Below are 57671 nucleotides of genomic sequence, written 5' to 3'. Positions count from 1 at the left end.
CCTGCTGGCCAGCACGAGAAGCCAGGAACCTACGATACTCCTGCTTCTGCTCTGCATTCAAAGGCTCTTCCGGCGCACTGACACCATCCAAGCGCAACACGACAAAATTACCGTTGTTGAGAGTAACACTAGAATAGCTCGAGAGATTCTTGTCCTTCGGTTTTGGCATGCGGAACACAGCCTGCAGAACGGCAGGATCAACGCCGTCCTGATTACGGGCAGCTGCTTCAACCTGCTGCCAATTGGCAGAATCACCTTCAGTAGCAGCGCTATCCTTGCCTTGCAGTTTGGCGAGCAGACCTTGCCCATCCTGGCGAGCCTTCTCGGTGGCCTTCTCGTGCTTAAGTTGCTTGGCAATACCGTCTTTTACCTGATTCAAAGGAAGCGCTTCAGGTTTTCGATGCTCTTTGACGCGCAAGACCAGCACCGTCTCCGGATCCAACTCGATAAGATCGCTATTGGCACCATCAACCAGAACCTGATCACTGAAGGCAGCCTGGATTACCTGCTTATTTGCAGCAATCCCCTCTCCGCCCTCACGACCAAAGGGAGCAGTGGTTTCAACTTTCAATCCCGATTCTTGAGCCGGTTGTGCCAGATCAGCTGACTCATAAGCAGAAGACTCCAACTGCTTGCTCGCTTCCACAAAACGCTGCTCGACCTGCTCGGCCTTTAGCTGACGCACGAGCTCCGGTCTCAAGCTTTCCAGCGTAGGTATCTCAGGTGCCTGCACACCCAGCAGTTTGATTAGATGCCAGCCAAAAGCAGAACGCACAGGTACGGAAATCTCGCCCTCTTTCAGGGCGTACAAAGCTTTCTCGAAAGTTGGATCGTAAACCCCTGGTCCAGCAAAACCCAAATCACCGCCATCTTTCGCCGAGCCAGGATCCTGCGACTCTTGCTTAGCCAGCGTTGCAAAATCTTCGCCTTTCTCCAGGCGGGCATGAATATCCTCGATCTTTGCTCGAGCCTGCTCATCGCTGATCTTGTCATTCACTTCAATCAAGATATGGGCTGCCCGGCGCTGTTCGCCGAGATCGGCAATCTGCTTTTCATAAAAAGCTTTTATCTGAGATTCATTAACGCTGACCTGATCGAAAAAGACGTCTTTCTTCAATTCTACATATTCGGCGACTACTTGTTCAGGTGAACGGAATCGTCCTGCATTTGCCTCGTAGTAATGCTGGATATCTTCATCGGTAACCGCCATTGCTTCGACATTGGCAGTAATAGTGTACATACCAAAATCACGTGTCTGCCGCTCCAGACGGGCAAATGCATCGACCTGTTGATCAGTGACAAATCCTGTACCAATGATGCCTGCTCGTAACTGGCCAATAAGCATTTCCTGCTCAAGTAGCTGACGAAACTGCAGGCGACTGTAGCCCATGTTCCGAATGACCTGGTCGAAGCGAATAGGGTCGAATTTACCATCGGCTTGAAATTCAGGAGTTTGCAGAATCACTTGGTCGAGCGCGGATGCGGAATAGGAAAACCCCGAACGCTTGGCACTTTGCAGAAGCAGGGTCCGATCAATAACTCCATTGAGTGCGGATGCACGCAGGAATTCATCCCTCAACAAAGAACTATCGAAGTTGCCGCCCAATTGCTGTGCAAGCTGTGCTCGCTGCATGTTTATAGCTTGACCTAATTGAGCCTGCGAGATGGTTTCGCCGTTGACCTCAGCGGCTTTCTGCTGATTGCCAGATTGGTTGAATATGGCTTCGATACCTGTCAAAGCCATCAACATGATAATGAGCCCTATGATCGTTTTGGCTATCCAGCCTTGGGAATTGTCCCTGATGTTTTGCAGCATGGATCCTCCAGAAATCCGCCAGAAGCAGACTCCATAGCAGGGGCAGAATAGAAAAAGGCGCACCATTGGATGCGCCTTTTCTGAATATTATTTTTCAGCGTCAGCGTCTGGATTTTCCCCGGCCAAGACGCAGTAAGACTGACGAGAGTTGTAGTATCAGTTCACCGCATCTTTCAGCGCCTTACCAGCTTTGAAGCCTGGTATTTTGGCAGCTTCAATATTGATCGGGTTACCTGTTTGTGGATTGCGGCCAGTGCGAGCAGCCCGTTCCTTGACAGCAAAAGTACCGAAACCAACCAGAACCACGGAATCACCCGACTTCAGCGCTTCAGTAACGGATTCGATCATTGCATCCAACGCACGGCCTGCAATAGCTTTTGGGATGTCGGCAGATGCGGCGATGGCATCGATCAGTTCCGATTTATTCACTCTAGAATCCCCTTATTCCTGTTGAGTCATATTAGTTTTAGGATGTAAGCAAAGCGATAATGGATTGGCAAGACGACACACTAGCCAAACTTGAAAAAGGGCTCAATAAAGTGTCAGCGAAGCCTGTCCCGCTAATGAGTGCTGATTCGCTCCTTGGAATCGGCTTCCCGATTGTCATCCTTAACTATCTCGGGAGCCGCATCAGACAAGGGCTCCGGGGCATATTGCAGCGCAATTTGCAGGACCTCGTCAATCCACTTGACAGGCTTAATCTCCAAATCTTGCTTGATGTTTTCCGGAATTTCCTTGAGGTCACGAGCATTTTCCTCAGGAATGATCACTGTTTTAATGCCCCCTCGGTGCGCTGCCAGCAATTTTTCCTTCAATCCCCCAATAGCCAAAACCTGGCCACGCAACGTAATTTCGCCCGTCATGGCAACATCGGCTCTTACTGGAATTTGGGTAAGGGCTGAAACCAGTGCCGTACACATGCCTATACCTGCGCTAGGCCCATCCTTAGGAGTAGCTCCTTCAGGCACGTGAATATGAATGTCCTGCTTCTCGTGAAAATCAAGCGCGATACCCAGGCTCTTGGCACGACTGCGAACTACAGTCAGTGCTGCTGTAATGGATTCGCCCATAACATCACCAAGGGAACCCGTCTTGGTCAGACGTCCTTTACCCGGAACCATTGCCGACTCGATGGTCAGAAGCTCTCCCCCGACCTGGGTCCAGGCAAGTCCTGTCACTTGACCGACCTGATCTTGCTGCTCGGCGAGACCATAGCGAAACTTATGGACACCTAAATAGTGTTCGAGTGAATCAGCTGTAACCACTACCTCGAAATTTTTCTGCGCGGCATTTTCCTTGACGATTTTTCGGCAAACCTTGGCTATCTGCCGTTCTAGACTACGTACACCAGCCTCACGCGTGTAATGGCGAATCATATCGCGGAAAGCAGCATTCTCGAATTGCACTTCATCTTTTTTCAAGCCATTTGCTTGAATTTGCTTGGATGCAAGATAGCGATTAGCAATATTGATCTTTTCATCCTCGGTATATCCCGGCAACCGAATGATTTCCATTCGGTCAAGTAACGGAGCAGGAATGTTCATCGAGTTTGCGGTGCACAAAAACATGACATCCGACAAATCATAATCTACTTCAAGATAATGATCATTGAAGTTATGGTTTTGTTCAGGATCAAGCACTTCAAGCAAGGCAGACGCAGGGTCGCCTCGCATGTCATTGCTCATTTTATCGATTTCATCAAGCAAGAACAAAGGGTTACGTACTCCAACCTTGGCCATTCTCTGGATCAGGCGGCCCGGCATCGAACCAATATAGGTACGGCGGTGACCACGAATTTCCGCTTCGTCACGCACTCCTCCTAAAGCCATGCGGGTAAATTTACGATTCGTCGCTCTGGCAATAGATTCGGCCAATGAAGTCTTACCCACTCCGGGCGGGCCAACAAGGCAAAGAACCGGTCCTTTAAGCTTCTTGACGCGCTTCTGCACAGCAAGATACTCGAGAATTCGCTCTTTGACCTCTTCAAGACCATAGTGCTCGGCATCTAGGATATCTTCAGCCTTGGCTAAATCCAGGCGGACCTTGCTACTTTCTTTCCAAGGTACATTCACCAACCAGTCGATATAAGAACGGACCACTGTAGCTTCAGCAGACATAGGCGACATTTGCTTGAGCTTGTTCAACTCTGCCTGTGCTTTAGCATGAGCATCCTTACTCATTCCAGCATTATCGATTCGCTTCTTCAGCTCATCGATTTCGTTATGTCCTTCATCAATATCCCCCAGCTCCTTCTGAATTGCCTTCATCTGCTCATTCAGATAGTACTCACGCTGGCTGCGCTCCATTTGCTTCTTGACTCGACCTCGAATGCGCTTCTCCACCTGCAGCAAATCGATTTCGGCATCCAGCAAAGCCAATACATGCTCGACACGAGCACTTAGATCGGTAACCTCAAGGATTTGCTGCTTCTGCTCAATTTTCAGAGCCATATGAGCAGCCATGGTATCGACTAGACGAGCCGGCTCGCTAATACTTGCCAAAGAAGTCAGCACCTCTGCAGGAACCTTCTTGCCTAACTGAACGTATTGCTCGAACTGACTCAGCAGACTACGAACAAAGACTTCAGCCTCACGCTCGGCAACTTTTGCTTCATCGAGAAGCGTCACCTCAACGCGACAGTGCCCATCAGCCTCAAAGAAACGCTCAATCAAACCTCGCTGCTCACCTTCAACCAATACTTTGACTGTGCCGTCCGGCAACTTCAGAAGCTGTAAGACAGTAGCCAGGGTTCCGACTCGATATAGCTCATTCTCACCGGGGTCGTCATCGGCAGGATTTTTTTGGGCCAACAACAGAATCTGCTTTTCTCCCACCATCGCTGATTCGAGCGCTTCGATGGACTTTTCTCGACCGACAAAAAGAGGAATAACCATATGCGGATAAACCACGACATCACGCAGCGGCAAAAGAGGCAGAACGATGCTTGTCTTCATAAAATTCATCTCTATCGGCTTTGGCCATAACAGAAAATCGCTATCTCTTTCAAAGATGGAGCCTCAGCTCCTAAAAAACAAGCTCCATGGAAATGAAAAGAGGCCCTTCAGGCTATGGCGTATCATCAATTACGTCCTTATGTGGTAATTGAAAAACAGAGAAGGCCGGTCTAAACAATCGAGATGACCAAAAAATACGCACGCAGAGATGATCAATGGGAGCACATCAAGGACCTGCTGCTCGGTTGTGCAGGGAGGGGGTAATGGGCTGTTTGTGGAGAGCGCTACCAATACCGTGCGTGCTATCACCACGCGCTACGACAAGAGTGCAAGCAACGTCCTGGATGCCATCCACCAACTCCCTTGCAAGCCCTGCAGCGGCATCGGGGGGCCATTCCGCGCAACCCGAAGAGTCGGGCCCATTTTTGTGCGATGCGGCGTTTCTCGCCTTACGTTTGGAACTACCAAACATTGCGACTCGCGCCTTGCCTCGCGCAAAAATGGACTTCGGTGCGACCGTGTCAGTAGCGTCAACAGGCCTTAATATCAGTCAGTTAAATTAACTAATATTTTTTGGTCGAATGATATTTTGAAGGCTTAGGCTTGATGGCGTGGAGATAACCATATTTGGCACATCATATTTACCTGGGGAAACCGGTGGCGCCTGGTCGCTGACACACCAGGTCGTGATGACCACGAGCAAGTGCTGCCTCTTGCTCTTTCGAGCGTCTGCTCGACTAGTGCCGGATCAGGGCTCAAGTGAATCGGCCATACAGGCCATAAAAATCCGATGCCAAAACAGACATCGGATTCTGATTTCATGTTGCCGAAGGTTAAGCGGAAAGCCTTAGCTGAATGGCATGTACATGTATTAGCAGCGCTTCTTTAGACCTTTTTGCTAATCAGGCTTCAGGTGCTACCTTGGCAGGTGGCTCGTTGCTTTCGTAAATCAGCAATGGCTGGGAAGTACCTTCGATTACACTTTCATCAATCACAATCTTGCTGACATCTTTCTGAGAAGGAATATCGTACATCGTATCCAACAAAACTCCTTCCAGAATAGAGCGCAAGCCACGAGCACCAGTTTTACGCTCCAATGCCTTCAAGGCGATTGCTTTTAAAGCATCTGGACGAAACTCAAGGCAAACCTCTTCCATTTCAAAAAGCTTAGCGTATTGCTTGGTCAAAGCATTTTTGGGTTCGGTAAGAATCTGGATCAACGCCAGTTCATCCAGCTCATCCAAGGTCGCAACGACTGGCAGACGGCCAACAAACTCTGGAATCAAGCCGAATTTGACCAAATCGTCAGGCTCAACTGCCCGTAACGATTCCCCCACTTTCTTGCCTAATTCCTTGCTACGAACTTCAGCATTGAACCCAATGCCTCCTCTCGTAGAACGATTTTGAATAACCTTTTCCAAACCGGCAAAAGCGCCACCACAAATGAACAGGATATTACGCGTGTCGACTTGCAAAAACTCTTGCTGAGGATGCTTGCGCCCTCCCTGTGGAGGAACGGAGGCAACAGTACCTTCAATCAATTTGAGAAGTGCTTGCTGCACTCCTTCACCCGATACATCTCGTGTAATCGAGGGATTGTCAGATTTACGAGAAATCTTGTCGATTTCATCAATGTAGACGATCCCCATTTGGGCTTTTTCTACATCGTAATCGCACTTCTGAAGCAGCTTCTGAATGATATTTTCTACATCTTCACCAACATACCCAGCCTCGGTAAGAGTAGTGGCGTCGGCAATAGTGAAAGGTACATTGAGAAGACGGGCCAGGGTTTCAGCCAGCAAAGTCTTGCCAGAACCAGTCGGGCCAATGAGCAAAATATTACTTTTGCCCAGCTCGACGTCTTCTTTTTTGTCGCGCTGGTTCAAACGCTTATAGTGGTTATAGACAGCCACTGCGAGGATTTTCTTGGCACGTTCCTGACCAATGACATATTGGTCAAGAATACCACTGATTTCCTTGGGCACAGGCAGCTTATGCGCGTTACTTTCGGCTTGAGCTTCTTGCACTTCCTCACGGATAATGTCATTGCACAAGTCGACGCATTCATCACAGATGAAAACCGAGGGGCCGGCAATCAATTTGCGTACTTCATGCTGGCTTTTGCCGCAAAAAGAGCAGTAGAGCAGTTTGCCAGTTTCCTCGCCGTTACGGGTATCAGTCATTCGATCGATCCAATCGGAAGGCTTGGAAAACAAGATGAAGGTATTTGTGGGCTTTTTCAAGCCCACCGAATAGCCGGATATCGCTCAGACAAAATCAACTTACCAGTTGGCGATGAGCCAGAACCTGATCAATCAAACCATATCTGGTTGCGTCTTCACCGTTCATGAAATTATCCCGATCAGTATCGCGAGCAATCACCTCAAGAGGCTGCCCGGTATGATCGGCGAGTACTTTATTCAGTTTTTCACGAATCGTCAGAATTTCTCTGGCATGGATTTCAATATCGGAAGCTTGTCCCTGGAAACCACCAAGCGGCTGATGGATCATCATCCGAGAGTGTGGCAAACAATAACGCTTCCCTGCTGCACCACCAGCCAGCAACAATGCTCCCATGCTACATGCCTGCCCGATACAGATCGTCGAGACATCTGGCTTGATGAATTGCATGGTGTCATAAATTGCCATACCAGCGGTTACCGAGCCGCCAGGCGAATTTATATAAAGATGGATATCCTTCTCGGGATTCTCAGCCTCGAGAAAAAGCAACTGAGCCACGATCAGATTGGCCATATAGTCTTCAACTTGGCCAACCATGAAAATGACCCGTTCTTTCAAAAGACGGGAATAGATGTCGAAAGCGCGTTCACCGCGAGCCGATTGCTCGACCACCATCGGAACCAAGCCGCCAGCAGCCTGAATCTCTGGTACCTGCATAAATGGGTTGAGAGACATCTCTAACGTTACTCCCTTGTCATGCCTTAAAACATAAGCCAGCTCACGGCTGGCTTATGTCTGCGCTTGGACGATGTGAAGAAGCTTAGCCTACTGGCGGTGTCTCCAAAGGCTTAACAGCTTCTTCGTAGGTAACGGTTTTATCTGTCACCTTAGCCTGCTGCAAGACAGTATCCACAACTTGCTCTTCAAGCACAACAGAGCGAACTTCGTTAAGCTGATCGCTATTCTGATAGTACCAAGCAACGACCTGCTCAGGCTCCTGATAAGCTGCTGCCATTTCCGTGATCATTTCGCGAATACGTCCATCATCCGCCTTCAAGTTCTTTTGCTTGATGACCTCAGCAACGATCAAACCTAACAAAACTCGACGCTTGGCTTGCTCCTCAAAGAGCTCGGCCGGCAACTGATCGGGCTCGATATTGCCGCCGAATTGCTGCACAGCCTGTACACGCAAGCGATTTACCTCGCTGGCAATCAGTGCTTTTGGAACCTCGATCGGATTGTGGGCAACCAAGCCATCCATGATTTGAGATTTAACCCTGGCCTTGAGCGCCTGCTGCAACTCACGATCCATATTCTTGCGGACCTCGGCCTTGAAACCTTCTAATCCGCCCTCTTTCACTCCGAACAAAGCAAAAAACTCATCGTTAAGCTCCGGAGGTTTTGGAGCGCCTACAGTGTGAATGGTCACAGTGAACTCGGCGGTCTTTCCTGCCAGCTCAGTATTTTGATAATCGTCAGGGAACGTTGGCACGATGACTTTTTCTTCTCCCGCTTTCGTGCCAATCAACGCGTCTTCAAAACCTGGAATCATCCGCCCCGAACCAAGCACCAATTGAACACCTTTAGCGGAACCACCGGCAAATTCACTGCCATCGATCTTTCCGACAAAATCAATATTCAGCTGGTCATTTTTTTCAGCAGCACGGCTGACTGTCTCGTAGGTAGTACTCTGCTGACGTAATACATCCAGCATCTTGTCCACATCAGCATCGGATACCTCAGCCTGGAGACGCTCTACTTCAATCGAATCGAAGCCACTTACCTCAAACACAGGAAAAACCTCGAATACAGCAACATATTCGAAATCCTTACCTTTCTCGAAGCTTTTCGGCTCGACCGAAGGGGAACCAGCAGGATTTAGCTTTTCCGAAGCAACTGCTTCATAAAAGGAAGATTGGATGATATCGCTGAGAGCTTCCTGACGGGCAGAATCTTCATAGCGTTGACGAATTACACGCATCGGTACCTTGCCGGGGCGAAAACCCGGAATCTTGGCGCGACTAGCAGTCTGCTGGAGCCGCTTGGTCACTTCAGTCTCGATGCGCTCGGCCGGTACGCCAATAGTCATGCGACGCTCAAGAGCAGAGGTGCTTTCAACAGAAACTTGCATGTATTTTCCTCTATTGCACGGGCAAAGCCGGGCATACCGGCCTCAGAATGGGCATACATTCTAGAGATTCGAATTACAGAAGTCACCCCACCCGTCTTACTACAAAGCCACAGACCATACTGATCTATAATTTAGAAACAACTTAACGAATTCGTACTTTTTTTCAATCATTAAAATACTGACAAGCACAATGGCAATGCTAATTACTGCAAAAAATCTGGAGTAATATAACGTTTATAATATGCGTATGATAAAAAAAGCAATTCACGATCCACTACATTGCAAAGCGCAGATAGCGGCAAACCTTGAAATTCCGGTAAAAGAGCTATCCCGCAAGCTGTCAACTGCTGGGTAGAGTGTGAGCCTTTGACCAGCAATTGATAGGCCCAACAATAAGCTGAAAGATCCGCCGGATACCGAATCGATTGCAGCTCTAATTGCCAACGTAAACGAGATTCATCATAGACTTCCAGCTTGCTGGCAATCACCTGAACAAGCAAATCCTCCAAACGCGACCAAATGGCCTGCTTTTCTTTTTCGGAGTAATGGTTCCAGCTTATGATTTCATAATGAAATCGTTTGCATCCTCGACAAACGAGATCACCGTAAACTGTTGAACAAAGTCCATTACAAGGCGTCTTGATTGATCGATGTAGCATGTTTCGTCCAAGCCTAGACAACAATCTCGAATTTTAAATCGGGCACCACTACTCCACTATTAACTCAGCAATAGCAAAGCTTAATGCATTTGCGGTAATGAAAAGATGCGCTAGCTGATCATAGGCTTTAAACAAGGGAAGAAATACGCTGAACGCTTACTCAGTGAAATCCTAGCTTGAATCAGGCACCAGCACCACACCCGCCCAGCACATATTTTGGATCAAAGCAACCTCTATCTCTATTAAGCAGGAACTAGCGAGAAGAAATCGCAACACCAAACAGCCAAGAGTTATTAATACTTAAGCTTACCTTTTTATAGAGCATAAAAAACCCGTACATCTATGATGTGCGGGTTTTTCATATGGAGGCCGAGGTCGGAATCGAACCGGCGTACACGGATTTGCAATCCGCTGCATGACCACTCTGCCACCCGGCCAGTGACTATCAAACTTTAGAACAAAAAACAGCATACCAAACTATAATCATCAACCTATCTTATTGAAAATAATAGGTTTTTTCTGACGAACGTTTGCAATGCGCAGAATTATGAACCACTTTCACGATACTGGCAATACTAAAATCCAATCTTTAATTTTAGGCTGTCCTAGGGGTTTTGGTCTTGGTATGAAGCACTGGCTCCAGAATGGGCTCGAGATGTCGCCTTACCACCATCTGCGCGATGCGATCCGATACGGTCGGAATTCCCAGCGGCCTTGTCATTCCATCCACTTTCGGGATCTCTACCCGCCGCACAGGAGGCGGAATGTAACTGCACGAGGACAGCCGGCTCCAGATCAGCCCCACCTGCGTTCACTGGCCGTATCGATCAGCGGCACCGAATGCACTAGGTAATTCCGGCGCTGGGCTTGTCGCTGCGAACCGATCGTTCCCAGGTTTGCCGCCGTCGCGTGCGTATAGTTCACGCTGGTAGCGTTCTCCACCGTCAACAGCAACTCTGACGCCAGGGCCTGGCGCGCCACGCCAACAAATCCCCCTTCCCGCATCGCCTCGGGCAGAACCTGCGTATTGCCCATCAGACGGTAACTCTTCAGCAGAGCGGCACGATCGCTTTCGCAACACTTCGCCAGCGAAGCGCCCACCTACCGCGATAAACGGGCACCGATATCCAGCAGTCGTTGGGTACGACGCACACTCCCAGGTCACCCTCACCGAACAGTTGCTCTGCCCAGCGGGCTTCATTATCGATCATGTCTATCCCATGACTCATTGAAATCATGGGGTTGCAGGATAAGCAAACGAAAAGATGTGATAAAGAGACAAGGCTTTGCCGGTGGATTACCTTATTTATTTAGAACTCGCGCACGATGCGCATGCCAATCTCTGGGTATGCCGACTCACCACGCTTCTTGTCGAGCCCGAAACCGAATTGGACATTCACCGTCCGGGCCAATCGATGATGTATCTGGGGCATCAGCAGAACATGGCCATCAGAACCGCTCAGATAATTGAACTCAAGCCCGAGAACCGTATTGTCAGTCGCATTGAAGAAGGTCGAATGATTGAAAATCAGATCATTGCGTCTGCTGGATCGAGACGCACTGATATCGGCAACCCCGATCATGCTCATGGTGCTCCATCGGTTGCTGAAACGGTTGCCTAGCATATAGACCATGCTACTGAGATAGGTGTGACGATCACGATCATAAATACCCAAATACTGGACGCCATGGACTGATCTCCCATGATTGAATGTGCCGAACGTAGCCTGTAACCCAAGCTTGAATTCAGTCAGCCGCTTATCTTCAAAGGGAAACTCAAACTCGATAGCCCAACCATCAGCAAAGGCATATTCCATCTCTGGCGCCCAATCGACCGTCTTCTTATCGGGTCCAGATAATGGAGTGGTGGCGAGCACATTTGACTCCAACTCGCCCTGTCGCGCGCCAAGTGAACGCACCATGTCGAAGACCATCGGCTCAGGAATGTGTGGATAGGCGCCAGATTCTCCGGATGCCGCTTGCGCGGCAAATCCAGCCATGCACAACAGCAACCCCACAACCAGCCACAAACATACAAACCAAAGCAAACTAACCAAGACTGCAATCTCCGATGAGCAGCGAAAAAGTGGTGGCTGGGCGATATCCCAAACCGCCATAAATCCCAGAAAAAGCTCTGAAAATGGCTATTTCCGAAACGCTGCACATCCATACCAGTCAAACCTGAAACCTAACTTAATCAGGATCTTGACAAAGCATCTATCCACACTGCCAACTGCTAATGGCTTGCCGCGGTCCAGATCCAGCGACGGCAGATGATTCGTTGCTGAACAATGATCCCCCACCAGTGCCCATCCGGCCGACACTCCTATTAATCCCCGTTTATGACCATCTATTAATCGAGTATGAGTACCGGGCAACATATCGGTTTTTATATACTCACTCTTTACGCAACAGCACCCTCGTCACTCGTCGCTCTTTAACCTCCACAACGGTCATGCTCCACTCCTGCCAAATGAGCTTGTCTCCAATGATTGGCAGACGATCCAGCAAGCTCATGACCAACCCCGCAAGCGTCTGATAGTCATCAGTAGCTTTAGCTTGGAAGCCTATGTGTTCCCGAATCTGACTGAGATTCACCGCACCGCTGATGAGGAAACCCCCACCCTCGGCAACGATGCTTGGGCCTTCAATTTCACTGGCATCCGGCAACTCACCCGCGATGGATTCGAGAATGTCGGTCATGGTGAGAATCCCAATGAAGTCACCGAATTCGTTCACCACGAAAGCGATGTGAGTCGATTCTTTACGCATCTGTTCAAGCGCATTGAGAATCGTGAAGTTGTCCAGCAAGTTAATTGCCTTGCGGGCCATGGTTTCCAGATTTGGCTGGTTACCTGCCAAAAGCTCCTTCAACAGCTCCTTCTTGTGAACGAACCCCAAAGGCTCATCAACTCGTCCCTCCCGAATCAACGGCAACCTGGAGTACGACGAGTGCATTAGCATTGCGCGGATTTCTTCCGGAGAGTCGGCCAAGTCAATGTGGTCGATTTCTGCACGAGGGGTCATAACCCCACGTATCGGACGTTCCGCCAACTGAAGCACGCCACTGATCATGACGCGTTCCCGTCGATGGAAAATCTGATCGGCATCATCGCCTGACAGCATGTCAGCTATTTCCTCGCCGACTTCATCTGCCCCCAACTTGTGACCACCCAGTAAACGCATAACTGCATGCGCGGTACGCTTGCGTATAGGGTGATGACCTTGCAGGCTCTTCTTTCGACGTGAGCGAGCCACCTGGTTGAACAGTTCGATCAAGATCGAGAAGCCAATCGCTGCGTAGAGATAGCCTTTCGGAATGTGGAAACCCAGGCCCTCGGCTGTGAGGCTGAAGCCGATCATCATCAAGAAGCCTAGGCAGAGCATAATGACGGTTGGGTGCCCGTTGACGAAGTCAGTCAGCGGCTTACTCGCGATGATCATCAAGCCAATGGAAAAAACCACAGCGATCATCATGACCGATAGGTGTTCAACCATGCCCACAGCAGTTATCACCGCGTCCAGCGAGAAGACCGCATCCAACACCACAATCTGTGCAACGATAGGCCAAAACATTGCATAGGCTGCGTTACTTGAACGTTCTGTCATATGCCCTTCGAGTCGCTCATGCAATTCCATGGTTGCCTTGAACAACAGGAACACACCACCGAACAGCATGATCAAGTCTCGGCCCGAGAACGTCTTGTCGAAGACCTCAAACAAGGGTTCGGTAAGGGTCACCATCCAAGAGATGCTGGCCAGTAAGCCAAGACGCATTAACAACGCAAGAGATAGGCCGATGAGACGCGCACGATCTCGCTGCTCTGGCGGCAGTTTGTCAGCCAAGATGGCAATGAACACAAGGTTATCGATGCCGAGCACCAGCTCCAGCACGATCAGAGTCAGCAGGCCAAGCCATGCCGTGGGGTCAGCAATCCATTCCATAGGGATTATTCAATCTCTCGTAGATTAGTACTACAGTTGTATTTTTATGAGTTATTAACTCTGATGATCTCTCTTGCATGGGAGATCTTACTTGGCACATGCCTCCATCGAACCCACCTTGGAACTATGGGCCTGTGCGCTACGGGACGTCAAAGAACGCATCAGGCCTCTATTCACGCAAGAACGGGTAGCCGCATCGGCCGCCCTGTTTCTCGACGGCCTCCTGGGCGCCGAGCCGCGTAAGACCGGCTGGATGCGTGCCGAGGCGGCCGGTGATTCCAGCCCTTGGCGCCAACAGTCCATTCTGGGGCGTGGCCACTGGAATGCCGAGGCATTACGCGATCTAGTCCGGGATTATGTGCTCGAACACCTGGCCGACGAGCAGGCCGTTCTGGTCATCGACGAAACCGGCTTTATCAAACAGGACCGGGCCTCGTGTGGCGTCGCACGTCAATACACCGGTTCAGCTGGCAAGATCGCCAATTGCCAGATCGGCGTGTTTGCGGCCTATGTCCTGCCATGGTCATGCCTTCATGATCACGCCCTGTATTTACCCAAGCAGTGGCTAGCCGCTCCCCAACGGCTGGCTGCCGCGCATATCCCCAAGGACATCGGGTTTTTCACCAAACCCCAGATCGCCCAAGACATGATCGAGCGGGCCATCAATGCCGACACGCCCTTTACTGGCCGACCTACAGGCTCGTGACTATAACCCCATGGCTACAGGCGTCTGGACTCGCGGGCTATTGATTCGTCGTCGGTTGGTCGATGGTGAGCTGGCCTATTTCACGACCTGGGCTCCCCAGGGAACGTCATTGGAAACGCTGGCCTGGGTCGAAGGGCATCGCTGGTCGATCGAACAGGCCTTTGAAACGGCCAAGGGTGAGTTGGGCCTGAATCACAACGAGATCCGTTCCTGGCATGGCTGGCATCGACATATCTCGCTGGTCATGCTGGCGTTTACCTTGTTGGCTCGGGTGCGCCATCAGGCCAACAACACCTTGGCTCCCTCAAAAACGATCGGGCGGTTGATGACGTTGACCTATCCGAACTGAGCCGCTGGTCCCTGCAGGAGATCCGGCAAGTGGCGGCCCGGTTAGCACAACGGCAAATCACCCCGGATTTGATGATAACCTGGTCACGTTGGCGCAGAAGGCATCAGGCCAGAGCAAGGTATGCTCGTATGAAGGCGAAAATACAACTGTAGTACTAAGAGATTCGGAGCAGACCGAGTTAGGCATCAAACACCGTACTGATCACAACGGTATCGAAATAAAAGGATTGGGGACCTCGCTGAATACGGAGCTGAAATATTCTCCTTTCTCAGGAATAATCAAACTTTGGAGTAAATGGTCATCCAGGCAACTGAAGCTGGATATCCAGACGACAACGACTATCGAAAAAACTCGCTGGCTGCGTAGGTTCGACACAAGCCAAGCGTTTCCTTTAGAACTTTCTTTAGATACTTATGAGCAACCACTCCTGGGCCATCGAACACCTTCGTGCGACTGTAATGTGGAGCTCTTGCAAGTAATCTTGCCTGACAAAGATAAATGGTGGACGCTGGGCTTCAAGGCATTTAGTACACTCTATAACCTAGAACACAGTCTGCAGGTTACAGCAAAATATCTGGCAGACCGTCAGCCACCGCTATTTGAAAGGCAACCTTCCAGCACCTATCTAGCCTGGCTTAAATAGCACGCTTGGAAATCATGAGCATAGTGCAAGGTAAAAAGGCTGACTGCCTGGACTGGCAGGCAGTTAGCCACTTTATGCAAAGTGAATACAGCTTTATTATAATAATGATGCCAAGTTTCTATTGTAGAAATAGCGCCATACTTATCTATCGGATAAGTTCAGTGTGTGAACAACGCGATCAATATGATAAGTGGAATTGGAACGCCGAGAAACCACAATAGTAATGAGCGCATCGTCATTCTCCTAATTATGATTTTAAGGAAGGCGGGGAGACATGTATCGCTTCCGAGGTATGCCCCAGATCATCTACGTAAGTCACAGCATCGCGTTGACGTCCACCCAATGTTGCAGCGAAGCTAGCGAAGAAGGCCCCGCATAGCAACGCAACAAACATCCAGAGCGAGGTCCAAGCGGCAATGGTTGTCGCGGTGTCAGCAGCTTTTTTCGCGGCCATTTTGGCGTCTTCCACCGCTTGACGGGTTTGTGCATAGACCTGATCAAGCCGTTGTTCGGCTTCTGCCTGGCTGAGATTAGTGCGTTGGGCAATTAGTTGTACTAGATAAGCTCGATCTTGGCTGGCCATTTGCCCGTCGTTACTCAGGCTTTTGGCAAAAATACGCACTACCACGGCATGAATGGCGTCATCACTGCTGGACGATGGACTGTCATTGCGAAATAGGCTATCGATGAAGTATCCATAATCCTGGCTGCTAGTGTCTCGCGCCATGTTGCCTGCTGCCTGAAGCGTCGCCGTAGCAGCGCCAGATGCAACGCTAGCGCCGGCTTGTACACCGCTACTGACAATATGGCTCGCTGAGCCGATTAGTAGTGTGGCAGTCACCAATGTGGCTACTGCCCATGCAAGGAAACCATGAGCTGTGTCGCGAAAATACACCTCAGTACCGTGCATGTTTGCCCATTTCACGCGTAGCCTTCCTGCAAGGTAGCCGCCTAATCCAGAAGCAATAATCTGGGTAAAAGTGAGCCAAATAATCGTTGATATCCCCAACCCTTCAGCGCTCATACCCTCGTTTGTCCAGGGAGACGTTACCGAAAATCCGAAACCCACTCCCAATAACATCAAAATCAGCGCCAGCGCAGCTGCCCCTGCTGCGCCAGCTAATATAGCACCCCATGACACCCCCGAAGCTGAAGTGGACTCCGGTAATACTTCGGGGTAATTGACGGAAGGATTTATCATTTTCAGGTGCTCCTTGTTCGAATTTTGATTCTGGAGGATCTATAAGTTCTTGGTTTTCTCGAAGAGAAGGTGGAGTATTAGTAGCTACAACCCTATCTTTTTCAAAATTATTCTTATTGGTCATATCTAGTGAATAATTATCCTCTTCCGCTTCAGCAAGTTTGCAGGCTCTTTCCCAATGATAGACATCTTGCCCGTCTGGACATCCTTCCATTTGCCAAATTTGATAGGCGTATTCCCTAATGCGCTGATCATTTTTATCCATATTTAAAACTCTCCAGAAAAATATTTAATATAAAATAACCAACCTGGAAATATCAAAAAACAAGATGGTAAATATTTAAATATCTCATTTTAATAATGAGAATCACCTGAAGCACAAGAGGTTCATTTTCTCGTGAGGAAATCAGATGAATGGAGCGCAGAGCGCTGAGAGCAATACGGTTACTGAATGGGAATTTCTTCTTAATTATAGCTTGTCATGAGTTCTATAATGATTATAAAGGAACACTGGAGACTGAAACGTTTGGGGTTGGATACTCAGTTCGTAAGCCTGTGCACCCAGTTCTTACTGAGTATAGATTAACAGCTTAATTTTCTAGCGAATCAGGTTATTGATACTCTCGTTGCTGTCCATTCTTCTCATATATAGGCGAGCTTCCGTAAATTATTATACTATTTTGTTAAGATAAACTACTCATCCGTGTGGGTCATCATTGTTAGGTATTCCACTACACGTAGTATTTTCTGAGGCAAGACAGCACGTTAGGTGAAATCACTTATTAGTGATGGAATGTTTGATACTTATATAACTTGAATGTCATTTGCAGGTTTATTTTTCGGATATTTTATAGGTATAGAACACATTGTGTGGTTTACCACAATAATAATTGACGAGAGGTCAAAAGAGAAATGGTAGTTTTCTTATCTTGGTCTGGTTACGCAGTGCCGTCTCTCGATCAGGCTAGGGCATGTGGGAGATGTAGTCGCGCTTCATGGTCTTCACAAAGCTCTCTGCAATGTCGTCCGAACCCATCGATGACTACAAGGTAGCTATGGCGGGATTTGTGCAGCGTTCAGTTTATTTAACTAAGGGTATTTTCCCATCCTTTTTAGTAGCCGAGCCTTATTTTCCATCTATCCGCTTTACTTGAACTATTTAAAAAAGAATTTCCTCTATTTATTGTACCCCACACGAGGATAAAAAAATGTCTGATAAAAAAGATAATTTGCTGGATTGGCTGCGAGATGCACATGCCATGGAGCAACAGGCAGAAAAAATGCTGCAAGGTCAGGCATCTCGCCTTGAACATTATCCCGATCTGAAGCTACGCATTGAACAACATATTCAAGAAACTCAAGGCCAAATACAACTACTGGAAAATTGCCTCACCAGGCTTGGTAGCAAGCCATCTATATTCAAAGATATGGCAGGTAAGCTCACCGCATTCGGCCAAGCAATGAGCGGTATAACCGTAAGTGATGAAGTAGTTAAAGGTGCAATGAGCGGCTATGTGTTTGAAAATATGGAAATAGCTGCATATACCGTTCTGATTGCTGCTGCAAAAACGGTAGGTGATCAAGAAACGCAACGGGCTTGCGAACAAATCCTACCGCAAGAAGAAGCCATGGCCGATTGGATTAAAGCTCATCTACCGGAGCTGACAGAGGCCTTTCTCAACCGTTCTGCTTCACCTGATCTCGAAGCTAAACGATGAGTATACCGTTAGAATATTAACCGATGCGGAGGGAAATAACCTATTGCAATCTATTTATGATAAGAAATTGCCAAAGCGGTGCGATGCTTCTTGATAATCTAAGTGATTGTGCCGCTGTAATTTAAAACCATGTACTCAATGGTGAGTTCATATTAGGTTGATTATCAGGTTTGCTGATAAACATTTATCTGGAGACAGATAATGATGACTCAGACAGCTTTTGTAATCCATATAAAAATAGCTTGGTGGGTAAAGCCTTATATATGCATGATTACATTGATGCATCGATTAACGGGACGCGAAGTGGATGTAAAACGCTTCACGGAACAATGTAGACGAGGAGTAGTGATTGATGCAGAAGCTTGAATCGTGTCCCCTGCTATAGGCAAAAAAGCTCTGTTGCAAGACAAGGGAATAAAAACTCAAGCAGCTGCTGAACTCCCAACCATTGTGACTATGCACAAAAAGGCGCAGGCATTCGACCCAACGGATCAAAACGGACAATCAATGCCTGCTCCAACACGCTGCCGACCGTTGAGTTGAGGTTTTGCAGCTACGCGAGAAATACCGACGCGAGGCTTCGGCGTATTTTCCCCAGGCGGAGCTCGACTGACAGGCACTCATGCGCCGCTTCAAGCAATAACGGCTCTTATCGACGACCACCGCTAACTCTATGGGGTAGAGTCTGGCCGGCCGTACCGATTTGATTGTGTATGCTGGAGGAAAAGATGAACCACCACTGCAACTCGTCACCTAGCCTGCAATTTACACAAATATCCAAGGTCTTTATTAGTATCAGGATTGAAAAGGACATTTACTTATGATCGTCACAATTTTGCAAGCAGACCGTTACTGGGTGGTAAAAATGAATGGATTTTTCGCCCGAAAATTTGATTGTCAGGAAGATGCTGAGTCTTTTGCTAGCCAATTATCAAATAACCAGCATTCTCACAATGTATAAAGCGACAGCTCGGCAAACTCATCACGTAGCCGCGTGATCACCGTACCCAGAGAAAATGCTGCTCGGGCCACACGCTCAGTCTCGACAGGAATCGGATCTATGAGAGTTAGAGGCAGGCGCTCATCTTTACCTCCTATCGATCATCAGCATCGCTTCTGTCAGAGTGCTCTGCACAATAACTCTTGGCAATTCGCCGACACTACCTGCAACAGCAATAACTGGACCTAACTGTTTGATCCCGAGCCATCACTCCATGGGACCAAACATGTAATTCTCGTCAGGCTTTGCATCAGTTATATTTATTGATGTCAATTACTTATAAGTTTAAATCACTGATGCTAATTAATTTTGATCTGAATGATCTACAAGCCTTTCGTGCAGTAGCCGAACAAGGCAGCTTTCGTAAAGCTGCCGAGGTTATCCGTATCTCCCAGCCCGCCCTGAGTCGGCGCATCGAAAAACTTGAGGACGCCTTAGGCGTGAAGTTATTTGAACGCACTACGCGGCGGGTTAGTTTGACCATTGTAGGGCGGGCATTCGCACCACGGGCCGAGCGCCTGCTGAATGATTTGGACGATGCTTTATTAGGCATCAGCGATGTAGCATCCAGCCGTATGGGCCAAGTGACTATCGCTTGTGTACCATCGGCCGCTTATTACTTCATGCCCGGTGTCATTGCTCAGTACCATAAATTGTACCCACGGATTCGGATTAAAGTACTGGATGCCGGTGCCAACGACGTACGTGGAGCTGTGATTAATGGCGAGGCAGATTTGGGCCTGAGCTTTTCGGGTAATTTAGACAATGAGCTGGAATTCGAAGGGTTGGTACAGGAGCGCTATGTGGCAGCTTGCCGGCGTGATCATCCTTTGGCTGGGCGCTCCGATGTCAGCTGGAACGAGTTCTACACTTATGATTATATGTCGGTAGATAAGAGTTCAGGTAACCGATTCGTACTGGACCAAGCATTGATGCATTTAACACCTTCCAAGCCTAGTATCTGCGAAACTCGTCATATCACCACGATGCTTGGTATGGTTGAGACCGGACTGGGCATTGCAGCGGTGCCGGCCATGGCAATGCCTGCGCATAATCATCCCGTTCTCACCAGCGTGCCGCTGATTGATCCGCCAGTAGTGCGTGATATCGGGCTAATCAAGCGCCGCGGGCGAACGCTCATCCCGGCAGCGCTAGAACTGGAGCGATTGATCATTCAAGTGAAAGGATAAGTGCTAGACGATGCGGGCTAAGGGACCGAATCCAGGCCTGTAGATTGGATCTCTGGTTGTACTTCCTTTGAGGCTAGATAGGCTAATAGAGACTTGGCTTCCTCGCTGTGCTCAGCCTCTTTGGGAATGGCACCGGCAAACCGGGTAACCGACTGTAGCGGCTCTGCAATCTTTCCGATGTAGGTGACACCTGGCACTGGCAGCAGTTCGCTAACCTGCTGAAAACCTAATTGATAATTTCCTGTAGCGACTACCGTAGCGACCGGGATTTTTTCGATCATATGGGCTTTAGGCAGTAATTGATCTTCAATATCCAGGCGTTTGAATAACTGGGTCTGTATGTAAACGCCACTGGCACTGTCGGAATAGGCTACAGAATCAGCGCTAAGCAAGGTTTGCTTGAGTTCGTCTATGCTGTCGATTCTAGGCTTGGCTGCCCCTGCGTGCACCACTGCACCGATCCTTGAATCGGCCAGTTCGACTCGAGTGCCTGGTTCAATCTGGCCTTGCTCGATCAGTTCAGCCAAAGCATAACCCACCATAATGACCACATCGGCTTTTTCCCCCTTAGCCAGACGATTGGGAATTGCCTCCGGTGCCTTGCCCATGGACGGACCGAGAATAGTTTTCAACGTATCGTTGTGCTCGGCAGCAAAACGCGGACCGAGAATATTGTAAGCGGCAGTAAAACCACCGGAAGTCATCACCTTGATTTCTTCGGCCTGTATTGTGCCGACCAAGCCAAGGCCTGCCACCAGGATGGCAGCCGCGAAGTTCTTCATAAAAGTGTTCATCGTTGCTATTCTCTTTTGCAGAGAGTTTGTTGTTATAGCGCTGGGCGTAGTTGCATTTGGTTACGACGGTATAGGAATAGCGTTGCAGCCAGAGCACAGAGCGCGGCAAAGCTCATCCAATAACCAGGTGCAGCTTTGTCGGTGGTGATATGGATTAACCAAGTAGAGATAGCTGGTGTAAATCCGCCGAATACTGCAGTAGCCAGGCTGTAGGCCAGGGAAAAACCAGCCACTCGCACTTCTACCGGCATGATCTCGGTGAGCGCAGGGATCATTGCGCCGTTGTATAGACCGTACATGCATGACAGCCATAGCAGCACCTCAAGCATATGCTCAAAGCTGGGCGCAGAACCCAAAAAGGATAGGGCTGGATAGGTCGTGAAAATGGCCAGCACTGTTATGGCGATCAAGAGGGGCTTGCGACCGATGCGATCGGAAAGCGCACCACCGATGGGCAACCAGATGAAATTGGAGATGGCTACCAGCAGGGTGACGATCAGGCTGTCGCCGGTACTGAGGTTGAGCACCGTTTTGCCAAAGGTGGGCGCGTAAACGGTGATCAAATAAAAGGCTGTCGTGGTCATGGCTACCATCAGCATGCCTGCCACCACAAGACTCCAATTATCCAGCAGCGTACTAAATACCTGGCGCATGGATGGGCGATGAGTACGCGCGCTGAATTCTTCCGTTTCTTCCAGCGTGCGGCGCAGCAAAAAGATAAACGGTACGATCAGACAGCCGACCATAAACGGTATGCGCCAGCCCCAATCTGCAATGGTGGCGGCCGACAGCCATTCATTCAGGCCATAACCCAAGGCAGCGGCAACGACAATAGAGACTTGCTGGCTGCCTGACTGCCAACTGGTGTAAAAACCTTTTCTACCTGGCGTGGCCATTTCTGCCAAATAAACCGATACACCACCCAACTCAGCACCAGCCGAAAAACCTTGCAGCAAGCGACCTAGCAATACCAGCACAGGAGCCAACAGGCCGATACTCTCGTAGCTTGGTACAAGCACAATCAGAAAGGTGCCGCTGGCCATGATTGATAAGGTCACAATCAAGCCTTTGCGGCGACCTACCTCATCAATATAAGCACCTAGCACAATCGCTCCTAATGGCCGCATGAGGAAACCGGCGCCGAAGGCGGCGAAAGTCATCATGAGAGAAGCGAATTCACTGCTGGAGGGAAAGAAAGCGGCGGCAATATAGGTCGCGTAAAAACCGAAAAGAAAGAAGTCGAACTGTTCGAGAAAATTTCCGGAGGTTACTCGGAAAATAGCGCTCGCCTGGGAGCGAATAGATACAACCTTAGTGTGCAATACACTCATATTGATCTCCAGCATTTATTACATGTACGGAATGCACACATTCTTGTGAGAAAAAATACTGGAGCAAAGTTATTGAAATGATAAGCGCATTATTTTTATTGATTAATGCAGGACTGCTATCAAACTCACTGAAAATATCAATCACTTATGCAAACAAGCCCGTTGCTCAACGCTGCGAATATCCACTGTGTCGGTAGCGCTCGATCCAGCGCCAGCCGTATCATCACTGCCGCTGGTGATGATGGCTGGCTTGCCAGCGTCATTAGCCCATCAGTCTATCGCCGCCCAGAGCCCTCTCTGACAAAATCGGCGGCATGACTTCGCATCCGAATCTCGACCAATTAAGCCCTGAACAACTGCCTGCCTCGGCAACCCAGTTGATGCAGCGCGTCGAGAGTCTCGATTAAAAAATCGAGACGATGGACAAGCAAACCAACATCAGTATTGATGACTTGAACGCCAGCCGGTCGGCAAGTTGGAGAGCGAACTGTCGCGCATGAACGGACTTGCTATCCGGTCAGGTCGTTATGCCGCATGCTGGCCGTGTTGGTCTCCGGCTCCCACGCTTGCACCGTCAGGACCGCCCGAATCCGGATGCCGCCTTGCGCGCGGATCAGCACATGATCCACGCCGGCAGTCGCGGCACCTACGGCCGTCCACGCATGGTGCGGGAGTGTTGTTTCCATTCCGACCGGTTGAATCCGCTCAATACACCAGTGGCGAGTTCTCCCGGACGATCACCGCCCACGGCTTCGTGCCGAGCATGAGCCGCAAGGACAACTGCTGGGACAACGCAGTGGTGTCTATGACACCAGGGCAGATATTCACACCGCCATCGTCTACACCCATGGCTTCTACAACCCCACGCGTCTGCACGACGACGCTCGGAGTATCCCATAGTTCGATATTTTTTCAGATACAGGGATACAACGCATATATAGGTATATGTGGGCATAAAAAAACCGACTCAAGAGGCCGGTTTATCTAACTTTGCGGGTTATGCGGAAGCATATGTAAACATATAAGTGGTGCGGACGGAGAGACTCGAACTCTCACACCTTGCGGCACTGGAACCTAAATCCAGCGTGTCTACCAATTCCACCACGTCCGCGGATTCAAAATATCTAATAGATGCGCCAGGCTGATTATCTGTCGCTTGAATATGGGGTGGACGATGGGAATCGAACCCACGACACCAGGAGCCACAATCCTGTGCTCTACCAACTGAGCTACGCCCACCATTTTCAACTATCGCTTGTAACCACACCATAATTGGCGCACCCGGCAGGACTCGAACCTGCGACCATCCGCTTAGAAGGCGGATGCTCTATCCAGCTGAGCTACGGGCGCCTTATGCGAATTCACTGAATTCGTAACCTTAAGCTCCAGCCTCGAAAAACAATAACTTTCGAAAGCCACCGTACTCAGCAACAGGCTGTGCTCGACAAGCGGGGCAGATCTTATAGACCCCCTGAGCAAGCGTCAACCTTCATATTCTAAAAATTTCAGCCACATGGATAAAATACTTCATCAATTGACTTTGCCTACTTTTGCCTGTCCTTGATGCCATGCGAGAATATAGACTTCTTTTCCAAATTTCCCGATGGTTAACCAAGCGTCATGACCGCACAACTGATCGATGGCAAGACGATCGCAGCCAATATCCGCCAGCACATCGCAAAACGGGTCGCAGAACGCCACAGCCAGAATTTGAGAGCACCTGGATTAGCCGTAATCTTGGTCGGCAGCGACCCTGCCTCGCAGGTGTACGTCTCTCATAAACGCAAGGATTGCGAGGAAGTTGGATTTCTTTCAGTAGCGCATGATCTTCCGGCTGACACCAGCCAGAAGGCTCTGATGAGTCTGATTGATAGCTTGAATGAAGATCCGACCATCGATGGCATACTGGTGCAACTACCCTTACCCAGACATTTAGACGCCTCCCAATTACTCGAGCGAATTCGGCCTGACAAGGATGTAGACGGTTTTCACCCTTATAACATCGGACGCCTTGCCCAGCGTATGCCCCTGTTACAGCCTTGTACGCCGAGAGGAGTCATGAATCTGCTGCAAAGCACTGGAATCGATCTGCATGGTCTGGATGCAGTAGTGGTTGGAGCGTCGAATATCGTTGGCAGGCCGATGGCACTCGAATTATTGCTGGCAGGCTGCACTGTTACTGTAACGCACCGCTTTACTCGTAACCTTGCCGAACATGTACAGAGAGCCGATCTGGTTGTGGTTGCAACCGGTATCACAGGCCTGGTCAAGGGTGATTGGATCAAGAAGGGAGCGATCGTCATAGATGTTGGCATCAATCGCCAAGCCGATGGCCGACTGATCGGCGATGTGGAATTCGAACCTGCGGCCCAGCGGGCAGGCTGGATCACACCAGTTCCCGGTGGTGTAGGCCCCATGACCCGGGCATGTCTGCTGGAGAATACTTTGTATGCTGCTGAGCAGTTACATGCCTGAACCTGAAAGAAAGAGACGGCATAAACACCGTCTCTTTCTTTCATCTTATTCGGCATCAAGACGCCATGTGGTACCACCCTTGCCATCTTCCAGTACAACCCCCATGGCAGCAAGCTGATCCCGGATTCGGTCGGATTCTGTCCAGTTTTTCTCCGCTCTGGCATTGAGCCTTGCTGCAATCAGTGCTTCAACATGAATGGAATCGATTCTGCCCTCGGCCCCTGCACGCAGGAACTCGTCCGACTCCAACAGCAATACCCCAAGCAGATTGGCAAGTTTCTTCATACCCGCAGCAAGGCTGGCTGCAGCCGGAATATTTACCTCACGCAAACGATTGATTTCCCGTGCCATGTCGAACAGTACTGCACAGGCTTCCGGTGTATTGAAGTCATCATCCATGGCAGCAGTAAAACGCTCGACAAAGGTTTGATCACCAGCAGCGGCAGCTGGTGGCAAACCTTTTAAAGCATGATAGAAACGCTCCAGCGCCCCCTTGGCCTCCCTGAGGCTTTCTTCCGAATAGTTGATCGGACTACGGTAATGGCTGGCAGTCAGAAGATAACGCACGACCTCTGGATGATATTTTTCCAAAACTTCGCGAATACTGAAGAAATTGCCCAGTGATTTAGACATTTTCTCCCCATCGACACGCACAGCCCCCGCATGCATCCAGATATTAGCGTAAGGCTTTCCAGTAGCAGCCTCGCTCTGGGCAATCTCGTTTTCATGATGCGGAAAAACCAGATCCGGTCCACCACCATGAATGTCAAAAGTATCTCCCAGGCAGCAGGTCGACATGACCGAGCACTCGATATGCCATCCAGGTCGCCCGGCCCCCCAAGGAGAATTCCAACTTGGTTCGCCTGGCTTTGCACCCTTCCAGAGCACGAAATCCAACGGGTCTTCCTTGGCTTCCGCCACTTCGACACGCGCGCCGATACGCAGCTCTTCGATTCGGCGACGTGACAACTTGCCATAATTGGCAAATTTGCCGACTCGATAATAGACATCACCATTGCCAGGCGCGTAGGCAAATTCTTTGTCAACCAAGGTCTGGATCATTGCATGCATACCGGCAATATGATCGGTTGCGCGTGGTTCCTCGTCGGGACGCAAGACATTGAGCCGCGCTTCATCCTCATGCATAGCCGTGATCATACGGTCGGTCAAAGCAGAAAACGGCTCGCCATTTTCATTGGCACGACGAATGATCTTGTCATCGACATCGGTGATATTGCGTACATAAATCAGCTCATAGCCACTGTAGCGTAGCCAGCGGGCGACCATATCGAAGGTCACCATCACCCGGGCGTGACCAATATGACAGTAGTCGTACACGGTCATGCCGCAAACGTACATGCGAACCCGATTGCCTTGAAGCGGCCGAAAGGCCTCTTTGGTTTTACTGAGAGTGCTGTAGATGGAAAGTGCCATCATTGCCCCCAGGAGTCACGAAGAGTCACCGTACGATTGAATACTGGTGCGTTCGGCTGGCTGTTCTTGGGATCGATACAAAAGTACCCTTCGCGTTCAAATTGAAAACGGTCTTCCTGTGTTGCCAGCCTCAATGAAGGTTCGGCTCGGCACCCTTTGAGCACGACCAGCGAATCCGGGTTGATATTATCCAGGAAGCTGCCGCCCTCCTCCGTTTTTTCCGGGTTAGGCGAACGGAAAAGGCGATCATACAAGCGCACCTCGCACTCGATACTGTCTTGTGCAGGCACCCAGTGAATCACGCCCTTGACCTTACGGCCCTCAGGATTTTTACCGAGAGTGTCTGGGTCGTAGCTGCAGTGCAACTCAAGGATATTACCTTCGGTATCTTTGATAGCCTGTTCAGCCCGGATCACATAGCTGCCACGCAAACGCACTTCACCACCCGGTTCCAGGCGTTTGTAGCCTTTTGGTGGGTTTTCCTGATAGTCATCATGATCGATATAAAGTTCGCGGGAAAATGGCACTACACGTACCCCCATGTCCTGCTTGGGATGACGCACCAACTCGAGATTTTCCACCTGCCCTTCGGGATAGTTGATTATGACTACCTTGAGCGGGCGCAGCACGCACATGGCTCGCGGAGCATTGGCGTCCAGATCTTCTCGAATGGCAAACTCCAGCATACCGATATCAACCAGACCGCCAGCACGATTCACCCCGATCATGTCGCAGAAGTTGCGGATAGACGCTGGCGTATAGCCGCGCCGGCGATAGCCGGAAAGCGTCGACATGCGTGGATCATCCCAGCCACTGACATGCTTTTCATCTACCAATTGCTTGAGCTTGCGCTTGCTAGTAATGGTGTAGTTAAGGTTAAGCCGGGCAAATTCATACTGACGCGGATGCGCCGGTACTGGCAGATTGGCGAGGAACCACTCGTACAATGGCCGATGGTCTTCGAACTCCAACGTACAGATGGAATGTGTGATGCCCTCAATGGCATCGGACTGCCCATGGGTGAAATCGTAGCTCGGGTAGATACACCACTTGTCGCCCGTCTGATGGTGATGCGCATGACGGATACGATAGAGAATCGGGTCACGCAGATTCATGTTCGGCGAACTCATGTCGATCCTGGCACGCAGCACCTTTTCGCCATCGGCATATTCACCAGCCCGCATACGAGCGAACAGGTCGAGATTTTCCACTACCGACCGGTCGCGGTAAGGGCTGTTACGTCCCGATTCAGTCAGCGTACCGCGATACTCTCGCGCCTCATCCGCAGACAAGTCGCAAACATAAGCCTTGCCGCTCTTAATCAGATGAACGGCCCACTCATGCAACTGATCGAAATAATTCGAGGCATAGCGTTCCTGCCCGGCCCATTTAAAGCCCAGCCATTCGACATCGCGCTTGATGGCATCGATGTATTCCTGATCCTCCTTGGCCGGGTTGGTATCGTCGAAGCGCAGATTACAATCGCCCCCAAACTCCTGGGCAAGCCCGAAGTTGAGACAAATCGACTTGGCATGGCCGATATGCAGATAACCGTTAGGCTCAGGTGGAAAACGCGTAACGACTTTCGAATGCTTACCCGACTCCAGGTCAGCCTGGACGATTGGGCGGAGGAAATTCGCAGCAGCGGGAGTCTGGGGCTTGCTCATAAGATCCTTGAGGGAAATGTCGACACCGGTCAGGGTAGGCCAGCCGGTACAAAGTGCTTATCATAACCAACACATTCAGCCCCTGACAGAGTAAAGCGCTTGCCCGGCGTGGCCTTCGGGCCGGCAGTACTGCCTGTATACCGTCTCTGTTGATCACCATACCAATCAAAACCAAGGAATCCTGATGATCAAGCTACATACTAACCATGGCATCATTACTATCAAACTTGATGAAGAAAAAGCGCCGGAAACCGCTACCAATTTCAAGGAGTACGTGAAAAACGGCCATTACGATGGCACTATTTTCCATCGTGTCATCGGCAACTTCATGATCCAAGGTGGCGGCTTCGACACCAATATGAAGCAGAAGCCGACCAGTGCACCAATCAAGAATGAAGCCAACAACGGCCTTTCCAACAAGATCGGCACTGTCGCTATGGCACGCACCATGGACCCGCATTCAGCTTCAGCGCAATTCTTCATCAATGTCGCCGACAACACCTTTCTCGATCACACTGCCCCGACTGCCCAGGGCTGGGGTTATGCTGTTTTTGGCGAAGTAGTGGAAGGTCTGGATGTGGTCGACCGCATCAAGAACGTGAAAACCTCGTCTCGCGCTGGGCATCAGGATGTGCCAGTGGATGATGTGGTCATCGAACGCGCCGAACTGCTGGCCGATTGATCCATGAGCATTCTGTTCATCTCCGACCTGCACCTCGAAGAAGGTCGCCCGGATATTACCCAGGCATTCCTGCGCTTTCTGGAAAAACGTGCCATTCACGCCGAAGCACTTTATATCCTTGGCGATTTTTTCGAAGTCTGGATCGGGGACGACGGAATGAACGAATACCATCACTCTATCGCCCGTGCTCTACGTCGTGTGGCCGACAGTGGTACCCAGATATTCCTGATGCATGGGAATCGCGATTTCATGCTGGGGCGACGTTTTTGCCGTGAAGCCGGCTGCACCCTGCTCAAAGGGCATTGTGTAATCAGAATTCAGGGCGAACCGGTTCTGCTGTTGCATGGCGACGAGCTTTGTACCCGCGATGAGGTCTATCAGCGCAAACGCAGGCAGATTCGTAATCCGCTCTCACTTTTTTTCATCAGGCGCCTGCCACTCTCGATCCGACGCAACATGGCACGCAAGATTCGCGAAGCCAGCCGCATGCATACACAGGAGGCGGCTCGCGAAATCATCGACGTCACCCCCGAAGCCGTGACGCAAACAATGCTTCGTCATGGCGTACGCGTCCTGATTCATGGGCATACCCATCGCCCCGCCATTCATGACCTGAAGATCGATGGCCAACCGGCACAACGTATCGTCCTGGGAGACTGGGACTGTCGAGGCTGGGCCCTTGAAGCCAATGAACGCGGCTGCAGACTGGCGCCTTTCTCGTTGCTGGAACGAGCTACCGAAACATAAAGCAGATAATCGTTGTCACGGGATCCAACCGATTGGTCTATTCCTGCTGCCGATACGGCAAGGCTTCCCATGCCGACGCGACATATTGTTGTATGCCTTCCTTCTCGTGCACCAGAAAATCCGCCACTGCCCGGCGCAAGCCGGGGTGTACGAGATAATGCCAGGATCGAGTGATAACCGGTTCGAAACCGCGGATCAGCTTGTGCTCACCCTGAGCGCCAGCATCGAACCGGCGAATACCCTGGACGATCGCATATTCGATGCCCTGATAGAAGCAGGTCTCGAAATGCAACCGGTCGAACTCAGCCAGGCACCCCCAATAACGTCCGTATAGACTTTCTCCATCGGTCAGACAGAATGCCATGGCCACCGAACGGCCTGACTGGCGCGCTATCACCACACGGATTGCTTCGGGCATGCGTTCGGCCAGCATACTGAAAAAATCACGGGTAAGATAAGGTGCCTGACCGCGAGCCTCGTAGGTGTTCGCATAACAGGCATACACAAAATCCCAGTCTGCCTCGCTCAGCTCGCCTCCAGCGCGCCAGTCGAACTCGATGCCCTGCCCCGCAACCTGCTCACGTTCCTTGCGCATCTGCTTACGCTTGCGCGACGCCAAGGCATCAAGGAAATCCTTAAAGTCCCGATATTCGCGGTTATGCCAGTGAAACTGGCAGCCGATCCGCTCCAGCCAGCCGGCGCGATCCAGGATCACTGCATCGGTGGCCGCTGCGGTGAAGTTTATGTGCAGGCTGGATATGCCCTGCTCCGCCAACGACCCCGTCAGCGTGTCAAGCAATTCGCCCACTGCTCCGCAATCACCCAGCAAACGTGCACCGGCTACCGGTGAGAACGGTATGCCACATAATAGTTTCGGATAGTAGGCAATTCCGGCCTGCTGGCAGGCGTCGGCCCAAGCCCAGTCGAATACGTATTCCCCATAGGAATGTCGCTTGCGATACAAAGGTAGTGCCGCTTGTAGCCGGCCCTGCGCATCAAACGACAGACGGTGCTCGGGACGCCAACCTGTCTTGCCGCCAACACAGCCACTTTCTTCCAGGGTCGACAGAAAGGCATGGCGAAGAAAAGGTTGGAATGACGGTAACAATGCATCCCAGCGTGCAGGCTCGATCTCGGCAAGCGAAAAAATCGTCTTGATAGGCATGGGTCCAAGTGTGCTGTTTTCCGTTACAGAAAAAAACCCTGCCAGCAGTCTGCATCAACGCTTACGCAGAATGACGCTACCTACCGAGTATCCGGCACCGAACGAGCTGAGAACGCCCAGGCTACCGCTCGGCAAATCATCCTGATGTAAGTGGAAGGCAATCACCGAGCCAGCGGAACTGGTATTGGCATAGGTATCGAGAATGACTGGCGCCTCATCTATCGAAGGATCGCGCCCCAACAACTTGCGTGTAATCAGTTGATTCATATTCAGGTTAGCCTGATGCAGCCAGAAACGCTTGATCGATTCAATCGGAATGGCATTTTCATGCAGATGTCCGCCGATCAATTCGGCCACCATCGGACAGACTTCCTTGAAGACCTTGCGCCCCTCCTGCATGAACAGTTTGTCCAGCGCGCCAATTCCTTCTTCACCACAACGATTGAGAAAACCGAAGTTGTTACGGATATTGTTTGAAAAACGCGTAACCAACTTGCTGCCAACTATTTCCCATTGATACGAAGAGCTGGCCAGGTCGGTCCGCTCAATGAGCATGGCCGTACAGGCGTCGCCGAAGATAAAATGGCTATCGCGGTCGCGAAAGTTGAGATGCCCCGTACAGATTTCCGGATCAATCAGCAAGATGGCCCGGGCCTGGCCAAGACGTACGCAATTGGCTGCCGTCTGCAAACCGAAAGTGGCCGACGAGCAAGCGACATTCATGTCGAAGCCAAAACCCTGGATTCCCAGCGCTGCCTGGACCTCGATGGCGATGGCAGGATAGGCGCGCTGCAAATTGGAACAGGCCACGATCACTCCATCGATATCCCTCGATGTTCGGCCAGCACGAGCCAGTGCGTCCTTGGCAGCCTTGACTGACATCTCACAAAGGATCGACCACTGTTCGTTATTACGCTCAGGAACCCTTGGCGTCATGCGTTCCGGGTCGAGAATGCCATCCTTGTCAGTCACGAAACGGCTCTTGATACCCGAAGCCTTTTCGATGAAGGCAGCGCTGGATTCGACCAGCGGCTGAATCTTCCCTTCCTCGATGGAGAGCACATGCTTGCGATTGTAGCACTCGACGAAAGTATTGAAGGAGGTAACCAGCTCTTCGTTGGAAATACTGTAAGGCGGGTGGTAAAGACCAGTACCACTGATAACGACATCGAACACTATAGTGCCTCTCTCAATATGTGGGCGAATGGTCCAGGTATAGAGCCCAGAACTTTTCTATTCTGCCTGAAATACCGGATTCTCCCCGTGTTGCGACATTCTCAAGCGATTGCCGGCCGTCTCCAAACAGCGTAAACGATGTTCACTTGTCGGTGGTTCCTTTCTCCGCATCCGGATTTCGTCCGAATTACCCTTGCCGCAGAAAAACAGAATGCTGCCTGGTAGCAATCTATCAATAGATGTTTTTTAAATATTATTTTTATATATCAACAAAATTACTCTTCAGGACAGAATTCTGGCATTCCCAGTGGGACTGGCGAACAATCGACGTTAAAATGGCAAATAAATGAATTAGCCGCTTTATCTTCCTATTGTGCACGCCTTATTCAGGCCACAAGAATGTGATTGGAATATGCTGTTGCGTCATTTTTCCCGAGCTCCCCATTTCTTAGCCTTTATATTTGCCTTGAGTGCTCCCCGTATCGAAGCGGCAGACGATCTGCAGCGAGTAGTACTGCAGTTAAGCAGCTTTCACAGCTTCCGTTTCGCCGGCTATTACGCCGCCCGTGAGAAAGGTTACTACTGGGAAGCTGGGTTGGATGTGGATATCCGCGAGGCAACGCCCGATATAAATCCGATTCGCCAGGTAGTCAACGGCTCGGCGCAGTATGGGGTTGGAGCTGCCAATCTACTGCTGGCTCGCTACGCCGGTCTGCAGGTAGTGGCACTGGCAGCAATCCAGCAGTATTCCCCTTTGGTGCTGATCGTTCGCCAGAATCAGGCGACGCCTCTGCCGCAAAACCTTGCAGGTAAACGCATATTGCTGGGCCCGAACAGCAATGAATTACTGGTTTACTTGCGACAACAGGGCGCCTCACTGGAAAGCATATTCAGCAGTACGGAAAATCCGGCCTCGCAGGAGTTGATCAATGGCCGCGCCGATGCCATTTCCGGCAATATTACCCAAGAGCCTTATTATCTGACCCAAGCCGGAGTGCCATTCCAACTCTATACTTCCCGCTCGGTCGGCATCGATTTTTACGGCGACAATCTTTTTACCAGTGAAGGCGAAATCGACCAGCATCCCGACCAGGTAGAAGCCTTCCGCGAAGCGACTCTGCGTGGTTGGCGCTATGCGATCAGACATCCTCAGGAGATCGCTGCGCTTATCAACGCCCATTATTCGCAGAAAAAATATCCGCTGGATTTCTACCAGTACCAGGCGGACCAGATGCGCACCCTGATACAACCGGAACTGGTTGAAATCGGCTATATGAATCCAGCTCGCTGGGAGTATATCGCCCAGGTCTATGCCTCTCTGGGCTTGATGCCTCAACACTTCGATCTTAAAGGCTTTCTCTACCAGAGCAACACTCCGATCATCGACCGGACATGGTTATCCATAGGGGCAGTGCTATTGCTGCTGGCTGCCCTCATAACTATCTATAGCTGGTATATCAATCGACGGCTAAGACAGGCGCTGCACTATAGCCAGCAAGCGGAACAAGCCCTGCGCATCAGTGAAGAACGCCTGCACTTGCTGGCCGATAATATTACCGAGGTACTCTGGACCCTGGATTTACAGGGTAAATGTACCTATATGAGCCCATCAGTGTTCAAACTACGCGGTTACAGCGCGGCTGAAACGATGCGCCAGAGCCTCGACGAAGCCTTGGTACCACAATCGACCACTACGGTTCGTCGGCAGTTACGCAAGATTCTCGGCAAGCTGCGCCATGGTAAAGATGTACCTGATTTACATACAGAGCTGGAACAGCCATGTCGGAATGGCTCCACGGTTTGGATCGAAGTAAAAGTCTCCGCCATGCGCAACCGCCACGGAGCTTATATCGGCCTGCTCGGTATGAGTCGTAACATCAGCAATCGTCGCCAGGCCGAGCAGAAAATCCGCCATATGGCTCAACATGATTCACTCACAGACTTACCGAATTGGGCGCTATTCAGCGAGCATCTGCAACAGGCGCTCGCTGTGGCACAACGCGAACAGCATGGCCTGGCGATCCTGTTCATCAATCTGAATCACTTCCGGCTGATCAACGACAACCATGGTCATGCTACAGGTGACCGGCTACTGCAAGATACGGCCAGACGCATCCAGGCTTGCCTGTACACCGTGGATACACTGGCAGCCAGAATTGGTGGCGACGAATTCGTGGTATTGCTGAGCAAGGTCAATGATCGTGCCGAGGCGTTAATGGTTGCGAAAAGAATCAGTCGTAGCCTGGGTATTCCCTTTCTGCTCGATGGCATGCAATTACAGATTTCTTGCCGTATCGGTATCGCCCTCTTCCCCGAGCATGGCCGAAGCGAGCGCGAATTGTGCAAGCATGCCGACCAAGCAATATATGCCAGGGAAAACCCTATGCACGATCAAGTGTGCATTTACGGCGAGCAGAAACTCGAGTTCGAGTGAACCGCTCGCTTATTTCAACCGAATCAGTTAGCCCGGGAAAGCGCCAGTTGGCGCAACTGCTGGATACGCTGCTGTTTATAGCTGATTGCAGCAATCGGAAGCGGAGCACTTTTACCGGTCTCGACCCAACTGCGCACGCGGCTGGCATCGGCGAAGCGGCTAGCCTTGCCCAACGACCCCATCAGAACCATGGCCATGGGCCGATTGCCGACCTCTGCCACCATCACCAGACAATGGCCAGCCGCATCGGTGAAACCGGTCTTGCTCAACTGGATGTGCCAGTCGGCATTGCGCACCAACGGGTTGGTATTGAAGAAGCTGAGGGCGTAATTCGGCGTACGGAAATAGGCATCGCCCTTGGGCGTAGTACTCATCTGGCGAATCAACGTGTATTGGCGTGCCGCCTTGAGCATGGTCACCAAGTCACGTGCGGTCGATACGTTTCGGGTAGACAAGCCGGTCGGTTCAGCAAAACGGGTATTGCGCAAGCCGAGCGCACGCGCTTTGGCATTCATCGCGGCAACGAACATGGTATGACCACCCGGATAATTGTGCGCCAAGGTCGAAGCAGCACGGTTCTCCGATGACATCAGTGCCAGGCGCAGCATCTCTCGCCGACTCAACAGACTCCCCACTCGAACCCGCGAAAATACGCCCTTGAGATCCTGAGTATCGCGAATAGTGACAGGAATTACCTCGTCCAGAGACTGACGAGCATCCAGCACTACCATAGCGGTCATCAGCTTGGTGATCGATGCGATCGGTACGATCGTATCGGGAAAACTGGCAAACACTTCCTTACCGCTATTCAGATCTACCACCAGTGCACTAGTCGAAGCCAACTCCAACTGTTTGGCCTGGACTGTCACCTTGGGCTGGGCAGCATATACGCTGGATACTGGCAAAATAGCGGTGCTGAGAAAAAAGAGGCTGCAGGCAGAAAAAAAAGTTCTGGCTCTCATGTAGTGGGCTCGGCAGGCAGGGAGGGGGAAAAGCAGTGCAACAAGCATTCTAATCCAAGGAGCAAAAATAAACCTTTCGTCTCGATCTCAATCTGAACTGTTTCTCAACAAATCTCCCTGCCCGCGAAAAATGAGACGAACGTCTCCTTAGCTATACCCAGCCTGCCAAGACGGCTTGACCAACCTTGGTCGTTGAGTCACGGCAAATCGATGCGTATCGTTCCAAGGCCTCCATCATCAATAAGTTCACTCCATGAGTAGTTCCATGTCGTCTCCTATCGCTGTATCCAGCAACTTGCCACCGGTCCTGTCCGGCCCCTTACTGCGACGCCTCGAAGCATCGCGTCTGGTGCTATGGCTGGTGGGATCGAGGCAGTTGCGGGCAACACTACAGCTTATTTATGAAGATTCTGAATCGGGTTCGACCGAACTGAACCTGCCGCTCGATGCAAGCTGTTGTCGATATATCCCCATCGGCCAGCATGCCTGGGTGCATCTGATCGAAATCAGCCTGGAAAGCAAGCTGCCAACCAACGTATATATCCATTACGACCTGCTTATCGAAGGCGCTGGCTCCATCGCAGACTGGGCACCACACTTGCTCTATCCCGGCCAAAGCAAGCCAAGCTTCGTCCGCCGCGACCGACATGATCATCTGCTGCATGGTTCCTGCCGCAAACCGCACTGCCCCAGCAAAGACGGCCTAGGCCAGGTCGATGCGCTACTCGGCAGTACCCTTGATCGCCCACAGGACCGTCCGGCGCTGCTGATACTGAGCGGCGACCAGATCTATGCCGATGATGTGGCCGGCCCTTTGCTGGTGGCAATCCACCGCCTGATCGAATGCCTGGGCCTATATGGGGAAACCCTTGAAGGCGCCGAGGTGGACAGCAGTGATGCGCTCTACGTTCACCCCAAGACTTACTACCGGCGCGAAGAACTTCTGCCGGACTACACGGCCAACGAAGAATTGCGCGAACGTTTCTTCGGGGGCGTGAGAAAACCCATTTTTACTACTGCCAGTGCAGCCAACCACTTGATTACCCTGGCCGAAATCATGGCCATGTATCTATTGGTCTGGTCACCAACACCCTGGCGATTGATCGAACCGATAATACCTGCCAACCTGCCGCAGGAGAAACTCGAACATTATCGAAGCCAGGAAACAATCATTCGCAGCTTTGCTCATGACCTGCCGCAAGCGGCACGCGCCATGGCGCAAATTCCTTGCCTGATGATCTTCGATGACCATGATGTCACCGACGATTGGAACCTCTCCGCCCGCTGGGAAGACAACGTCTATAACCATCCTTTTTCACGCCGCATTGTCGGCAATGCCTTGCTTGCCTACCTGCTCTGCCAAGGCTGGGGCAATGCCCCGGAATATTTCGGCGAACTACTGGAACATACCCAGGCACTGCTTGCCCATCGGGACGCGCGGCAGTATCTACCGCTGGCATCGCACGATCGGATAATTGATCGCTTACTGGCCTTCAAACACTGGCATTACCGCATTGCAGGCCAACCATCGCTCATCGTGCTGGATACCCGTACGCGCCGCTGGCACCACGAACGGCAACGAATCCAACCATCCGGCCTGCTGGACTGGGAAGCCCTGTGCGAACTGCAAACAGAATTGATCGACGAGAAATCGGTAGTGATCGTTTCCCCAGCGCCAATGTTTGGCGTCAAGCTGATCGAGGCAGTGCAACGCATCTTTACCTGGGCCGGCCATCCGCTAATGGTAGATGCCGAGAACTGGATGGCTCACCGTGGCGCTGCCCAGGTAATGCTCAATATCTTTCGTCATTCGCGTACCCCGGCAAATTACGTGATCCTCTCCGGCGATGTGCACTACTCGTTCACCTACGAGATACTGATTCGCCACCGCGATGCTGGCCCGCGTATCTGGCAGATCACCAGCAGCGGTATCAAGAACCAGTTTCCCGAAAACCTGCTGAACTGGTTCGACCGCCTGAACCGCTGGCTCTATTCGCCTCGTTCACCGCTCAACATCTTCACTAAACGTCGCCGTATGCAGGTCACTCCACGCATTCCCAGCCGCAGCAAACACGGCGAACGCCTGTGGAACAGCGCCGGAATCGGTCAGGTCTATCTCGACGAACAGGGTCGACCGACACAAATTCGACAATTGAATGCCGACGGCTCGGAACCGACCTCCTTCGAACATCTACAGCGTGTGTCCAATCAGCGTGACGAACAGCTTCAGGAAAACCTGCCACTCTCGCAACCGAGGGCGCGCAAGTGCAAATGATCAACGCATAAACGAACCCATGATTCATGGCACCCACAGGTAACAGCAAGGTCATAGCTTCTCTAGACAGATAAACGACAGCCTTGAAGGGAGCCACTATGTCGACCCCGCAACCCAATGCCGTTTCCACCACCCGGCAAATGACGCCGGAAGAAGCCCAGGAATTTGCCGATCAGGTTTTCGATGTCGCGCGCAACGGCGATGCGTCAATGCTGGTCCGGCTATTGGACAATGACTTGCCACCCAATCTGCGCAACCACAAGGGCGATACCTTACTTATCCTGGCCAGCTACCATGGCCATCTGGATGCCAGCCGAGTACTGCTCGAACATGGCGCCGATCCGGATATCTGCAACGACAACGGCCATACTGCCCTGGCCGGCAGCGGTTTCAAGGGTAACCTGGCCATGGCCAAGCTATTGCTGAGCCATGGCGCCAATGTTGAAGCCAAATCACCCGATGGCAAGACAGCCTTGATGATGGCCGCCATGTTCGACCGGACTGATATCGTGGCCCTGCTGCTACAGCATGGCGCCAACCCCCAAGTCCGCGACGCCAAGGGTATAACCGCCTTCGCCGCCGCGCAGGCGATGGGTGCCAAAAACACATCGGCACAATTGGCAGCACTCATGCAGTGCGATGGCTAGGTGTTTGATTCCAGGCTTTGATGATGCACTCTTCTACCCGACCGGTCGTGCATCGAAAAAGGTGCGATGACAACACACAAAGGTTTCGGCGAAGCTTGCATATACATTTCATCAAGGCGAGCGTCCCCCATACCAAGACGTTCATTCAAGGAAGCAGACCATGCGCAAACTCATCGCCCTGACCGCTCTTGTCCTGCTGGGCAGTAATATGGCCAACGCCAGCGACGATGAGCAAATCCAAAAAATCCAGGAGAAAGTTCAAGGTCGCCTGCAAAAACAGGTAGATGCAATGGATACCAATAAAGATGGCGCCATCTCGAAACAGGAATACCTCACCCACGCAGAGAAGCAGTTCAATCGCATGGACAAGGATGGCGACGGCAAGATCACTCAGACAGAGCGCGGAAAAGCCTTCGATCATGTCAAACAGCTTCGCAGCGAATAGCTTTCTGCGATGACTGCAACGGGCATCGGCAAATAACGAAAGTCTGACCTCATATAGCGAATAACAGGCAGGCTTTCGCTCTGCTGGCAAAGCACTATGCGCCGATCCCGGTGTTCGTCATGCCCTGTAAATAGTTGATGGCAGAACAGCAACAATGGCCAGGGCAAGAAGCTATTCGGCCACCTTGAACACATGCTTCAGATAAGCGAGGAAATTCTCGTCGCGACACTGGGTCTTACCCGGCGAGTCGGAAATCTTCGCCACTGGCTGGCCGTTGCAGGCCGTCATCTTGATCACCATGTTCATCGGCTCGATCCCCGGGATATCGCACGTCAGGTTAGTGCCGATCCCAAAGCTGATATCGATCTGTCCCCGTAATGCACGATAGATAGCCAGCGCGCCGGGCAGATCCAGCCCATCGGAAAACACCAGCGTCTTGGTTCTCGGATCAATACCCAGCGACTCGTAGTGCGCAATGGCTTTATGCGCCCACACCAGCGGATCCCCCGAATCGTGGCGCAAGCCATCGAAAAGCTTGGCAAAGTAAAGATCGAAATCGCGCAGGAAAGCGTCCATGGTAATGCAATCGGTCAAGGCAATCCCCAAGAGGCCACGGTATTCGCGAACCCAGCAATCCAAGGCAGCGCTCTGGCTGTCGATCAACCGGGAGCCTAGCTGCTGGTGTGCCATCAGCCACTCATGAGCCATGGTACCCATAGGTTTGAGCTGATACTCCCGCGCCAGATGCAAGTTGCTGGTCCCGACGAAACGACCGGGGAAATCGTGGACCAGGATATCGACTACTTCGGCATGCACACCGTAGGAAAAACGCCGGCGTGTACCGAAATCAGCCAGTTTGAAACCATCCAACTCCTCGGCGGAAGCCTCCTGCACAAGCCATTCCAGCTTGTAGTAAAGCCGTTCGCGAACCTGCTCCAGAGTCGCCAAGCCGTAGCGCTGACGATTGCGCACTTCGCTGATAATGGCCAGTAACGGCACCTCGAAGAGAATCACATGCAGCCAGGGCCCACGCAGACGGATGAATAACCGATCATCCTCGATACCCACATGCAGGTAAGCAAGATCGAAGCGAAACAAGCCGAGAAAACGCAGGAAATCCGGCTTCAAGCAAGAAATCCGTTCGAGAAAGGCCAACTGATCGCTGCTGATGGCCATTTCACTCAATAGCTCCAACTGCTGGCGAATCTCGCTGAAATAAGGCCGCAGATCCTCATCGTTGCGAGAGTGAAATTCCCACTCGACTTCGGCATTCGGATAATTGTGCAGAACGGCCTGCATCATGGTGAGCTTATAAAAATCGGTATCCAGCAGATTTTGCACGATTCTTGCCGTGAATGGACTTTCGCTCATGTTCAACTCCTTGCAGGGTCGACCCTGGCATGGATTGTGATGCGAATTCGAGCAGCATTGTTCCGGCGCAATCCGTAGTAATAAGCACCAAGCGCATAGAAATCTATGCAAAAAAAATGCAGGATAATGCGCATAAGTTATTAAATATATTCCGGAGCCTTGCATGAACTCGCTCATGAATCTTTCATTGCTGAGCCGGTACGCGTTCTTTGCCTTCTGCGTGCTGTTCACCTTGGTCACACTGCCTTTTTGGGAACACGAATGGCTGCGACCGTTCACCCTCGTCACCGCCGCTCTGAGCCTGCTTGGTATCGCCGACATTGTGCAAAAACGCTATTCAGTACGCCGCAATTACCCGGTGCTCGGCAATCTGCGCTATCTCATCGAAAGTATTCGTCCGGAAATCCGCCAGTACCTGATCGAAGGGGACAATGACCGACTACCTTTTTCGCGCACCCAACGTCTGTTGATCTACGCACGTGCACAGAACAGGGGCGCGGATAAACCTTTCGGTACATTGGTAGATGTGTACGAGGATGGCTTCGAATTCATCGGGCACTCCATGCGTCCGGCGCCATTGGCCAGCCCCGACAGTTTCCGTGTCGACATTGGCGGACCGCAATGCACCCAGCCCTATTCCGCCTCGCTGTTCAACATCTCGGCGATGAGTTTCGGCGCTCTTAGCGCCAATGCCGTACGCGCCTTGAACAAGGGTGCCAAGCTTGGCAATTTCTATCATGACAGCGGAGAAGGCGGCATCAGCAGCTATCATCGCGAGCATGATGGCGACCTGGTCTGGGAAATCGGCAGCGGCTATTTTGGCTGTCGCACCAGCGACGGCCGTTTCGACCCCGAACGCTTCGCCGCCCAGGCCAAGTTACCGCAAGTACGGATGATCGAAATCAAGCTCAGTCAAGGCGCCAAACCGGGCCACGGCGGTATTCTGCCGAAGGACAAGATTACCGAAGAAATCTCCATCACTCGCGGCGTGATCATGACCGAGGATTGCGTCTCGCCAGCTCGCCACAGTGCTTTTTCCACACCGATCGAACTGATGCAGTTCATCGCCCAGCTACGCGAGCTGTCCGGCGGCAAACCGGTCGGCTTCAAATTCTGCCTGGGTCATCTCTGGGAATTCATGAGCATCGTCAAAGCCATGCTGGAAACGGGCATCCTGCCCGATTTCATCGTGGTTGACGGCAAGGAAGGTGGCACCGGTGCAGCCCCTCTGGAGTTCGCGGACCATATCGGTGTTCCCATGCGCGAAGCGCTGCTGTTTGTACATAACACCCTGGTTGGCACCAACCTGCGCGACAAGATCAAGATCGGCACCAGCGGCAAGATTGTCAGCGCCTTCGACATCCTCAGCGTACTGGCCATCGGTGCCGACTGGGCCAACTCGGCGCGCGGTTTCATGTTCGCGCTCGGCTGCATCCAGTCACAATCCTGCCAGACCAATCGCTGCCCCACTGGCATCGCCACCCAAGACCCGCTGCGCCAAAGGGCTGTAGTGGTCGAAGACAAAGCCCAGCAAGTCTACAATTTCCACCGCAACACTCTCGCCGCACTGGCCGAAATGCTCGCCGCCGCCGGTCTTCGACATCCTTCGGAGCTGGATCCCAAGCATCTGGTGCGGCGCGTTTCCGCAACGGAAATCAAACTCTTCTCCCAGCAGCATATCTTCCTCAAGCCAGGGGAACTGCTGGTCAGCCAGGATGGCGACCGCCTGCACCTGCACGCCCGCATGTGGAAAATGGCCAGGGCCGATAGCTTTGATGCGAAAGTCGATTGAATGGCACGCTCTCAGCAATTCTCATTTTGATCGTTTTTACGCACCTTCCCGGCTGGAATACGCTCTTTAGCCTCACTATCAAGCTGATCGTTTTTGTTTTAGCGTGGAAACGATCGGTATTTTTTGGGTTTTCACAGAGCTAAAAGCGGCGCCAATGTCCCCTTTCAGAAGGCCGAGTGCAAGCACCATGGAAGGAGCGACCCTAGAGCCTGGGTGTTGCCTTTGGCAGCCTCGACAATAAAAGGCCGCTGCGCATCGGGCACTACCTGAAACCAGGCTTCACTACGATAAAGACGGACATACCGCTGATGGTCACTGTAATTTACATCCAGTGCGCTATCGGGAGCCGCATGAATCAGCGAGCCGTCCTCCAGATGCCATTGCCGCTGTTCAGCAATCGCTGTGCGGTAGTCCGCCAGCCAGGCTGGGTCGTAACACCAGCTTAATCCCAGGCCAAGCAATAGCATGGCGGCCATGCTACGAAGCAGCCAGGTTTGCTTTCGGCGGGCTTTAGCCATTGGCTGTTCTGACTGGTTTTTGGGGGATACAGAGATCTCGGTAATAGCGGCTCGACTGGCTGCCAGGCTCTCTGCCACCGGGTCGAGTCGCCGCCAGACCTCTCCGGCCCGTTGCTAGGCCAGCTGTTGCGGCTCACCTTGTTCCAGCCAGGCAGCAAAACGTGCCCGATCTCAAGGCCTTGACCATTTGCGCAACCACCGTGCTTTTGGAGATGTTCAGACGCTCGGCGATTTGCGCATGGCTCAGGCCATCGACCCGGCACAGGATGAAGATTTCTCGACAACGGGGTGGCAGGCTGTCAACGACATGTAATAGGTGTTCAAGCTCATCACGCGACTGCACTTCCCATGCTGGGTCCACTCCTTGCGCCGGTATTTGGGCAACCAGCTCGTCCTCCAGTTGCACTTCGATATCCATGCCTTGATGCCGTTGATGGTCTGTACCCAGGTTGGTGGCAATACGAAACAGATAGGCGCGAGGATTGACGACATTCTGTTCTGGCGTATGCCTGGCCAGACGCAGCCAGGTTTCCTGAGCCAGGTCCTCGGCCAGACTCGGGCTGCCGAAGCGGTGGCGAAGGTAGCCGAGCAAAGCATCACGATGCTCGATGAAGGCGGACAGCAGACGTTCGCGCTCCGTAGACATGAACTGGCGTTCCTCGCACTTCCCAACCCACCGACATGGGGTCCAGCGGCAGACTTTAGTATTTTTGAGAGCTATTCTCAATATCCATGCAAATAAGGAAGTTCCAATAGGGGTCTGACAAAGGTCGACTCGATTACCGAATTTGGTGTCGCCAACACACAGAACTCCAATTTGGGGCTCGGTTCTTGCCAGCCACCAAGCTCCTATTTGCTGGAATTGTCTACGGTGGATCACGCTAAAACTGCATGACAAGCACGTCATGATTCGCAGAAGGGAAGCAGACTAAAGGAGCAGGCCATGTGAAAAAGTCACAAAACTACCGCTTGCAAGAACTATCTGCAGATAAGTCTTGCAGAAGTTATCTGCTCAAGAGCGGTTAAGATTCTTGAGAATAGTCTGATGCACTTTCAGGCAACTCTGTAACTCTTCTTCATCGATGCCAGAGATGAGATCTTGATGCATTTGCGAAGAAATGGCTTCTATTTGACGAATCAAGGGCTCTGCCTTGTCAGTCAACACGATTTTTTTCGCCCGGCGATCCTCCGGAACCATCAGGCGCTTCACAAAACCCTGATTTTCCAGGCTATCCAGGAGTCGTGCCAAGGTAGGCCCTTCCACACCCACGCTTTGCGCCAGTTCTCGTTGCGTAGGCGCCTCAGGTATACGCGAAATGTGCAGAAGCACGACCCAGCGCGCTTGAGATAAACCAAGATGCGCCAGCCGCCGATCCAGCTCGGCTCTCCAAGAGCGAGCCAGCAGGGTTAGCAACATTCCAAATCTGACAGGAGGGGCTTCTGGTGGCATTACTACACACATTCCATGCAGGCTTATTATTAGGCCGCTAATCATAAGGCCTATTGCTACAAAAAGCACATTCAACTAAAGCAGAAAATCATATTTTAATGGTTATTCACCAAATTCAGCCAGTAATGCAGCTCTCACGCAATGTAACACACCAATTGGCACCTCCTTTCCCAATTGCTCTGCTACTACGGCTGAGGAGGGCAATTCTCCTTCACCATCCAAAAAAGCATCCTGGATGGTACCCAATAAATCTTCCGGTACATCCACCGCTTGCTCGAGAGAAAGCTGCCGGCGCCCAATCGCTTCGGCCAGCAAGCTATAAATATTTTTTTCCGTACAGCCTAATCGATTGGCGATCTGCGCAGGCGTCATCCCAGCGCACGCCAAGCTGATCAGTTCATGTCGAAGATCGGCAGCAGGCTTTTGTATTGAAGAATTGCCTTGTAGAACTGCCAGAAACGACTCGCCGTAACGCTCTAATTTACGTCCACCAACACCATTGATTCGCGCCATTTCCTGCAGGTTGCTTGGTTTACTGCGCAACATTTGCAGGAGTGTCGCATCGGGAAAAATGACATAGGGCGGCACGCCATGTTCTTCTGCAAGCTTGCGACGTAACGAACGCAACACTTCCCATTGTTGCCTTTCTTCAGTGCGGACCAATTGGCTGGCGGCACTGGCCGACGGCTTTTTCGGCAAGGTGGAGCCAATATCACGACGTAACTGCAAAGATACCTCGCCACGCAATAGTGGCCGGCAACTCTCGGAAAGTCGCAAGCCCCCATAGCCATCCAGATCGATATCAACCAGACCGCGTGCGATCAACTGTCGAAACAATGAACGCCATTCGCCTTCGGAATGCTGCTTGCCAAGCCCGAATACGGATAAGTGGTGGTGCCCAAGCCCTTTCACTTTATCGTTTGCGCGCCCTAATAAGATATCCACTAGATGGCCGACGCCATACCGCTGCCCACTGCGATAAATCGTCGACAGCGCCAGACGAGCAGCCTCTGTAGCATTCCAGGTTTCCACCCCATCGACACAAATATCGCAATGCCCACAAGGTTGCGGCAGATCCTCATCGAAATAGGCCAGGAGTGCCTGTCGCCGACAACGCGTCTCCTCGCATAGAGCCAGCATGGCTTCCAGTTTGTGCTGTTCGACCCGTTTGTGCCGCTCGTCGCCTTCTGAATTTGCCAGCATTTGTTTGAGAAAAATCATGTCTTGCAGACCGTATGCCATCCAGGCATCGGATGGCAGTCCATCACGCCCCGCCCTGCCCGTTTCCTGATAGTAGGCTTCTAGCGATTTCGGCAGATCAAGATGAGCGACAAAGCGCACATTGGGTTTGTCGATCCCCATGCCAAAGGCAATAGTTGCGACCATGACCAACCCTTCCTCGTTGAGGAAACGTTTCTGGTTGGCGGCACGTAGCTCACTAGGCAACCCCGCATGGTAAGGCAGAGCAGGAAAGCCCTGCTGACTCAAGAAGCCAGCTATTTCTTCAACTTTCTTGCGTGACAGGCAGTAGACAATACCGGCATCACCTTTATGCTCGGCAAGAAAACTCAGCAACTGTTTACGAGGCTGATCTTTCGGCACGATGCGATAAAAAATATTTGGCCGATCGAAACTCGACAGAAAACACCCTGCATTCTCCAACTGCAGACGTACAGCGATTTCTTCACGAGTACGTTTATCTGCAGTAGCGGTCAATGCTATGCGTGGAACAAGGGGAAACAGCTCGGCAAGTTGTCCTAGCTGCAGATATTCAGGCCGGAAATCATGTCCCCATTGCGACACACAATGAGCTTCATCAATAGCGAACAGAGCAATGGGCAGCTTTTGCAAAAAGGCCAGCATCCGAGGTTGAACCAAACGCTCGGGAGCGAGATATAAAAGCTTTATTTCGCCACGCTTGAGCCTTTCGGCAATGTTTCTCTGCTCGTCCGGGCCTAGCGTTGAATTAAGCGCTACAGAGGAAACACCCAGTTCATCAAGGGTAGCGACTTGATCGTCCATCAACGCAATCAGTGGTGAAACCACAACGGCCAAACCATCGCGCAACAGAGCCGGCACCTGGTAGCACAAGGACTTGCCGCCACCAGTGGGCATGAGTACAAGCGCATCGCTGCCAGCCGCTACGCATTCGATGACCGCGGCTTGGTTACCACGAAACGAGTCATAACCGAAAATATCCTTGAGGATGTGATGTGCCTGGTCAAGCATGCCTATCTCTGATAGCGGAGGCCTGGAGTGTATCGACATTCCATTGCCGCGGTAACGAAACGTCGAGCGATTCAAGTATACGTGAGAGTGTTGAACACACTGTAACGCCACCAGCCAAAGCATAATGAAAATAAATTCCCTTTGATCCAGGGCTTGAAAAGCTTCCGGAACCTCAAGGCTTGACGAAACTCTACTCTACGCACAGGTAGCCTGAGCCAAGCAGCTCGTCTAAAATCGATACCTTTAAATCCCAAGGTAACCTCTGATGTCTTTTGCCGAGCAACTGGCCCGTCTGCAAGTTTTCCTAGATGCCGATGATCTGCACGAGGAAGCCTTGGATTTCATAGCCGCTCACGGTTATTTGACCGCGCTGTGTATTTGTCCAGAACAGGTGCCGGAGGAAGAATGGCTCGATGCGCTATTTGCCGAACCTCCGCAGTACATCGACACAACAGAGCAAAACGCAATAGAAGCGACGCTCGCCCAGCTTAAAGCCCACATTGCTCGCCAACTGGCCAGTGACGAGAATATGGAATTGCCATGTGAGCTAGACTTGGGAAAAGATCCAGACGAATCCGAACTACGTGGCTGGTGTATCGGATTTATGGAAGGTGTCTTCTTGCGAGAGGCGATCTGGTTCGAAGAAGCGGAAGAAGAAGTCAGCGAACTGTTACTACCTATAATGGTCGGGTCTGGATTATTCGACGAACAGCCTGAGTTTTCCGATATTGCCCAAGATCAGGATCTGGTTCATGAAATGATTACTCAAATCCCAGAGTTGCTGACGGCTCTTTACCTCATTTGCCATGCTCCTGAGGAAAAGCCGGCACTTCTCAAGCCTAAACGTCACTGATTGCCACTAACCATGCCTACGGCAACCAGAGAAATCCCTTTGTACCGCAACCCGCTGGTCCGCTACTTTTTTTTGTTTTTGGGCTGGCTGAGCGTTGCGCTTGGCGTGGTCGGCATATTTTTGCCTCTGCTGCCAACTACCCCTTTCCTGCTGCTTGCAGCGGCCTGTTTCGCCCGCAGCTCACAACGCTTCTATGACTGGTTGGTAGGGCATCCACGTCTTGGACCCTGGTTTCGCGGCTATCTGGATGGATCGGGTATTCCGCTGAAAGGAAAAATCTATAGCATCGGCTTCATGTGGCTAAGCATCAGCATATCTTTCTGGCTAGTAACTTTGACTTGGGCTCGCATCGGCATGCTGACTAGTGCAGTGCTGGTCAGCATATACATTCTCAGGCAGAAAACCCTGCAAATTTGATCCGATCAGAGAGCAATCAATACGAAAACCTACTAATCCAACTGTAACTTATGGTGGTACTGCTATTGCTTCCACTGCTTTTCAAGCCACTGCAGGTCCTCGGGGCGCGTTATCTTAAGGTTATCTGCTCGCCCCTCAATCAAACGCGGAGCATATCCAGCCCACTCCAACGCCGATGCTTCATCGGTAATGGAAACCCCAGCACTCAAGGCAGAACTCAGGGCGCTTTGCAGCATCCCGAGACGAAACATTTGTGGCGTGTAGGCTTGCCAGATGACCGAACGATCCACCGTTGCCTCCACTCGACCATCAACCCTGGAGCGTTTCAAGGTATCCCGTGCAGGCACAGCTAGAAGGCCACCGACCGGATCATCAGTCAATTCCTGCAGCAAACGATCAAGATCGCTACGCATCAGATTTGGCCTGGCAGCATCGTGGACCAGCACCCAGTCGCTCATACGCGCCCCATAGGTTTCCAGCGCCAGCAAGGCATTCAGAACCGAGTCGGCACGTTCCTGACCACCTGCGACACGATGAATGCGAGGGTTCCGGCTACTGGACAGTTTTCCCCAGTAAGGATCATCCGAAGCCAGGCTGATCACCAGAGCCTGCAGACCTGGATGGTCGAGGAAGCAGTCAAGCGTATGTTCAAGAATCGTCCGCCCGCCCAACAGCAGATATTGCTTGGGACGGTCGGCATGCATACGGCTGCCAATACCAGCTGCAGGTATCACAACCCAAAAAGTTTGATTGGTCACGGTTCATTCAGCCAATTCGTACAGGGTTTCCCCCTGCTTGACCATGCCGAGTTCGTGACGAGCGCGCTCTTCGACGGTTTCCATACCCTGTTTCAATTCCATCACTTCGGCCTGAAGAAGACGGTTACGCTCGAGTAAACGCTCGTTTTCATCATGCTGATCGGAAATCTGTTTTTTGAGTTCAGCTATCTGGGCCAGACTGCCTTCACCTACCCAGAGGCGATATTGCAAGCCACCCAACAACAAAACGAGCAAAAGAAAAAGCCAGTAATGAGCTTTGAACATTTCAAGCTTCCATGAAAAAGGCAGCCTACGGGCTGGTGAACATTGCGTCATTCGCTATGCTCATACAAGCCTCGCAGCCGCCCTTTTGTCACATCCGCTTAGCCGCGAAACTCGGCACGTCCTTTATAGGGAGCTTTCGCACCAAGTTGTTCTTCGATACGTAGCAGCTGGTTATATTTCGAAATACGATCCGAACGACTCAGAGAACCAGTTTTAATCTGGCCAGCAGCGGTTCCGACCGCAAGATCAGCGATGGTCGAATCTTCGGTTTCACCGGAGCGATGCGAGATCACAGCCGTATAACCAGCGGCCTTGGCCATTTGAATGGCTTCCAAGGTCTCAGTCAACGAACCGATCTGATTGAATTTGATCAGAATGGAATTACCGATGCCTTTGTCGATACCTTCCTTGAGGATCTTGGTATTGGTTACGAACAAGTCATCGCCGACCAGTTGAATCTTGGTACCTATTTTATCAGTCAGGCCTTTCCAACCAGTCCAGTCGGACTCATCCATGCCATCTTCGATAGAAATGATCGGGTAGCGCTGAGTCAGACCCGCCAGGTAGTCGGCAAAACCTGCAGCGTCGAAGGTCTTGCCTTCACCAGCGAGGTTGTACTGACCTTTTTCGAAAAACTCACTGGAAGCGCAATCCAGAGCCAGAGTTACATCGGTACCCAGCTTGTAACCAGCCTTCTCGACAGCTTCTGCAATAGCGCTCAAAGCATCTTCGTTGGAAGTCAGGTTTGGGGCAAAACCGCCTTCGTCACCAACGGCAGTATTCAGACCACGGCCTTTGAGCACAGCTTTCAAATGATGGAAGATTTCAGCACCCATCCGCAGCGCTTCGGCAAAATTTTTCGCACCGACCGGCTGAATCATGAACTCTTGAATGTCGATGTTGTTGTCAGCGTGTTCACCGCCGTTGATGATATTCATCATCGGTACCGGCATGGAGTATTGGCCAGGAGTGCCGTTCAGTTCAGCGATATAGGCATAGAGCGGTATATTCTTGGCCTTGGCTGCAGCCTTGGCCGCAGCCAGGGAAACGGCAAGAATTGCATTGGCTCCAAGCTTGGATTTGTTCTCGGTACCATCCAGCTCGATCATGGCGTGATCGAGGCCTTTCTGATCGGTTGCATCTTTGCCCAGCAACAGATCACGGATCGGACCATTGATGTTGGCTACCGCTTTCAACACACCTTTGCCCAGATAGCGGCTTTTATCGCCGTCACGCAATTCCAGTGCTTCACGAGAGCCGGTAGAGGCACCGGAAGGCGCACATGCACTACCGACAACACCATTGTCCAGGATGACATCGGCTTCTACAGTGGGATTTCCGCGAGAATCCAAAACTTCGCGACCTTTGATCTCAACGATTTTTGCTATTGTCATTGTCATTCACTCTCCATTAAGGGCTCGAGCGGCACGCCTCAAGCGGTTTCAATAGGCGGAAAACTTTTGACCAGATCGTCCAGTTGCTTGATCTGGCAAAGGAAAGGCTCAAGCTTGTCCAGCGGCAAGGCACAAGGACCATCGCACTTGGCGCTGTTCGGATCAGGATGTGCTTCCAGAAAAAGACCGGCCAACCCTTGGCTCATACCTGCCTTGGCAAGATCGGTTACCTGGGCACGACGACCACCCGCGGAGTCGGTACGGCCACCTGGCATTTGCAGAGCATGCGTAACATCGAAGAAAACCGGATAGCCCAGCTGTTTCATGACACCGAAGCCCAGCATATCAACCACCAGATTGTTGTAGCCGAAGGATGATCCACGTTCGCAGAGAATCAGTTGTTCATTACCCGCTTCCTCACACTTACGCAGGATATGTTGCATTTCTTGCGGAGCAAGAAACTGGGCTTTCTTTATATTGATCACCGCCCCTGTTTTAGCCATGGCTACCACTAGATCAGTCTGGCGGGACAGAAAGGCTGGAAGCTGGATGATATCGCAGACCTCTGCCACCGGAGCGGCCTGATAAGGCTCGTGAACATCAGTGATGACCGGAACGGCGAATGTCCTTTTTATCTCTTCGAAGATTTTCAAGCCTTCATCCAGACCCGGACCACGAAAAGAGGCTATGGACGAGCGATTAGCCTTGTCGAAGCTGGCTTTGAACACATAAGGAATACCGAGTTTTTCGGTAACTTTTACGTAATACTCACAAGCTTTAAGGGCCAGATCGCGAGATTCCAGTACATTGATGCCACCGAAGAGCGCAAAAGGTCTGTCGTTGGCCAGTTCAATGCTGCCGACACGAATGATTTTATTAATCATGCCTTGCCCTCTTTCCGAGCCAGAGCAGCATCGACGAAACCACTGAATAAAGGATGTCCGTCACGGGGAGTGGAAGTGAACTCTGGATGGAACTGGCAGGCTACGAACCAGGGATGATCTGGCGCTTCGATCATCTCGACAAGAGCACCGTCCTCCGAACGACCAGTGATTTTCAGACCGGCTTCCTGCAGCTTCGGCAACAGGTTGTTGTTTACCTCATAGCGATGGCGATGGCGCTCGACGATTCGCTCTTTGCCATAGCACTCGAAAGCCTTCGAACCGCTCTCCAACAGGCATTCTTGCGCACCCAGGCGCATGGTTCCCCCCAGATCGGAGGTCTCGCTACGGATTTCAGTATTACCAGAGGCATCGGCCCATTCGGTGATCAAGCCAACGACAGGATGACTACTGTCTCGGTCGAATTCGGTGGAGTTGGCGCTGGTCCAGCCCAAAACGTTTCTGGCGTACTCAATCACCGCGACCTGCATACCAAGACAGATTCCCAGATAAGGGATCTTGTTTTCACGCGCATATCTGACTGCAGCGATCTTACCTTCCACGCCGCGCAACCCGAAGCCGCCAGGCACCAGAATGGCATCGACATCACCCAGAAGGCCTGCCCCCTGATTCTCGATATCCTCGGAATCGATATATCGCAGGTTCACTTTCGTTCGGCTCTGAATACCAGCATGCCCCACAGCCTCTATCAAAGATTTATAGGCATCGAGGAGTTCCATGTACTTGCCAACCATGGCAATGGTTACCTCTCGCTCCGGATGCAACTTGGCATCCACCACCCGATCCCATTCGGAAAGATCGGCACTGGCACAGTCCAGCCCGAAACGTTCCACCACAAAATCATCCAAACCCTGAGCATGCAAGATAGCAGGAATTTTATAGATAGTATCAACATCCGGCAGACTAATCACTGCTCGCTCCTCCACATTAGTGAAGAGCGCGATCTTGCGTCGCGAGGACAGATCGATAGCATGATCGGAGCGGCAAACCAGCACATCGGGCTGCAAGCCGATAGAGCGCAACTCCTTCACGGAATGCTGGGTCGGCTTAGTCTTGGTTTCACCAGCAGTGGCGATATAAGGTACTAAGGTGAGATGCATCAGCATTGCGCGCCTGGCTCCAACCTCTACCCGCAGTTGGCGAATCGCTTCGAGGAACGGCTGCGACTCGATATCGCCAACGGTGCCACCCACTTCAACCAAAGCGACCTCGGCATTGCCCGCACCTTTGATTATGCGTCGTTTGATCTCGTCGGTGATATGGGGAATGACTTGAATAGTCGCCCCCAGATAGTCGCCACGGCGCTCCTTGCGTAGCACATGCTCGTAGACGCGACCGGTGGTGAAATTATTATCCTGGGTCATGGTGGTACGGATGAAGCGCTCATAGTGCCCCAGATCGAGGTCAGTTTCGGCGCCATCGTGGGTAACGAACACCTCGCCATGCTGAAAAGGGCTCATGGTGCCCGGATCAACATTGATATACGGATCCAGTTTAAGCATGGTGACCTTCAGGCCCCGTGCTTCAAGAATAGCTGCCAAGGAAGCTGAGGCAATGCCTTTCCCCAATGAAGAAACGACACCGCCCGTGACGAAGATATAACGCGTCATGAAAAACCCTAGATTCTGCGTTAAGCGGCCGGCGCCGCCAGGGGAAAGCGAAGATGCGACTACACTGCTGACAGAATGGCAAGAGTATCGCCACCCGAAGGCTGCGGCTGCTGTAGAGACGGGAGCGTAGTCTACCGGAAAGGGGTTTTCACCTCAAACCTGGAGGCACCCAGCCAATCGAATATCCGTTCATCGAGCAATGCGGCAGGTTGGCTACCGCTACAAGTACATTATCGGCATAAAGAAGCGGCAGGCGATAACGCACAAAAGAGGGGATGCCGGCTTCGTTCAGCAAACGCTTCAGATCGCGGCGCCCGCGGCCAGGGATAGATATGACCTCCCCTCCTTGCCGATAACGAATTTCCAATACCTTGCCCGGTCTCCCCTGTTGAAGCCAGATACGCCCATTGCCAGGTAGATCCAGAGCCTGTTGAGAATGCACCCAGGGCTGTGCTCTCAACTCCAGCGAGTCAAACCAGTTTTTTGGTAAAAACCATAAAAAATCATTGGCTCGTACTAACTCTCCGCTTGCTAAACGCCAGCGCGGCATGGCATCGCTGGCGGCATCACGCAAACTATCCCAACCATCCCAATGGCCTGTCTCGGGCAGTAGGGTAAAATCCGCCAGCCAGTAACGCAGCAGATTGCGCTGACGAACCGGAGACAAGCCCAACAGTGCTGCGAAATTCAATGAAGGCAGTCTCAGCCACTCGAATCGCGAAGATGCCTTTACCGTCTGCAAATCAATCCGCGCCAATTCACCAAGCAGTTCCTGCGCCTCGGCCATATGGCTGGCAGTACGGGCTAGACTGACCTGTGTCTGCGGCCAACGGGCCAGCAGAGCAGGAATTATTCGTTGACGAAGATAATTACGGGAAAACTCCAGGTTTTCATTGCTGGGGTCTTCAATCCAGTGAAGCCTCTTACTCCTGGCGTAAAGTTCCAATTCCTGCCGACTTGTCGACAGTAATGGCCGAACCAGCCGGCCTTGACCAAGCATCCGCTCGCCAGGCATACCGGCCAATCCTTTCACGCCAGTTCCACGCAACAGGCGAAAGAGAAGGGTTTCCGCCTGATCGTCGCGATGCTGCGCAGTCAGTAGCAACTCACCGGCCTGGAGGGCATTGGCAAATGCCGCATAGCGGGCTGTCCTGGCAGCAGCTTCGAGGCTTGCTTGTGGTGCTACGGCTACCCATACCGGTTTGAACGCAATATCGAGCTTGCAACAAACTTCGCGACAGTGCTCAGGCCAATGGTCTGCAGCCGGCTGCAGACCATGATGGACATGGATAGCTGAAAGAGGCGGCAAATCATGCTTCTCGCGCAGACCGACCAACAAATGCAATAAAACCGTAGAATCCAGCCCGCCGGAAAAGCCGATATGCCAGGCAGGTGCACCGAGCCATCGACCAAGCACTGCGAGCAGGCGAGACGACAAAGACATAGATCAGCACCATACCAGACATTCAGATCGACGAGCGACCGAGAAACCCCATCGCCCATCCAAGGCTGCTCACAGCCCTCTTGTCATCAGGCGATACCATAGCTCATCAGCCGCTCATAGCGCTGAGTCAGCAGTGTCTCGGTATCCAGCGACCTCAAGACATCCAACTGTACCAACAACTCCTCACGCATGGTTTCAGCCATCGCCTCGGGGTTGCAATGGGCTCCCCCCAGTGGCTCGCTGATTACATTGTCAACAATACCGAGTTCCTTCAACCGAGCTGCGACAATCCCCATCGCTTCGGCCGCTTCCGGTGCTTTTTCGGCTGTTCGCCAGAGAATCGAGGCACAGCCTTCCGGAGAAATGACCGCATAGGTCGAGTACTCGAGCATGTTCAATCGATCACAAACGCCGATAGCCAGTGCCCCGCCCGAGCCTCCTTCACCGACTACGGTCGCGATGATAGGTGTCTTCAGGCGCGACATTACTCGTAGATTCCAGGCAATTGCCTCGCTCTGGTTACGCTCCTCAGCATCAATACCAGGATAGGCACCGGGAGTGTCGATAAAGGTCAGAATTGGCATTTTGAAACGCTCGGCCATTTCCATCAACCGACAGGCTTTGCGATAGCCTTCCGGGCGCGGCATACCGAAATTACGACGAACCTTTTCGCGTACATCGCGACCTTTCTGGTGACCAATAATCATCACAGGCTGCCCGTCCAGACGAGCAATCCCACCCACGATGGCAGTATCATCGGCGAGATGCCGATCACCATATAACTCCTCGAATTCAGTGCATAACAGCCGGACATAATCAAGCGTATAAGGGCGCTTCGGGTGACGGGCCAGTTGAGCAATCTGCCAACTGGTCAGATTGCCGAAAATACTCTGAGTGAGCGACTTGCTCTTTTCCTGCAATAAGGCGATTTCATTGCTTATATTCAAGGAGTTGTCGCTGCCAACAAGGCGCAGTTCCTCGATCTTGGCTTGCAGATCGGCGATAGGCTGTTCGAAATCGAGAAAATTCGGGTTCATTGAGCATCCGTCTTGGTCGACGGCCAAGTGGCCGGGCTATTCCGTTCTTCGCGCTGCACATCAAGGGATTAACGGCTGCGGTCGAACATTAACTTGTTGGTAAAATTTATCCGGATATGTTCGGGCTGTCAGGAATATTGACGCTTTCTGTAATCATTCGATAAAAAAGAATAAGGGTATATTGTCGTGATTATCGCCTATTGAAAGAGCGCGCGTTAGCAACACACTGATTAATACTCAATGGCGAGCCCAAGTCGAAGCTGGAAAATTCTACGTCAGTACTTGATTTCATTATAACAAGCGTGAGCGACATAGACGGGAACAGATCAGGAAGACCGAATGTAGCCAAGTGCCCATTCCGAGGATAAACGTAGTTCATTGAAAGGAAATACCGAAAGCGTGATGGTCATGGCCTAAACAAAACATCAACAGATTCAAGACGCAATTGCTCGGCAATTGGTATCAGGATTTCCTCCATTGCAGAGCTCAAGCAACCCGCTGAGCCCGGCCTCAACCGCCTGCATGCGTATAGCTAGACGGTCGCCGCTAAAGTGATAGCAGCGAGCATATAGCGCATTGCCTGCCGCCCATCCCAGCCAAACCGTTCCCACCGGCTTTTCCGGTGAACCGCCGCCAGGTCCGGCAATGCCGCTTACCGCTACGACAAAGTGCGCGCCATTATTGCGCTGAGCGCCACAGACCATCGCTTCGACCACTTCCCGACTAACCGCCCCGACCTGTTCGAACAACATAGCTGGAACACCCAGTTGCCGAGTCTTTTGTTCATTGGAATAGGTAACGTAACCTGCTTCGAACCAGGCGGAACTGCCCGCAATACGAGTGATGGCTTCGGCTATTCCACCGCCGGTACAGGACTCTGCGGTACTCACCTTGGCAGAGCGTGCAACAAGAGATTGGCCTAGCTGTTCGGCAAGTCGGGTCAAATTGTCCATAAATATTCCAAGCTTAAAGGCTGACCGATAGATAACGTATACTGGGTAGCTTTTCGATTCAGCCCAAACAGCCCCCCTGATCCAGAATTAACTCAGCGGCCAAACTCCGATTGGGCCAAGGTAATATCATGATCGTGGAAATAACTAAAACCCTCATAGATACTAAGCTGGAGAGTATTTTCAGTGAGCTGAAACCGAGCACTATTGACCTGGCATTCAATGGCATCGACTGATGGACAGTTTGCCCAAACTGCCCTTATGTCATGCATAACGGAATCACAATAGGCATCGGCGATAGAGAAAGCCCGAGTCTCTCCCTGGCGCCATAAATCCTTTCGCGGAGTAGCGATTTCATGTCCGATTTTCCTGTTTCCCGTCCGGTCGTTTTCCGGGCCAAGATCCTTGCAGCCTTGTTCACCAGCTTCGGCGCCGTGGGCACTCTACCGTCCCAAGCGGCCGAACCCTTGCAGCAGGCGCCCTATGGCACCACTACCGACGGGCAGGAAGTCAGCCAGTACACGCTAAAAAACACCCACGGCATTGTAGTCAAGTTTATCAGCTACGGCGGAATCCTCACCGATATCAATACACCCGACCGCCAGGGCAAACTAGCCAATATCGCGCTCGGTTTCAGCTCACTGAAGGACTACGAGCAACACAACGGTAGCATCCACTTCGGCTCACTGATCGGTCGCTACGCCAACCGCATCGCCGCCGGCCGCTTCACCCTGAACGGCCAGACCTATCAGTTGCCGATCAACAACGCACCTAATACCCTGCACGGTGGCCCGGACAGCTTCGATGCCAAAGTGTGGTCGGTACAGCCAGTCAACGTGCCCGACGGCGTCGGTGCCGAGCTGACCTACGTGAGCAAGGACGGCGAGAACGGCTTCCCAGGCACGCTCACCACACATGTACGCTACATCCTCGACGACAGCGATGCACTGCACATCCAGTACAGCGCCACTACCGACCGCGACACCGTAGTCAATCTTACCAACCACAGTTACTTTAACCTGGCCGGCGAAGGGTCTGGCAGCGTGGAGCACCAGATTATCGAGATCGCCGCCTCGCGCTACACCCCCACAGACGCCACCTCGATCCCCACCGGCGAGTTGGCCCCAGTGGACGGCACACCGTTCGACCTACGCCAGCCAATACCCATCGGCAAGAGCCTGCGCTCCTCGCATCAGCAGATGCTTTGGGGGCACGGCTACGACCATAACTTCGTGCTGGACAACGGCGGCAAAGACAAGCCCGGCTTCGCCGCCCGCGTGATCGATCCGAAAAGCGGCCGCGTGCTGGAGGTTCACACCACCCAGCCGGGCTTGCAGTTCTACACCGCTAACTTCTTGGACGGCAGCGTGGCCGGTAGCACTGGAAAAACCTACCGCCAGAGCGACGCCTTCGCGTTAGAGGCCGAACATTTCCCTGATTCGCCCAACCAGCCCAAGTTCCCGAGCACCGTACTGAAACCGGGTCAGACCTTGCAGGAAGAAACCATACTGCGCTTCTCAAGCCACTGAGTCGGCATAAAAAGGTTGTCAGTATCAATGCAAAATTGACCCACTTTGGAGTGACCCCTTGCCATTGAATAGAAAGTAGTTCATGGCGGTGAAGGCAGCCTGAAAGCGATTGCTCACGCCTACGATATCACCCATACGCTGCTCATGCTGTGGTCGACGTAGGGAACTGACCTCGGCACCTACCAATCCGGACTGAATCACGATAGACGCTTTATTATCTCGTAAGCTCTCCCGCCAAGTAGTCACTTCAAAAACCGCCGGTGGCTTCCAGTACGATCAAGGCGGGTGAGCTTTTCAATAAGCTACCGACGAAGCGAGAGCCCAGTCGAGTGAGTCGTGTTGTGGAATCCAGACGAACGAACCCCCTGGCACGTGCGTACCAGGGGGTCGGGATAGGTGCTTGAC

General features: G+C 51.7%; 46 protein-coding genes, 4 tRNA genes and 2 pseudogenes (1 of these 52 running past the window's edge). 15 read left to right on the top strand and 37 right to left on the bottom strand.

Going from position 1 to position 57671, the window contains the following annotated elements; translation table 11 throughout:
- From FHR87_RS14205 to FHR87_RS14155, 11 genes are all read right to left on the bottom strand, one after another.
- Window positions 1-1816 carry the 5' portion of a SurA N-terminal domain-containing protein gene (locus FHR87_RS14205; protein WP_183167369.1) on the bottom strand. 56 nt of this gene lie to the left of the window's left edge, so the window shows 1816 of its 1872 coding nt (coding positions 1-1816); it begins with the start codon at window positions 1814-1816; its stop codon lies off the left edge, out of view.
- Between the two features lie 156 nt (window positions 1817-1972).
- On the bottom strand, window positions 1973-2245 hold the full coding sequence (gene hupB / locus FHR87_RS14200) for a nucleoid-associated protein HU-beta (RefSeq protein ID WP_183167368.1): 273 nt from the start codon (window positions 2243-2245) through the stop codon (window positions 1973-1975).
- Window positions 2246-2376: 131 nt separating this feature from the next.
- A complete protein-coding gene (gene lon / locus FHR87_RS14195) occupies window positions 2377-4770 on the bottom strand; it encodes an endopeptidase La (protein WP_183167367.1) in 2394 nt (797 codons plus the stop codon).
- A 902-nt stretch (window positions 4771-5672) separates the two neighbouring features.
- Window positions 5673-6953 carry an ATP-dependent Clp protease ATP-binding subunit ClpX gene (gene clpX, locus FHR87_RS14190; RefSeq protein WP_183167366.1) on the bottom strand — a complete coding sequence of 427 codons (1281 nt, stop codon included), beginning with the start codon at window positions 6951-6953 and terminating at the stop codon, window positions 5673-5675.
- A 94-nt stretch (window positions 6954-7047) separates the two neighbouring features.
- Window positions 7048-7686: an ATP-dependent Clp endopeptidase proteolytic subunit ClpP gene (gene clpP, locus FHR87_RS14185; protein ID WP_183167365.1), complete on the bottom strand. Its 639-nt coding sequence runs from the start codon at window positions 7684-7686 to the stop codon at window positions 7048-7050.
- A gap of 85 nt (window positions 7687-7771) precedes the next feature.
- On the bottom strand, window positions 7772-9082 hold the full coding sequence (gene tig, locus FHR87_RS14180; RefSeq protein WP_183167364.1) for a trigger factor: 1311 nt from the start codon (window positions 9080-9082) through the stop codon (window positions 7772-7774).
- Window positions 9083-9285: 203 nt separating this feature from the next.
- Window positions 9286-9741, bottom strand: a complete 456-nt coding sequence (locus FHR87_RS14175) for a DUF1289 domain-containing protein (RefSeq protein WP_183167363.1) — start codon at window positions 9739-9741, stop codon at window positions 9286-9288.
- 363 nt (window positions 9742-10104) lie between these two features.
- Window positions 10105-10178, bottom strand: a tRNA-Cys gene (locus FHR87_RS14170).
- A gap of 358 nt (window positions 10179-10536) precedes the next feature.
- Complete coding sequence (locus FHR87_RS14165; RefSeq protein WP_183167362.1) at window positions 10537-10776, bottom strand: hypothetical protein; 240 nt, start codon at window positions 10774-10776, stop codon at window positions 10537-10539.
- 275 nt (window positions 10777-11051) lie between these two features.
- Window positions 11052-11741 carry a hypothetical protein gene (locus FHR87_RS14160; protein ID WP_183167361.1) on the bottom strand — a complete coding sequence of 230 codons (690 nt, stop codon included), beginning with the start codon at window positions 11739-11741 and terminating at the stop codon, window positions 11052-11054.
- A gap of 397 nt (window positions 11742-12138) precedes the next feature.
- Window positions 12139-13686, bottom strand: coding sequence for a TerC family protein (locus FHR87_RS14155; RefSeq protein ID WP_183167360.1), 1548 nt, complete (start codon window positions 13684-13686; stop codon window positions 12139-12141).
- A 91-nt stretch (window positions 13687-13777) separates the two neighbouring features.
- Between FHR87_RS14155 and FHR87_RS14150 the strand changes: the two are divergent.
- Window positions 13778-14684, top strand: a pseudogene (locus FHR87_RS14150) (IS701 family transposase); the annotation flags it as partial.
- A 145-nt stretch (window positions 14685-14829) separates the two neighbouring features.
- The gene (locus FHR87_RS14145) at window positions 14830-15384 is read left to right on the top strand and encodes a hypothetical protein (RefSeq protein ID WP_183167359.1); all 555 of its coding nucleotides are present in this window, start codon (window positions 14830-14832) and stop codon (window positions 15382-15384) included.
- Window positions 15385-15631: 247 nt separating this feature from the next.
- Here FHR87_RS14145 and FHR87_RS14140 read toward each other — a convergent pair whose 3' ends face one another.
- Window positions 15632-16585, bottom strand: a complete 954-nt coding sequence (locus FHR87_RS14140; protein ID WP_183167358.1) for a hypothetical protein — start codon at window positions 16583-16585, stop codon at window positions 15632-15634.
- 145 nt (window positions 16586-16730) lie between these two features.
- Window positions 16731-16850 (bottom strand): annotated as a pseudogene (locus tag FHR87_RS14135) (DUF2934 domain-containing protein); the annotation flags it as partial.
- A 943-nt stretch (window positions 16851-17793) separates the two neighbouring features.
- Here FHR87_RS14135 and FHR87_RS14130 point away from each other — a divergent pair.
- Window positions 17794-18303, top strand: coding sequence for a ferritin-like domain-containing protein (locus tag FHR87_RS14130; RefSeq protein ID WP_183167357.1), 510 nt, complete (start codon window positions 17794-17796; stop codon window positions 18301-18303).
- A 1296-nt stretch (window positions 18304-19599) separates the two neighbouring features.
- On the top strand, window positions 19600-20493 hold the full coding sequence (locus FHR87_RS14125; RefSeq protein ID WP_183167404.1) for a LysR family transcriptional regulator: 894 nt from the start codon (window positions 19600-19602) through the stop codon (window positions 20491-20493).
- Between the two features lie 17 nt (window positions 20494-20510).
- Here FHR87_RS14125 and FHR87_RS14120 read toward each other — a convergent pair whose 3' ends face one another.
- The 6 genes from FHR87_RS14120 to FHR87_RS14095 form a co-directional block, all read right to left on the bottom strand.
- Window positions 20511-21275, bottom strand: coding sequence for a substrate-binding domain-containing protein (locus FHR87_RS14120; protein ID WP_183167403.1), 765 nt, complete (start codon window positions 21273-21275; stop codon window positions 20511-20513).
- A gap of 44 nt (window positions 21276-21319) precedes the next feature.
- Window positions 21320-22618 carry an MFS transporter gene (tcuC, locus tag FHR87_RS14115; protein ID WP_183167356.1) on the bottom strand — a complete coding sequence of 433 codons (1299 nt, stop codon included), beginning with the start codon at window positions 22616-22618 and terminating at the stop codon, window positions 21320-21322.
- Between the two features lie 705 nt (window positions 22619-23323).
- Entirely contained in the window at window positions 23324-23494 is a 171-nt protein-coding gene (locus FHR87_RS14110) for a hypothetical protein (protein WP_183167355.1), read from the bottom strand.
- Between the two features lie 150 nt (window positions 23495-23644).
- Window positions 23645-23729 (bottom strand) — tRNA-Leu (locus FHR87_RS14105).
- Window positions 23730-23781: 52 nt separating this feature from the next.
- Window positions 23782-23857 (bottom strand) — tRNA-His (locus tag FHR87_RS14100).
- Window positions 23858-23891: 34 nt separating this feature from the next.
- A tRNA-Arg gene (locus FHR87_RS14095) sits at window positions 23892-23968 on the bottom strand.
- Window positions 23969-24238: 270 nt separating this feature from the next.
- Between FHR87_RS14095 and folD the strand changes: the two genes are divergently transcribed.
- On the top strand, window positions 24239-25093 hold the full coding sequence (folD, locus tag FHR87_RS14090; RefSeq protein ID WP_183167354.1) for a bifunctional methylenetetrahydrofolate dehydrogenase/methenyltetrahydrofolate cyclohydrolase FolD: 855 nt from the start codon (window positions 24239-24241) through the stop codon (window positions 25091-25093).
- A gap of 45 nt (window positions 25094-25138) precedes the next feature.
- Here the strand turns inward: folD and cysS are convergent, their stop codons facing one another.
- Together cysS and FHR87_RS14080 are read right to left on the bottom strand one after the other, a co-directional pair.
- On the bottom strand, window positions 25139-26527 hold the full coding sequence (gene cysS, locus FHR87_RS14085; protein WP_183167353.1) for a cysteine--tRNA ligase: 1389 nt from the start codon (window positions 26525-26527) through the stop codon (window positions 25139-25141).
- The gene (locus FHR87_RS14080) at window positions 26527-28194 is read right to left on the bottom strand and encodes a glutamine--tRNA ligase/YqeY domain fusion protein (RefSeq protein WP_183167352.1); all 1668 of its coding nucleotides are present in this window, start codon (window positions 28192-28194) and stop codon (window positions 26527-26529) included. The genes cysS and FHR87_RS14080 overlap by 1 nt, the downstream gene beginning before the upstream one ends.
- A 184-nt stretch (window positions 28195-28378) precedes the next feature.
- On the opposite strand from FHR87_RS14080, the gene FHR87_RS14075 reads away from it, so the two are divergent.
- Both FHR87_RS14075 and FHR87_RS14070 read left to right on the top strand, forming a co-directional pair.
- Complete coding sequence (locus FHR87_RS14075) at window positions 28379-28876, top strand: peptidylprolyl isomerase (protein WP_183167351.1); 498 nt, start codon at window positions 28379-28381, stop codon at window positions 28874-28876.
- A 3-nt stretch (window positions 28877-28879) separates the two neighbouring features.
- Window positions 28880-29623, top strand: coding sequence for a UDP-2,3-diacylglucosamine diphosphatase (locus FHR87_RS14070; RefSeq protein ID WP_183167350.1), 744 nt, complete (start codon window positions 28880-28882; stop codon window positions 29621-29623).
- Between the two features lie 37 nt (window positions 29624-29660).
- Here FHR87_RS14070 and FHR87_RS14065 read toward each other — a convergent pair whose 3' ends face one another.
- Both FHR87_RS14065 and FHR87_RS14060 read right to left on the bottom strand, forming a co-directional pair.
- Window positions 29661-30788 carry a GNAT family N-acetyltransferase gene (locus FHR87_RS14065; protein WP_183167349.1) on the bottom strand — a complete coding sequence of 376 codons (1128 nt, stop codon included), beginning with the start codon at window positions 30786-30788 and terminating at the stop codon, window positions 29661-29663.
- Window positions 30789-30842: 54 nt separating this feature from the next.
- Entirely contained in the window at window positions 30843-31964 is a 1122-nt protein-coding gene (locus FHR87_RS14060; protein ID WP_183167348.1) for a beta-ketoacyl-ACP synthase III, read from the bottom strand.
- A gap of 466 nt (window positions 31965-32430) precedes the next feature.
- Here FHR87_RS14060 and FHR87_RS14055 point away from each other — a divergent pair, with 466 nt between their 5' ends.
- Window positions 32431-34398 (top strand): diguanylate cyclase domain-containing protein, encoded by a 1968-nt coding sequence (locus FHR87_RS14055; RefSeq protein WP_183167347.1) that lies wholly within the window; start codon window positions 32431-32433, stop codon window positions 34396-34398.
- A 23-nt stretch (window positions 34399-34421) separates the two neighbouring features.
- On the opposite strand, the gene pbpG is transcribed toward FHR87_RS14055, so the two are convergent.
- Window positions 34422-35360: a D-alanyl-D-alanine endopeptidase gene (gene pbpG, locus FHR87_RS14050; protein ID WP_183167346.1), complete on the bottom strand. Its 939-nt coding sequence runs from the start codon at window positions 35358-35360 to the stop codon at window positions 34422-34424.
- Window positions 35361-35625: 265 nt separating this feature from the next.
- On the opposite strand from pbpG, the gene FHR87_RS14045 reads away from it, so the two are divergent.
- From FHR87_RS14045 to FHR87_RS14035, 3 genes are all read left to right on the top strand, one after another.
- On the top strand, window positions 35626-37635 hold the full coding sequence (locus FHR87_RS14045) for an alkaline phosphatase D family protein (RefSeq protein WP_420826742.1): 2010 nt from the start codon (window positions 35626-35628) through the stop codon (window positions 37633-37635).
- Window positions 37636-37733: 98 nt separating this feature from the next.
- Window positions 37734-38282 (top strand): ankyrin repeat domain-containing protein, encoded by a 549-nt coding sequence (locus FHR87_RS14040; RefSeq protein WP_246336047.1) that lies wholly within the window; start codon window positions 37734-37736, stop codon window positions 38280-38282.
- A 160-nt stretch (window positions 38283-38442) separates the two neighbouring features.
- Complete coding sequence (locus tag FHR87_RS14035; RefSeq protein WP_183167344.1) at window positions 38443-38727, top strand: EF-hand domain-containing protein; 285 nt, start codon at window positions 38443-38445, stop codon at window positions 38725-38727.
- 171 nt (window positions 38728-38898) lie between these two features.
- On the opposite strand, the gene pncB is transcribed toward FHR87_RS14035, so the two are convergent.
- Window positions 38899-40098 carry a nicotinate phosphoribosyltransferase gene (pncB, locus tag FHR87_RS14030; protein WP_183167343.1) on the bottom strand — a complete coding sequence of 400 codons (1200 nt, stop codon included), beginning with the start codon at window positions 40096-40098 and terminating at the stop codon, window positions 38899-38901.
- Window positions 40099-40273: 175 nt separating this feature from the next.
- On the opposite strand from pncB, the gene FHR87_RS14025 reads away from it, so the two are divergent.
- Window positions 40274-41890, top strand: a complete 1617-nt coding sequence (locus FHR87_RS14025; protein WP_183167342.1) for an FMN-binding glutamate synthase family protein — start codon at window positions 40274-40276, stop codon at window positions 41888-41890.
- Between the two features lie 164 nt (window positions 41891-42054).
- Here FHR87_RS14025 and FHR87_RS14020 read toward each other — a convergent pair whose 3' ends face one another.
- The 4 genes from FHR87_RS14020 to recQ form a co-directional block, all read right to left on the bottom strand.
- Window positions 42055-42408 carry a FecR family protein gene (locus FHR87_RS14020; protein WP_183167341.1) on the bottom strand — a complete coding sequence of 118 codons (354 nt, stop codon included), beginning with the start codon at window positions 42406-42408 and terminating at the stop codon, window positions 42055-42057.
- A gap of 133 nt (window positions 42409-42541) precedes the next feature.
- Window positions 42542-43054: an RNA polymerase sigma factor gene (locus FHR87_RS14015; protein WP_183167340.1), complete on the bottom strand. Its 513-nt coding sequence runs from the start codon at window positions 43052-43054 to the stop codon at window positions 42542-42544.
- A 366-nt stretch (window positions 43055-43420) separates the two neighbouring features.
- Window positions 43421-43858: a transcriptional regulator SlyA gene (gene slyA, locus FHR87_RS14010; protein WP_183167339.1), complete on the bottom strand. Its 438-nt coding sequence runs from the start codon at window positions 43856-43858 to the stop codon at window positions 43421-43423.
- Window positions 43859-43960: 102 nt separating this feature from the next.
- The gene (recQ, locus tag FHR87_RS14005; protein WP_183167338.1) at window positions 43961-46087 is read right to left on the bottom strand and encodes a DNA helicase RecQ; all 2127 of its coding nucleotides are present in this window, start codon (window positions 46085-46087) and stop codon (window positions 43961-43963) included.
- A gap of 265 nt (window positions 46088-46352) precedes the next feature.
- On the opposite strand from recQ, the gene FHR87_RS14000 reads away from it, so the two are divergent.
- Complete coding sequence (locus tag FHR87_RS14000; protein WP_183167337.1) at window positions 46353-46940, top strand: YecA/YgfB family protein; 588 nt, start codon at window positions 46353-46355, stop codon at window positions 46938-46940.
- 12 nt (window positions 46941-46952) lie between these two features.
- The gene (locus FHR87_RS13995; protein WP_183167336.1) at window positions 46953-47357 is read left to right on the top strand and encodes a YbaN family protein; all 405 of its coding nucleotides are present in this window, start codon (window positions 46953-46955) and stop codon (window positions 47355-47357) included.
- 62 nt (window positions 47358-47419) lie between these two features.
- Here the strand turns inward: FHR87_RS13995 and ispD are convergent, their stop codons facing one another.
- The 8 genes from ispD to FHR87_RS13955 form a co-directional block, all read right to left on the bottom strand.
- On the bottom strand, window positions 47420-48115 hold the full coding sequence (gene ispD, locus FHR87_RS13990) for a 2-C-methyl-D-erythritol 4-phosphate cytidylyltransferase (protein ID WP_183167335.1): 696 nt from the start codon (window positions 48113-48115) through the stop codon (window positions 47420-47422).
- A gap of 3 nt (window positions 48116-48118) precedes the next feature.
- Window positions 48119-48400, bottom strand: coding sequence for a cell division protein FtsB (gene ftsB, locus FHR87_RS13985; RefSeq protein WP_183167334.1), 282 nt, complete (start codon window positions 48398-48400; stop codon window positions 48119-48121).
- 98 nt (window positions 48401-48498) lie between these two features.
- Window positions 48499-49788 carry a phosphopyruvate hydratase gene (eno, locus tag FHR87_RS13980; protein WP_183167401.1) on the bottom strand — a complete coding sequence of 430 codons (1290 nt, stop codon included), beginning with the start codon at window positions 49786-49788 and terminating at the stop codon, window positions 48499-48501.
- A gap of 44 nt (window positions 49789-49832) precedes the next feature.
- The gene (gene kdsA, locus FHR87_RS13975) at window positions 49833-50678 is read right to left on the bottom strand and encodes a 3-deoxy-8-phosphooctulonate synthase (RefSeq protein ID WP_183167333.1); all 846 of its coding nucleotides are present in this window, start codon (window positions 50676-50678) and stop codon (window positions 49833-49835) included.
- A complete protein-coding gene (locus tag FHR87_RS13970; RefSeq protein ID WP_183167332.1) occupies window positions 50675-52306 on the bottom strand; it encodes a CTP synthase in 1632 nt (543 codons plus the stop codon). Before FHR87_RS13970 ends, kdsA begins: the two co-directional genes overlap by 4 nt.
- Before the next feature lie 148 nt (window positions 52307-52454).
- Window positions 52455-53750: a tRNA lysidine(34) synthetase TilS gene (gene tilS, locus FHR87_RS13965; RefSeq protein WP_183167331.1), complete on the bottom strand. Its 1296-nt coding sequence runs from the start codon at window positions 53748-53750 to the stop codon at window positions 52455-52457.
- 86 nt (window positions 53751-53836) lie between these two features.
- A complete protein-coding gene (locus FHR87_RS13960) occupies window positions 53837-54787 on the bottom strand; it encodes an acetyl-CoA carboxylase carboxyltransferase subunit alpha (RefSeq protein ID WP_183167330.1) in 951 nt (316 codons plus the stop codon).
- Window positions 54788-55221: 434 nt separating this feature from the next.
- Window positions 55222-55740 carry a CinA family protein gene (locus FHR87_RS13955; RefSeq protein ID WP_183167329.1) on the bottom strand — a complete coding sequence of 173 codons (519 nt, stop codon included), beginning with the start codon at window positions 55738-55740 and terminating at the stop codon, window positions 55222-55224.
- Window positions 55741-56093: 353 nt separating this feature from the next.
- Here FHR87_RS13955 and FHR87_RS13950 point away from each other — a divergent pair, with 353 nt between their 5' ends.
- The gene (locus tag FHR87_RS13950) at window positions 56094-57266 is read left to right on the top strand and encodes an aldose epimerase family protein (protein ID WP_183167328.1); all 1173 of its coding nucleotides are present in this window, start codon (window positions 56094-56096) and stop codon (window positions 57264-57266) included.
- The last annotated feature ends 405 nt before the right edge of the window (window positions 57267-57671 follow it).

Origin of the sequence: Azomonas macrocytogenes, from assembly GCF_014191985.1 — a bacterium.
GTDB classification, from domain to species: domain Bacteria; phylum Pseudomonadota; class Gammaproteobacteria; order Pseudomonadales; family Pseudomonadaceae; genus Azomonas; species Azomonas macrocytogenes.
Note: the sequence above shows the minus strand (reverse complement) of the source record. Positions and strands in the feature narration are given on the sequence as shown.

Bases quoted from the DNA above. Each gene is read 5' to 3' on its own strand.
- lon (WP_183167367.1), bottom strand. From the start codon at position 4,770: ATGAAGACAAGCATCGTTCTGCCTCTTTTGCCGCTGCGTGATGTCGTG.
- clpX (WP_183167366.1), bottom strand. From the start codon at position 6,953: ATGACTGATACCCGTAACGGCGAGGAAACTGGCAAACTGCTCTACTGC.
- clpP (WP_183167365.1), bottom strand. From the start codon at position 7,686: ATGTCTCTCAACCCATTTATGCAGGTACCAGAGATTCAGGCTGCTGGC.
- tig (WP_183167364.1), bottom strand. From the start codon at position 9,082: ATGCAAGTTTCTGTTGAAAGCACCTCTGCTCTTGAGCGTCGCATGACT.
- FHR87_RS14175 (WP_183167363.1), bottom strand. From the start codon at position 9,741: ATGCTACATCGATCAATCAAGACGCCTTGTAATGGACTTTGTTCAACA.
- FHR87_RS14165 (WP_183167362.1), bottom strand. From the start codon at position 10,776: ATGGGCAATACGCAGGTTCTGCCCGAGGCGATGCGGGAAGGGGGATTT.
- FHR87_RS14160 (WP_183167361.1), bottom strand. From the start codon at position 11,741: ATGGCTGGATTTGCCGCGCAAGCGGCATCCGGAGAATCTGGCGCCTAT.
- FHR87_RS14155 (WP_183167360.1), bottom strand. From the start codon at position 13,686: ATGGAATGGATTGCTGACCCCACGGCATGGCTTGGCCTGCTGACTCTG.
- FHR87_RS14140 (WP_183167358.1), bottom strand. From the start codon at position 16,585: ATGATAAATCCTTCCGTCAATTACCCCGAAGTATTACCGGAGTCCACT.
- FHR87_RS14130 (WP_183167357.1), top strand. From the start codon at position 17,794: ATGTCTGATAAAAAAGATAATTTGCTGGATTGGCTGCGAGATGCACAT.
- FHR87_RS14125 (WP_183167404.1), top strand. From the start codon at position 19,600: ATGCTAATTAATTTTGATCTGAATGATCTACAAGCCTTTCGTGCAGTA.
- FHR87_RS14120 (WP_183167403.1), bottom strand. From the start codon at position 21,275: ATGAAGAACTTCGCGGCTGCCATCCTGGTGGCAGGCCTTGGCTTGGTC.
- tcuC (WP_183167356.1), bottom strand. From the start codon at position 22,618: ATGAGTGTATTGCACACTAAGGTTGTATCTATTCGCTCCCAGGCGAGC.
- folD (WP_183167354.1), top strand. From the start codon at position 24,239: ATGACCGCACAACTGATCGATGGCAAGACGATCGCAGCCAATATCCGC.
- cysS (WP_183167353.1), bottom strand. From the start codon at position 26,527: ATGGCACTTTCCATCTACAGCACTCTCAGTAAAACCAAAGAGGCCTTT.
- FHR87_RS14080 (WP_183167352.1), bottom strand. From the start codon at position 28,194: ATGAGCAAGCCCCAGACTCCCGCTGCTGCGAATTTCCTCCGCCCAATC.
- FHR87_RS14075 (WP_183167351.1), top strand. From the start codon at position 28,379: ATGATCAAGCTACATACTAACCATGGCATCATTACTATCAAACTTGAT.
- FHR87_RS14070 (WP_183167350.1), top strand. From the start codon at position 28,880: ATGAGCATTCTGTTCATCTCCGACCTGCACCTCGAAGAAGGTCGCCCG.
- FHR87_RS14065 (WP_183167349.1), bottom strand. From the start codon at position 30,788: ATGCCTATCAAGACGATTTTTTCGCTTGCCGAGATCGAGCCTGCACGC.
- pbpG (WP_183167346.1), bottom strand. From the start codon at position 35,360: ATGAGAGCCAGAACTTTTTTTTCTGCCTGCAGCCTCTTTTTTCTCAGC.
- FHR87_RS14045 (WP_420826742.1), top strand. From the start codon at position 35,626: ATGTCGTCTCCTATCGCTGTATCCAGCAACTTGCCACCGGTCCTGTCC.
- FHR87_RS14040 (WP_246336047.1), top strand. From the start codon at position 37,734: ATGTCGACCCCGCAACCCAATGCCGTTTCCACCACCCGGCAAATGACG.
- FHR87_RS14035 (WP_183167344.1), top strand. From the start codon at position 38,443: ATGCGCAAACTCATCGCCCTGACCGCTCTTGTCCTGCTGGGCAGTAAT.
- pncB (WP_183167343.1), bottom strand. From the start codon at position 40,098: ATGAGCGAAAGTCCATTCACGGCAAGAATCGTGCAAAATCTGCTGGAT.
- FHR87_RS14025 (WP_183167342.1), top strand. From the start codon at position 40,274: ATGAATCTTTCATTGCTGAGCCGGTACGCGTTCTTTGCCTTCTGCGTG.
- FHR87_RS14020 (WP_183167341.1), bottom strand. From the start codon at position 42,408: ATGGCTAAAGCCCGCCGAAAGCAAACCTGGCTGCTTCGTAGCATGGCC.
- FHR87_RS14015 (WP_183167340.1), bottom strand. From the start codon at position 43,054: ATGTCTACGGAGCGCGAACGTCTGCTGTCCGCCTTCATCGAGCATCGT.
- slyA (WP_183167339.1), bottom strand. From the start codon at position 43,858: ATGCCACCAGAAGCCCCTCCTGTCAGATTTGGAATGTTGCTAACCCTG.
- recQ (WP_183167338.1), bottom strand. From the start codon at position 46,087: ATGCTTGACCAGGCACATCACATCCTCAAGGATATTTTCGGTTATGAC.
- FHR87_RS14000 (WP_183167337.1), top strand. From the start codon at position 46,353: ATGTCTTTTGCCGAGCAACTGGCCCGTCTGCAAGTTTTCCTAGATGCC.
- FHR87_RS13995 (WP_183167336.1), top strand. From the start codon at position 46,953: ATGCCTACGGCAACCAGAGAAATCCCTTTGTACCGCAACCCGCTGGTC.
- ftsB (WP_183167334.1), bottom strand. From the start codon at position 48,400: ATGTTCAAAGCTCATTACTGGCTTTTTCTTTTGCTCGTTTTGTTGTTG.
- kdsA (WP_183167333.1), bottom strand. From the start codon at position 50,678: ATGATTAATAAAATCATTCGTGTCGGCAGCATTGAACTGGCCAACGAC.
- FHR87_RS13970 (WP_183167332.1), bottom strand. From the start codon at position 52,306: ATGACGCGTTATATCTTCGTCACGGGCGGTGTCGTTTCTTCATTGGGG.
- tilS (WP_183167331.1), bottom strand. From the start codon at position 53,750: ATGTCTTTGTCGTCTCGCCTGCTCGCAGTGCTTGGTCGATGGCTCGGT.
- FHR87_RS13960 (WP_183167330.1), bottom strand. From the start codon at position 54,787: ATGAACCCGAATTTTCTCGATTTCGAACAGCCTATCGCCGATCTGCAA.
- FHR87_RS13955 (WP_183167329.1), bottom strand. From the start codon at position 55,740: ATGGACAATTTGACCCGACTTGCCGAACAGCTAGGCCAATCTCTTGTT.
- FHR87_RS13950 (WP_183167328.1), top strand. From the start codon at position 56,094: ATGTCCGATTTTCCTGTTTCCCGTCCGGTCGTTTTCCGGGCCAAGATC.